The sequence below is a fragment of the Pseudoduganella sp. LjRoot289 genome, from assembly GCF_964252925.1.
GTDB lineage: Bacteria > Pseudomonadota > Gammaproteobacteria > Burkholderiales > Burkholderiaceae_D > Rugamonas.
In genome coordinates, this window is the sequence record NZ_CAXUPN020000001.1 from 5222371 (window position 1) to 5280041 (window position 57671).

At 65.0% G+C, this 57671-nt stretch carries 46 protein-coding genes, 2 tRNA genes and 3 rRNA genes (2 of these 51 only partly in view); 14 read left to right on the plus strand and 37 right to left on the minus strand.

Annotated elements, in window-relative coordinates:
- A protein-coding gene (gene astC / locus ACSQ8Y_RS22445; RefSeq protein ID WP_436268639.1) for an acetylornithine/succinylornithine family transaminase crosses the window boundary here: on the minus strand, positions 1-263 show its 5' portion. Its footprint begins 973 nt before the window's first position; only the first 263 of its 1236 coding nucleotides appear in the window; it begins with the start codon at positions 261-263; its stop codon lies off the left edge, out of view.
- 246 nt (positions 264-509) lie between these two features.
- Between astC and ACSQ8Y_RS22450 the strand changes: the two genes are divergently transcribed.
- Positions 510-2405: an ATP-binding protein gene (locus ACSQ8Y_RS22450; RefSeq protein WP_436268640.1), complete on the plus strand. Its 1896-nt coding sequence runs from the start codon at positions 510-512 to the stop codon at positions 2403-2405.
- An 18-nt stretch (positions 2406-2423) separates the two neighbouring features.
- On the opposite strand, the gene ACSQ8Y_RS22455 is transcribed toward ACSQ8Y_RS22450, so the two are convergent.
- Both ACSQ8Y_RS22455 and ACSQ8Y_RS22460 read right to left on the minus strand, forming a co-directional pair.
- On the minus strand, positions 2424-3362 hold the full coding sequence (locus ACSQ8Y_RS22455) for a GlxA family transcriptional regulator (protein ID WP_436268641.1): 939 nt from the start codon (positions 3360-3362) through the stop codon (positions 2424-2426).
- Positions 3363-3398: 36 nt separating this feature from the next.
- Positions 3399-4313, minus strand: a complete 915-nt coding sequence (locus ACSQ8Y_RS22460) for a DMT family transporter (RefSeq protein WP_436268642.1) — start codon at positions 4311-4313, stop codon at positions 3399-3401.
- 118 nt (positions 4314-4431) lie between these two features.
- Here ACSQ8Y_RS22460 and ACSQ8Y_RS22465 point away from each other — a divergent pair, with 118 nt between their 5' ends.
- From ACSQ8Y_RS22465 to ACSQ8Y_RS22480, 4 genes are all read left to right on the plus strand, one after another.
- Complete coding sequence (locus tag ACSQ8Y_RS22465; protein WP_436268643.1) at positions 4432-4872, plus strand: MarR family winged helix-turn-helix transcriptional regulator; 441 nt, start codon at positions 4432-4434, stop codon at positions 4870-4872.
- Between the two features lie 50 nt (positions 4873-4922).
- The gene (locus tag ACSQ8Y_RS22470; protein WP_436268644.1) at positions 4923-5207 is read left to right on the plus strand and encodes a hypothetical protein; all 285 of its coding nucleotides are present in this window, start codon (positions 4923-4925) and stop codon (positions 5205-5207) included.
- A 102-nt stretch (positions 5208-5309) separates the two neighbouring features.
- On the plus strand, positions 5310-6146 hold the full coding sequence (locus ACSQ8Y_RS22475) for an HDOD domain-containing protein (RefSeq protein ID WP_436268645.1): 837 nt from the start codon (positions 5310-5312) through the stop codon (positions 6144-6146).
- 81 nt (positions 6147-6227) lie between these two features.
- Positions 6228-7418, plus strand: a complete 1191-nt coding sequence (locus ACSQ8Y_RS22480; RefSeq protein ID WP_436268646.1) for a pyridoxal-phosphate-dependent aminotransferase family protein — start codon at positions 6228-6230, stop codon at positions 7416-7418.
- 19 nt (positions 7419-7437) lie between these two features.
- On the opposite strand, the gene ACSQ8Y_RS22485 is transcribed toward ACSQ8Y_RS22480, so the two are convergent.
- The 14 genes from ACSQ8Y_RS22485 to queA form a co-directional block, all read right to left on the minus strand.
- Positions 7438-8697, minus strand: a complete 1260-nt coding sequence (locus tag ACSQ8Y_RS22485) for a hypothetical protein (protein WP_436268647.1) — start codon at positions 8695-8697, stop codon at positions 7438-7440.
- A gap of 4 nt (positions 8698-8701) precedes the next feature.
- The gene (locus tag ACSQ8Y_RS22490) at positions 8702-9055 is read right to left on the minus strand and encodes a DUF6384 family protein (protein WP_436268648.1); all 354 of its coding nucleotides are present in this window, start codon (positions 9053-9055) and stop codon (positions 8702-8704) included.
- Positions 9056-9070: 15 nt separating this feature from the next.
- Positions 9071-10468: a hypothetical protein gene (locus ACSQ8Y_RS22495; protein WP_436268649.1), complete on the minus strand. Its 1398-nt coding sequence runs from the start codon at positions 10466-10468 to the stop codon at positions 9071-9073.
- The gene (locus tag ACSQ8Y_RS22500) at positions 10468-11895 is read right to left on the minus strand and encodes a DUF6384 family protein (protein WP_436268650.1); all 1428 of its coding nucleotides are present in this window, start codon (positions 11893-11895) and stop codon (positions 10468-10470) included. The genes ACSQ8Y_RS22495 and ACSQ8Y_RS22500 overlap by 1 nt, the downstream gene beginning before the upstream one ends.
- Positions 11896-13032: a merozoite surface protein 3b gene (locus tag ACSQ8Y_RS22505; protein WP_436268651.1), complete on the minus strand. Its 1137-nt coding sequence runs from the start codon at positions 13030-13032 to the stop codon at positions 11896-11898.
- An 83-nt stretch (positions 13033-13115) separates the two neighbouring features.
- Positions 13116-13283: a hypothetical protein gene (locus tag ACSQ8Y_RS22510; RefSeq protein WP_436268652.1), complete on the minus strand. Its 168-nt coding sequence runs from the start codon at positions 13281-13283 to the stop codon at positions 13116-13118.
- A gap of 4 nt (positions 13284-13287) precedes the next feature.
- A complete protein-coding gene (locus tag ACSQ8Y_RS22515) occupies positions 13288-13947 on the minus strand; it encodes a glutathione S-transferase family protein (protein ID WP_436268653.1) in 660 nt (219 codons plus the stop codon).
- A 64-nt stretch (positions 13948-14011) separates the two neighbouring features.
- Positions 14012-16120 carry a TonB-dependent siderophore receptor gene (locus ACSQ8Y_RS22520; RefSeq protein WP_436268654.1) on the minus strand — a complete coding sequence of 703 codons (2109 nt, stop codon included), beginning with the start codon at positions 16118-16120 and terminating at the stop codon, positions 14012-14014.
- Between the two features lie 247 nt (positions 16121-16367).
- A complete protein-coding gene (locus tag ACSQ8Y_RS22525; protein WP_436268655.1) occupies positions 16368-17063 on the minus strand; it encodes a helix-turn-helix transcriptional regulator in 696 nt (231 codons plus the stop codon).
- 63 nt (positions 17064-17126) lie between these two features.
- Positions 17127-18158 (minus strand): protein translocase subunit SecF, encoded by a 1032-nt coding sequence (secF, locus tag ACSQ8Y_RS22530; RefSeq protein ID WP_436268656.1) that lies wholly within the window; start codon positions 18156-18158, stop codon positions 17127-17129.
- 15 nt (positions 18159-18173) lie between these two features.
- The gene (gene secD, locus ACSQ8Y_RS22535) at positions 18174-20045 is read right to left on the minus strand and encodes a protein translocase subunit SecD (RefSeq protein WP_436268657.1); all 1872 of its coding nucleotides are present in this window, start codon (positions 20043-20045) and stop codon (positions 18174-18176) included.
- Positions 20046-20112: 67 nt separating this feature from the next.
- A complete protein-coding gene (gene yajC / locus ACSQ8Y_RS22540; protein WP_436268658.1) occupies positions 20113-20442 on the minus strand; it encodes a preprotein translocase subunit YajC in 330 nt (109 codons plus the stop codon).
- A gap of 119 nt (positions 20443-20561) precedes the next feature.
- Entirely contained in the window at positions 20562-21701 is a 1140-nt protein-coding gene (gene tgt / locus ACSQ8Y_RS22545) for a tRNA guanosine(34) transglycosylase Tgt (RefSeq protein WP_436268659.1), read from the minus strand.
- An 8-nt stretch (positions 21702-21709) separates the two neighbouring features.
- A complete protein-coding gene (queA, locus tag ACSQ8Y_RS22550) occupies positions 21710-22741 on the minus strand; it encodes a tRNA preQ1(34) S-adenosylmethionine ribosyltransferase-isomerase QueA (RefSeq protein WP_436268660.1) in 1032 nt (343 codons plus the stop codon).
- A gap of 76 nt (positions 22742-22817) precedes the next feature.
- On the opposite strand from queA, the gene recG reads away from it, so the two are divergent.
- Entirely contained in the window at positions 22818-24905 is a 2088-nt protein-coding gene (gene recG, locus ACSQ8Y_RS22555) for an ATP-dependent DNA helicase RecG (RefSeq protein ID WP_436268661.1), read from the plus strand.
- A gap of 557 nt (positions 24906-25462) precedes the next feature.
- Entirely contained in the window at positions 25463-25999 is a 537-nt protein-coding gene (locus tag ACSQ8Y_RS22560; protein ID WP_436268662.1) for a M23 family metallopeptidase, read from the plus strand.
- A gap of 65 nt (positions 26000-26064) precedes the next feature.
- Here the strand turns inward: ACSQ8Y_RS22560 and ACSQ8Y_RS22565 are convergent, their stop codons facing one another.
- The 8 genes from ACSQ8Y_RS22565 to ACSQ8Y_RS22600 form a co-directional block, all read right to left on the minus strand.
- Positions 26065-27282, minus strand: coding sequence for an MFS transporter (locus ACSQ8Y_RS22565; protein WP_436268663.1), 1218 nt, complete (start codon positions 27280-27282; stop codon positions 26065-26067).
- Between the two features lie 10 nt (positions 27283-27292).
- The gene (locus ACSQ8Y_RS22570) at positions 27293-28285 is read right to left on the minus strand and encodes a Gfo/Idh/MocA family protein (protein WP_436268664.1); all 993 of its coding nucleotides are present in this window, start codon (positions 28283-28285) and stop codon (positions 27293-27295) included.
- 66 nt (positions 28286-28351) lie between these two features.
- A complete protein-coding gene (locus tag ACSQ8Y_RS22575; protein ID WP_436268665.1) occupies positions 28352-29167 on the minus strand; it encodes a DUF3025 domain-containing protein in 816 nt (271 codons plus the stop codon).
- Positions 29168-29189: 22 nt separating this feature from the next.
- Positions 29190-30239, minus strand: coding sequence for a dihydroorotase (pyrC, locus tag ACSQ8Y_RS22580; RefSeq protein ID WP_436268666.1), 1050 nt, complete (start codon positions 30237-30239; stop codon positions 29190-29192).
- A gap of 176 nt (positions 30240-30415) precedes the next feature.
- Positions 30416-31120 (minus strand): amino acid ABC transporter permease, encoded by a 705-nt coding sequence (locus tag ACSQ8Y_RS22585; RefSeq protein ID WP_436268667.1) that lies wholly within the window; start codon positions 31118-31120, stop codon positions 30416-30418.
- Positions 31120-31869: an amino acid ABC transporter permease gene (locus ACSQ8Y_RS22590; protein ID WP_436268668.1), complete on the minus strand. Its 750-nt coding sequence runs from the start codon at positions 31867-31869 to the stop codon at positions 31120-31122. Before ACSQ8Y_RS22590 ends, ACSQ8Y_RS22585 begins: the two co-directional genes overlap by 1 nt.
- Before the next feature lie 9 nt (positions 31870-31878).
- Positions 31879-32817, minus strand: a complete 939-nt coding sequence (locus tag ACSQ8Y_RS22595; RefSeq protein WP_436269891.1) for an amino acid ABC transporter substrate-binding protein — start codon at positions 32815-32817, stop codon at positions 31879-31881.
- Positions 32818-32971: 154 nt separating this feature from the next.
- On the minus strand, positions 32972-33697 hold the full coding sequence (locus ACSQ8Y_RS22600) for an amino acid ABC transporter ATP-binding protein (RefSeq protein WP_436268669.1): 726 nt from the start codon (positions 33695-33697) through the stop codon (positions 32972-32974).
- Positions 33698-33889: 192 nt separating this feature from the next.
- Between ACSQ8Y_RS22600 and ACSQ8Y_RS22605 the strand changes: the two genes are divergently transcribed.
- The 3 genes from ACSQ8Y_RS22605 (at position 33890) to ACSQ8Y_RS22615 (ending at position 37633) form a co-directional block, all read left to right on the plus strand.
- Positions 33890-35149, plus strand: coding sequence for a dicarboxylate/amino acid:cation symporter (locus ACSQ8Y_RS22605; RefSeq protein WP_436268670.1), 1260 nt, complete (start codon positions 33890-33892; stop codon positions 35147-35149).
- Between the two features lie 205 nt (positions 35150-35354).
- Entirely contained in the window at positions 35355-36452 is a 1098-nt protein-coding gene (locus ACSQ8Y_RS22610) for an ice-binding family protein (protein ID WP_436268671.1), read from the plus strand.
- Positions 36453-36484: 32 nt separating this feature from the next.
- Positions 36485-37633 carry an OmpA family protein gene (locus ACSQ8Y_RS22615; RefSeq protein WP_436268672.1) on the plus strand — a complete coding sequence of 383 codons (1149 nt, stop codon included), beginning with the start codon at positions 36485-36487 and terminating at the stop codon, positions 37631-37633.
- Between the two features lie 44 nt (positions 37634-37677).
- Here ACSQ8Y_RS22615 and ACSQ8Y_RS22620 read toward each other — a convergent pair whose 3' ends face one another.
- On the minus strand, positions 37678-39540 hold the full coding sequence (locus tag ACSQ8Y_RS22620; RefSeq protein ID WP_436268673.1) for an ABCB family ABC transporter ATP-binding protein/permease: 1863 nt from the start codon (positions 39538-39540) through the stop codon (positions 37678-37680).
- Positions 39541-39630: 90 nt separating this feature from the next.
- On the opposite strand from ACSQ8Y_RS22620, the gene ACSQ8Y_RS22625 reads away from it, so the two are divergent.
- Positions 39631-40065, plus strand: a complete 435-nt coding sequence (locus ACSQ8Y_RS22625) for an acyl-CoA thioesterase (RefSeq protein ID WP_436268674.1) — start codon at positions 39631-39633, stop codon at positions 40063-40065.
- A 16-nt stretch (positions 40066-40081) separates the two neighbouring features.
- Positions 40082-41677, plus strand: a complete 1596-nt coding sequence (locus ACSQ8Y_RS22630) for an alkaline phosphatase D family protein (RefSeq protein ID WP_436268675.1) — start codon at positions 40082-40084, stop codon at positions 41675-41677.
- Between the two features lie 82 nt (positions 41678-41759).
- Here the strand turns inward: ACSQ8Y_RS22630 and ACSQ8Y_RS22635 are convergent, their stop codons facing one another.
- The 4 genes from ACSQ8Y_RS22635 to ACSQ8Y_RS22650 form a co-directional block, all read right to left on the minus strand.
- Positions 41760-43430 (minus strand): long-chain-fatty-acid--CoA ligase, encoded by a 1671-nt coding sequence (locus tag ACSQ8Y_RS22635; RefSeq protein ID WP_436268676.1) that lies wholly within the window; start codon positions 43428-43430, stop codon positions 41760-41762.
- 79 nt (positions 43431-43509) lie between these two features.
- Positions 43510-45207 (minus strand): long-chain fatty acid--CoA ligase, encoded by a 1698-nt coding sequence (locus ACSQ8Y_RS22640; protein ID WP_436268677.1) that lies wholly within the window; start codon positions 45205-45207, stop codon positions 43510-43512.
- 169 nt (positions 45208-45376) lie between these two features.
- Positions 45377-46504 carry an aminopeptidase gene (locus tag ACSQ8Y_RS22645; protein WP_436268678.1) on the minus strand — a complete coding sequence of 376 codons (1128 nt, stop codon included), beginning with the start codon at positions 46502-46504 and terminating at the stop codon, positions 45377-45379.
- Between the two features lie 9 nt (positions 46505-46513).
- On the minus strand, positions 46514-48610 hold the full coding sequence (locus ACSQ8Y_RS22650) for a molybdopterin-containing oxidoreductase family protein (RefSeq protein WP_436268679.1): 2097 nt from the start codon (positions 48608-48610) through the stop codon (positions 46514-46516).
- 157 nt (positions 48611-48767) lie between these two features.
- Here ACSQ8Y_RS22650 and ACSQ8Y_RS22655 point away from each other — a divergent pair, with 157 nt between their 5' ends.
- The gene (locus ACSQ8Y_RS22655; protein WP_436268680.1) at positions 48768-49976 is read left to right on the plus strand and encodes a M20 aminoacylase family protein; all 1209 of its coding nucleotides are present in this window, start codon (positions 48768-48770) and stop codon (positions 49974-49976) included.
- Positions 49977-50125: 149 nt separating this feature from the next.
- Here ACSQ8Y_RS22655 and ACSQ8Y_RS22660 read toward each other — a convergent pair whose 3' ends face one another.
- Positions 50126-51031, minus strand: coding sequence for an NAD(P)-dependent oxidoreductase (locus ACSQ8Y_RS22660; protein WP_436268681.1), 906 nt, complete (start codon positions 51029-51031; stop codon positions 50126-50128).
- A 124-nt stretch (positions 51032-51155) separates the two neighbouring features.
- Between ACSQ8Y_RS22660 and ACSQ8Y_RS22665 the strand changes: the two genes are divergently transcribed.
- Positions 51156-51701, plus strand: coding sequence for an acyloxyacyl hydrolase (locus ACSQ8Y_RS22665; protein WP_436268682.1), 546 nt, complete (start codon positions 51156-51158; stop codon positions 51699-51701).
- 62 nt (positions 51702-51763) lie between these two features.
- On the opposite strand, the gene ACSQ8Y_RS22670 is transcribed toward ACSQ8Y_RS22665, so the two are convergent.
- The 6 genes from ACSQ8Y_RS22670 to ACSQ8Y_RS22695 form a co-directional block, all read right to left on the minus strand.
- On the minus strand, positions 51764-53491 hold the full coding sequence (locus ACSQ8Y_RS22670; protein ID WP_436268683.1) for a M4 family metallopeptidase: 1728 nt from the start codon (positions 53489-53491) through the stop codon (positions 51764-51766).
- Between the two features lie 219 nt (positions 53492-53710).
- Positions 53711-53823 (minus strand): 5S ribosomal RNA (gene rrf / locus ACSQ8Y_RS22675).
- Between the two features lie 208 nt (positions 53824-54031).
- Positions 54032-56906 (minus strand): 23S ribosomal RNA (locus ACSQ8Y_RS22680).
- Positions 56907-57107: 201 nt separating this feature from the next.
- Positions 57108-57183 (minus strand) — tRNA-Ala (locus tag ACSQ8Y_RS22685).
- Between the two features lie 19 nt (positions 57184-57202).
- Positions 57203-57279, minus strand: a tRNA-Ile gene (locus ACSQ8Y_RS22690).
- Positions 57280-57343: 64 nt separating this feature from the next.
- Positions 57344-57671: ribosomal RNA gene (locus ACSQ8Y_RS22695) — 16S ribosomal RNA — on the minus strand (it continues 1203 nt past the right edge of the window).
- The 16S, 23S and 5S rRNA genes sit together here with 2 tRNA genes alongside, the layout of an rRNA operon.

Below are 57671 nucleotides of genomic sequence, written 5' to 3' on the forward strand. Positions count from 1 at the left end.
GTGTAGCCGTTACCCAGGTGCCACACGGTGTTGGCCTGTCTGGTCAGGGCCTCGACCACCACCGGGTTGCAATGGCCCAGCGCCGTCACGGCGATGCCGGAGGTGAAGTCCAGGTAGTGCTTGCCGTTCTGGTCCCACAGGTCCAGGCCCGATGCGCGCACGGGCACCATCGCGGCCGGCGCGTAGGTTGGCACCAGTACTTCGTCAAAAGTCTGCCGGGTGACAGGGCGGGTGGTAACAGTCGAATCAAGCTTTGCGTTCATGGCATTCCCTATCAATGTATAGAGGTACGGCCGCAACCAGGCGGCCACGGGTGGTACGACATTATAAAAAGCGGGATGCTAAAACTCTTTTGCGGATGCGACAAGGATTTTCATTTTTCAGAACTATGCGGCCAAGCCGCTTGCGCGCCCCCGCATTGTGCACTCTCCGCTAGAATCTGCGAAGAAACTCTCTCCAGGCGAAATACTCGGCTATCCTGTTCCGTACGGTCTTGCCCAAGGTTTGACATGCAAAAAGCGAGAATACTGCTGGCAGGCTGGCTGGCCGCCATCTGGCTGCTGGCGGGCGCCGCCCAGGTCCCCGCCAGCGCGCCCGCCGGCGGCGTTCCGGCAGCGGCGGCGCCGCCGCGCGCCCTGTCCCTGACGCCAGCCCAGCGCGCCTGGCTGGCGGCGCACCCGGTGCTGCGCGTGGCGATGGACGCCGGCCGGGCGCCCGTCGAATGGCGCGGCGAAGACGGCGTGCAGCGCGGCATCTCGGTCGATTTCCTGCAACGGATGGAGGCCATGCTGGGCGTGCGCTTCGAGATCGTGCCCAGCAAGAGCGTGGCCGACCAGCTGGCCAGGGTGCAGCGCAGGGAGGTCGACATCGTGTCCGCCATCACCCAGTCGCCCGAGCGCAGCATCTACATGAGCGTGACCGGCTCCATGATGAGCACGCCCATCGTCATTTTCAACCGGGTCGGCTCGCCGCCGCCCGGCGGGCTGGGCGGCCTGGTGGGCAAGCGGGTCGGCGTGTCGGCGCGCACCCGGGTGGCGGAGCTGCTCAAAATCCATTGGCCGGCCATCGTCACAGTGCCCACCGATAACTTCTCGCAGGCAACACAGCTGCTGCGCAGCGGCCAGATCGACGCCTTCGTCGGCCCGCTGCTGACCGGCACCCACCAGCTGGTGGAGCAAGGCGCGACCGATATCCGCGTCGCCGGCGAAACGGATTTCCGCTACGACATCGGCTACGGCGTGCGCAAGGACTGGCCCGAACTGCTGTCCATCCTCGACCTGGCGCTGAGCGCCATCCCGGGCACCGAACGCGACGCCATCCGCCAGAAATGGTCCACCGTGCAGTTCACGCACGAAACGGACTACCGGCCGCTGGGCGCGCTGCTGGCGGCGGTGCTGGTGGCGGTGGTGTTCATCGTGCAGCTGCGGGTGATGGTCAAGCGCCGCACCGCCGAGCTGCAGCGGGAAGTGTCGATGCGGCGCGCGCGCGAGGACGAGATCCAGCTGCTGAACGCGGCGCTGGAACTGCGCGTGGAACAGCGCACCGAGCAACTGAGCCTGGCCAACGAGGAACTGCGCCTGGCCGCCGACCAGTTGCTGCAGACCGAAAAAGTGGCCTCGCTGGGCCGGCTGGTGGCCGGCATCGCGCACGAGCTGAACACGCCGCTGGGCAGCACGTTGACGGCCGCCACTTCGCTGCGCGACCTGGTGCGCGACTTCGGCCAGGCGCTCGCCAGCGGCGGGCTGCGCCGCTCGCAGGCCGACGCCTTCGTCCAGCAGTGCGCGCAGGCCTGCGGCATCATCGAGCGCAACGCCTACCGCGCCTCCGCGCTGATCGACAATTTCAAGGAGATCGCGGTGGACCAGGCCAGCGTGCGGCGGCGCCGCTTCGGCCTGGCGCACATCGCGCGCGAAGTGATCGCCACCCACCACAATGCATGGAAGAACACGCAGCACCGGGTGGAACTCGACATCGCCGAGGACATCGAGCTCGACAGCTTCCCCGGCCCGCTGGCGCAAGTGCTGTCCAACCTGCTGGAAAACACCCTGCTGCACGGCTTCGCCGGCCATCCGGGCGGCGTGGTGCACATCGACGCCACCGTGCAGGGCGAGCGGGTGCTGCTGACCTATGCGGACAACGGCGCCGGCATCCCGGCCGCGTTCCGCAACAAGGTGTACGACCCCTTTTTCACCACCCGCATGGGCCAGGGCGGCTCCGGCCTGGGGCTGTACATCGTGCAGAACCTGGTGACGGGCTTGCTGGGCGGCGGCATCGCGCTGCACAGCGAGGAGGGCCAGGGCACGCGCTTCGACCTGAGCCTGCCGCTGGTGGCGCCGGTGCCCACCGACCGCACCGCCAGCGCCGCGCACGGCATCGTGGCGCTGCCGGCCGAGACGCGGGGATAGTGCGCCGGCAGCACGTCACTAGCCGTTGAGCTTGCGCTGCCTTTCCTCGCGCGGCGTGTTGCCGAACAGGGTGCCGAAGGCGGTCGAGAAATGCGAACCGGACGAGAAGCCGCACATCAGGCCCACCTGCACGATGGAGGAATTGGTTTCCAGCAGCAGCTGGCGCGCGCGCTGCAGGCGCAGCTCCAGGTAGTAGCGCGACGGCAGGCTGCCCAGGTATTGCTTGAACAGGCGCTCCAGCTGGCGCCGCGACAGCCCCACCAGGTTGGCGATGTCGTCGGTCGACAGCGGCTCCTCGATATTGGTCTCCATCAAGGTGACCGCCTCCGACAGCTTGGGCTGCAGGGCGCCGAAGCGCGCCTGCAGCGCCACCCGCTGGCGCTCCTCGTGCCCGCGCACGCGGTCGATGCACAGCGCCTCCTTGACCTCGGCCTGCACATTGGCGCCGTACAGCGCCTCCACCAAGGTCAGCGCGAAGTCGGCGCTGGCGGCGCCGCCGCAGCAGCTCAGGTGGACGCCGTCGATCTCGAACAGGTGCGGGGTCAGGATGGCGCGCTCGGTGACGCTCTCGGTGTCGGCGTACAGCGCCCACGGCAGGGCGATGCGCACGCCGCCCATCAGCCCCGCCTCGGCCAGCCACAGCACGCCCGCGCCCACCCCGCCCCAGAAGGACGCGGCGCGCAGGCGCTCGATGACGGCGCGGCACAGCACGGGCGGCAAGGCTTGCTGGCTTTCGTCGGCCACCAGCAGCGCCAGGTGCCAGCCGCCGGCGCCGCCGTCCGCCAGCTGCTGCGGGCTGCGGACGTCGAGCTGGAAGCGGGGGCCCACGCTGCGCGCGGCAAGGCGCAGCGGCTGGACCAGGCCGGCCCAGGTGAGACAGTCCGCTTCGCCCGCGTTGACCAGCAGCACGCGCAGCGGCTGCTCCTGGGACAGGCGGGACAAATTGGCAAACGGCATCGGCGGATCTAAGCTAGGCGGTTCGGTGGATCAGGTTTATTCGGGCGCGAGCGCGGTGGGAGGCCGCGCCACGTTCCATTGGCTCACTATCATACCGGAGATCAACAATACCGCGCCGAGCAGCCCGCTCCAGGCCAGGGTTTCGCCCAGCCAGAAATAGCCGAAAATGGCCGCGCAGCCCGGCTCGAAGGCGTAGATGACGGCCGCCTCGTTGGCCGAACTGTGGCTCTGGCCCCAGGTCTGCAGCGAAATGATGAGGGCGGTGGCCACCACGCCCAGGTAGAGCAGGTTCCAGCGGTACAGTTTGAGGCCCTGCCAGATGTATTCCCAGTAATCGCCCATGTCCTGCGGCGCCGCCACCGGGCCGCGCGGCACTTCGCGCAGCGCGATCCACAGCGCGGCGCACACGGCCACCGTGCAGATCTGCGCCGCCGTCAGCGACATCAGGCGCTCGGCCTTGCGGGTGTAGACCTCCATCAGCTTGATGTAGCAGCCGAAGGTCAGCGCCGCCAGCAGGGCCAGCGTGTCGCCCCGGCCCCAGGTGAAGGCGCCGTCCCAGCACAGCGCGAACAGGCCGGCCAGCGCCAGCGCCAGGGCGGCCACGATGCGGCGCTCGGGCATCTTGCCCAGGAACACGCCCAGCAGCGGCGGCACCAGCACGTTCAGGCCGCAGACGAAGGCGTTGCGGTTGGAGCTGGTCAGCGCCAGGCCCTCCACCTGGAACAGGTAGCAGAAGAACAGCAGCACCCCGCTGAAGAAGCCGTAGCGGGCGTCGGCCCACGAGGCGCGCAGCAGGAAGGGCGACAGGATCACGCTGGCCAGCGCGAAGCGCGATACCACGATCCAGTTGGTGGACAGGTAGTTGGTCATGTCCTTCATGGCCGGGAAGGTGGTGCCCCAGACCAGGGTGACAAGCAGCAGGGCGGCGATGCCGCGGGCGTGGTTAGGCATGGGAGGCTATCTGTTTTTAATATTATTAAATCAACCGGCCGTCGTAGTGTACCGCGATTGCCCGCGCGCAGCAGGCCCGGGCGGGACATTCGCGGCGCGGGCGCTATAATCATGGTCTATGGGTGATCGATATTTGAAAAGTATCCGGCTGCTGGCCGAATGCATGCAGGGCTTTGAGCGCCTGTCGGGCGAGCACGTCCGGCAGTGCGGGCTGACCCATGCGCAATTCGACATCATCGCCACGCTGGGCAACACCGAAGGCATGTCCTACAAGGAACTCGGCGACAAGACCCTGATCACCAAAGGCACGCTGACGGGCGTGATCGAGCGCCTGGAGCAGAAAGGGCTGGTCGCACGCGAACGCAGCCTGGACGACAAGCGCTCGTGGTTCATCCGTCTCAGCCCGCAAGGCGAGCAAGTGTTCCGCGACGTATTCCCCAAAGTCGTCGCGCGCGGCGGCAAGGTGTTCGCCCGCTACAGCGACGACGACTTCGCCGCCCTTGAAAAAACCCTGTCCGGCCTCAAAGAAGTGATATCGGCAGGCGGCGTCCGGGATTGAGCGCAAGCGGGCCCCGGCGCCCTCCCCCTCTACAACACGAAGGAACGACATTGAAAACCTCCCTGCTCGAAGGCAAAAAGCCTGCGAAATTCGACAAGCACATCATCGGCAACCTGCTGCTCAACGTCGCCACCCCGGACGAAGTGCGCCAGGAAAAGCTGCTGATCGGTGTGCGCAATGAAGAAGGCGAAATCTACCGCCTGATCGGCGCGACCAAGCACAACAGCTTCATGAACGCGATCGAAGAACTGTTCGACCTCGGCCTGGTGGACGAACTGCAAGACAGCGAAGGCACCAGCGAAGGCTGCGACGCCATCTTCAGCGAAGCAGACTAAAGGATTTGTCGGGCGTCCCGGTCTGGCGCATAATTTGCGGGAATGTTAAGCAATGTGACATAATTAAATTCCACACGGCAATATTCTGGGTATAATTTCCCAATGGACAGACTGGACGCCTTCAAGCATATCGCTGCTCAAGCGAGCCGGGGGGAACTTGCGTTTCCCACCAATGTGAACGCGTCGATCCGCCTGCAGGAGGCGCTGGCCGACCCCGACTGCCACGTCGAGGCGGCCGCCAAGCTGATCCAGGCCGACCCGCTGCTGGCCGCGCGCACCGTGGCCATCGCCAACTCGGTGGCCTACAACCGTTCCGGCACTGAAATTTCCAGTGTGCGCTCGGCCGTCCAGCGGCTCGGCGTGCGCACCCTGCAATCGCTGGTGGCCGCCCTGATCGTGCGCCAGCTCGGCAGCAAAATCACCGATCCCGCCCTGAAAGCCATGGCCAGCCAGCTGTGGCAGCACACCGCCCACGTGGCGGCGCTGGCGCAGGTGATCGCGCGCCGCGTCACCAATGTCGATCCCGACACCGCGCTGTTCACCGGCATCATCCATGAAGTCGGCGGTTTCTACCTGTTGTCGCAGGCCGAGGCCTACCCCGGCATCATGGAGGGCGAGCCGGAGGACTGGGTCGAGCATGGCGAAGTGGAGATCGGGCGCGGCGTGCTGCGCAAGCTGATCGTGCCGGAAGCGGTGATGCAGTCGGTGGAGGCGATGTGGAACGGCCTGCGCGCGCTGCCGCCGGAAAACCTGGGCGACACCCTGCTGCTGGCCAACGACCTGGCGCCGGTCCCCTCCCCGCTGCACCAGCGCCCCGGCGCCACCACCCCGGCGTCCGCCCGCACCATCGACTTCGCCGTGGGCGAAGGCACGCTGGACACCATCTTGCGCGAATCGGCCAACGAAGTGCAGTCCCTGTTCGCGGTGCTGATGCTCTGAGGCGCACCGAGGGCCGCCTCCAGCGCCGCCCGGCTGGCAATGCTATAGTTGTTGCAACATCAACTCCAGCTTAAAGCCGCCATGTTCTCCCCACCGACCGTAGACAGTATCAACTCCCTGCTCCCTTCCGAACCGCTGCTGATGATGGGCGCCGGCCCGGTGCCGATACCGCACAGCGTGGCGCAGGCCAATTCCATCGTCATCAACCACCTCGGCGGCACGATGGCGAAGATCATCCACCAGATGAAGGAAATGGCGCGCTATGTGTTCCAGACCGAATCGCGCTGGATACTGGGCGTGGCGGGGCCGGGTTCGGCGGCGATGGAAATGAGCGTGGCCAACCTGGTGTTCCCCGGCACCCGCGTGCTCAGCGTCTGCAACGGCTACTTCGGCCGCCGCTTCGCCGAGATGGCGAACCGCGTCGGCGCCCAGGTGGAATGCCTGGACGTGCCGGACGGCGAGGCGGCCCAGGTGGCGGCCGTGCGCGCCCACCTGGAGCGCTTCCGCCCCGACGTGCTGACCATCGCGCAGGGCGAAACCTCGTCCACCGTGTTCAACATCCACCTGCCGCAGATCACCCAGCTGGCGCGCGACTACGGCTGCTACGTGATCGTGGACGCGGTCTGCACGCTGAGCACCATGCCCTGCGAAATGGACAACTGGAAAATCGACGCGGTGGTGACGGGCGGCCAGAAGGGCTTGTCCTCCATCCCCGGCGTGTCGCTGATCGCGTTTTCCGAGCGCGCCTGGGAGCGCATCAACGCCCGCCCGGCGGCGCCGCCGCACTGGTGCCTGGACGCCAAACTGGCGGAGCAGTTCTGGCACAACGCGTCCTACCACTACACGGCGCCGGTGTCGGGCATCCTGGCGCTGCACGAGGCGCTGCACCTGATCTGCCAGGAGACGCTGGAGCAGCGCTTCGCGCGCCACCTGCGCTGCTCGCTGGGCCTGCAGCGCGGCGTGGAGGCGATGGGGCTGACGCTGTACGGCGCGCCGGAGTCGCGCCTGAATTCGGTGGTCGGCATCGTGGTGCCGGAAGGGATCAACCGGGCCGAGATCTGCGAGCAGATTTCGCTCAAGTACCGGGTCGAGATTTCCGGTTCGTTCGGCTTGAACATCGTGCGCATCGGCCAGATGGGCGAACAGTGCCGCGCGCACCACCTGTTCCGCACCCTGCACGCGCTGGGTTCGACCATGAAGGACCTGGGCGCGGACGTGGACGTGGCAGCCGGCGTGGCGGCGCTGGAACGGCAGCTGCAAGGCGCGCTGTAGTCGTCCCCAAACGCGGCCGCTAGCGGGGGCCCGCGCCCCAATCCGTCTCGCCGTAGCGGAACTTCGGCCGCAGTTCGCGCGCGTACTGCTGCAGTTCGCGCGTGACGGCGCCGGCGGACAGTTCGCCGTTCATGTAGCGGGCGATCAGCTGCGGCAAATCCAGCCCGTCGCGGTAATCCAGTTCCCTGGTGCCGATGAAGCCGCCGCGCCGCAGGTCGTCCTCCAGCGCCTCGGCACGCTGCGCATCCGCCTCGGCGTGCGCGCGCGCGGCCAGCGCACGCTCGTAGTCGCGCCGGCTGGCCGCCAGCTTGTCCTGCAGGTTGACGATCTCCAGCACCAACCTGTCGTCCTCCGGGCTCGGCGTGGCGCGCGCCTGCGCGATCAGGTCCGTGACCGGCATCGCCTTCAGCCCCGCCGCCTGCAGCTCCTGCGCCCGCAGATAGCGCGCGTCGCGCCGCGCGGCGTAGTCGGCCAAGCTGGCGCGCACGCGTCGCACACGCTCGTCGGCCTGCCCGACAGCCGCCTCCAGCGGCGCCACGGCTTGCGCGATGCGCTCGGCGATGGTGGGCGGGGGCGGCGCGAACGACAGCCGGTCGAGCGCATCGCGCGCCTCCGCCAGCGCCTGGGCGCCGCGTTCGGCGCGCACCGGCAAGGCTTGCCGCATCGCCAGCAGGATGTGCTCGTTGCGGCGGTTGGCGTCGAAATTGCACAGGCCCGCCATCCACGCATCCTTGGCCGCCTCGTCGCCGTCGCGGCGGTAGGCGGCGGTGCCATAACCGGCCTCGCGCAGGAAGACGTACAGCTCGTCGCTGTCGTAGCGCGCCAGCTTGGCGCCGATCTCGGCCTCCAGTTCGGCGTTCATCGCCAGCAGCGCCTCGTGCGCCTGCTCGGCACGCTGGTAAGCCTCGCGGGCGGCCTGCAGCGCCTGGGCCATGTCCAGATGGGCGCCGGGCCGCAGCGCCGCCTCCCTGATCTCCGCGCCGCGCTGGCGGATGGCCGCGACGTGGTTGGCGATCTCGCTGTTGACGGCCTGCAGCTCGGCGCGCAGGGCCTGCTCCTCGTCGGCGCGGAAAGCCAGCTCGCGCTCCACTTCGGCGGCGACGCCGTCGTTCTGGTCCAGCTGCAGCGCGGCGACCTGCCGCAGCAGGCCGGAAATTTTTTGTTCCAGCGCGAGTTCGTCGCTGCTCGCCTCGGCGGCGCGCGCGTCGCAGCTTTCCAGCTTGCCCTGGTAGAGGCGCGTGTTTTCCGCGATGGCGGCGGTGAAGTCGGCGGCGAGCATGGGCTTATTTGACAAGGCGCGACAGCCACCGCATCCAGCCCGGCGCACGGCCCTGGCCGGCGCGCTGTTGGGCGCGCTGCAGGCTGATGTATTGCAACGCCTTGTCGCGCTCGGCGTCCTCGCCCGGACCGGGTTCGAACTCCAGGCGCTGGGCGAAATAGGCGCGCACGCCTTCGGCGATCAGCTCGTCGTCCACGACCAGGCGGCTGGCCGCGTAATACTCGCGGATGCGCTGCGCCACTTCGGCGCGCCGCTTGGGCAGATCGAGATGTTCGTCGACCACCATCTGCTTGTGGCGCAACGCGTCAACGATGGCCATCGCTCCCAGCTGCTCGCTCAGGCTTCCCTTTGCCGCCATTTCTGTGCTTCCTTCTTAAAAATTGTCGCTGCTGCTGTAGCCGCCGCCACCGCTGCTGTCGGACGAGGAAAAGCTGTCGGCCCCTGAGGTGGGACTGGACGACGCGTCTCCCGGCTGCTCCGCCCAGGCGCCGCTGCCGGCTCCGCTGACGATACCGATGCCAGCGCCGGTGCCGCTGCCCGAAGTATAGCTCCCCATGAAACGCACTTTGCGGTGGCGTTCCACCAGCACGTGCGCCGCGTCCGCGGAGAGCGCGCCGGACGCGTGATCGGCCATCAGCGCCTGCAAGTCCAGCTTGCGGCCGAAACTGTGCTCGACCACGCTGTGGCGGCCCGGCAGCGTGCGGCGCAGGCCGTCCGACAGCTCGTCCGCGCGCGCCAGCGCCAGCTTGGCCTGCAGGTAACGGCCGGACGCTTCCTCGTACTCCGCCCGCACCGCCGCGCGCTGCCGCGCCAGTTCGCCGATTTCCCCGGCCAGCGCCTCGTCCGCGCCCTGCGTTTTCTTCGTCTGCGCCACCAGCTGTTCTATGCTCTGCGCCTTCAGATAGTCCACCACCATGGCCTGCGCCGAGCGGTAGCGGGCATCGGTCTTGCTGGCGTAGGCGTCCAGCGTGTCCTGCACGCGTGCCGCGTCCGCGCGCAAGCGCCTGGCGGCCTCCTTGCGCGCATCCAGCCGCGCGTCGACCGAAGGCAGCCCCGCTTTTTCCGCCGCGGCGTCGGCCAGCATCTGCGCGTCGCGTTCGCAGCGCGCCACGGCAACGCCCAGGCTGGCGGCGCGGCGCGCCAGCTCGGCCTGCATGGACAGCAAAGTCTGTTCGGTCCGGTGGTTGACATCGAAGTGGCACAGGCGCGCGATCCAGCCGTCCAGGGCGCGGGCCAGGGCCGGCGCCGCGTAGCTGCCGCCGCCGTAGCCGCGCCGGCGCAGATAGTCGTACAGGCGGCCGGTCTGGAAAGCGGCCAGCTTGCCGCTGCACTCGCCGCTCAATTCTTCCAGGTCCGGCTTGAACGCGGCCTGCGCCGCCAGAGCCTGCTCGCAAGCCAGCGAGCGCCGCGCGAATTCGGGGTCGGCGCGCAACAGCGCGTCCGCCTGCGCACGCACGGCGTTGAATTCCTGGCGCACCAGTTCCTGGCTGGACAGCTCGGCGTCCAGGCCGGCGTTGATCTCGAGCAGACGGCCGCGCTCGCGCTGCTCGTCCGCTGCGCGCGCCGCCAGCTCCGCCCGGACCCGGTCGTCGAAATCCACCTGCAAGTCCAGCTGCAGCGCGGCCACGCGCGCCAGCCGCTCGGCCATGCGGCCGTCGCATTGCGCCTGGCGGGCGGCGATGCCGGCGCAGCGGCTTTCCAGCTCAGCCGCCGCGGCAGCCCGCGCCTTGCAAAAGTCCTTCAGTTCACTGGCAAAACGGTGCTGGTCCATCACCACTCCGTGATCATGTCGGGTTCGGGTTTGAGCGTGCGCGCGTAGTGCACCGTCAGCGTGTTGGCGGCTTTGCCGCCCATGTCCAGGCTGTCGACATGGCCGCTGGACTGCTTCTCGGCCTTCACCTTCAGGTACTCCTCGCGGCTGACGCGCACGCCCCATAGCTTGGCCCAGCCGCTGGCGCCGCGCTCCACGCTGCGCACCGGGGCCGGCACCGCGCGCCCGTCGGCATCGAGTGCTTCGACGATCAGATACCAGGACTTGCCGCCGGATGCGTTGTAGTTGCGCTCCACACCGGACCGTACGCCCTGGCGGTCAGCCACGCGTATCGTCAGCGGCAGGCGGGCGAACTCCAGCAGCGACCGGGCTTCGGCGGCCAGCGCCGTGACCTGCGCCGCGTCGAGGCGGGCGGCCGCGGCGGCGGCGGCCTGCCGCAGCGCCGCCACGCGCGCGCGGTCTTCCGCCGGCAGGCCCATCTTGTCAAACCGTGCGGAGGAGGCTTGCAAATCGCGCATATCGCCGGCGATGGTGCCGGCATCGGCCAGCTGGCGGCCCAGCACCAGCAGGCCGTCCATGGCGGCGGTGGCGCCAGCCCCGCCCGGCTGTTCCAGGTCGCGCTGAACGGCGCGCACCTGCCGCCGGATCGGCGGCGCCTCCCACTGGGCCGCTTCGCTGTACTGGCGCTGCAATTGCGTGAGACCGGAGCGCGCGGCCAGCAGCTGCTCCAGGCGCTGCAAGCGCCCCTGCCCCCGCTCCAGCAAGGCTTGCGCCGCCGCGACCTCGGCCCGGCGCCGGTCCACCTGCGCCAGGAAGGCGCCGCCGTTGCCGCGGCGGATGGCGTCGGGGTCGGGCAAGGCGCCCTGCAGCACCGGGGCGGCCTGGCTCAGGTCAAGCTGCGCCTGCGCCAGCAAGGGCGCGGCGGCGGCCAAGGGCGGCTGCGCGGCGGCGACCCGGCTGCCAAGTTGCCGCGCCAGCGCCCCGGCCTGCTTCTGGCGCTCGCGCGCCGCGTCCAGCGCGCCGGACAGCAGCACCACGCGCTCGCGGCCCGCCCGGTGCAGCCGGCTATCGTCGACATACACGGCACCAGCCCAGACGGCGGCGCCGGCCAGGCAGGCGCCCAGCGCGTAGCGCATGGCGCGTGCCTGCTCGCCGCGCCGCACATAGGCGCGCGCCAGCAGGCCGGCCAGCATGCCCGGCGTGGCCGGGACGAACCGCAGCCGGCCATCGAAGTAGGCGCGCACGCCCTGGCCGATCAACTCCTCGTCGACGGCGATGTTTTGCGCGGCGTAATAGTCGCGGATGCGCTGCCCCACCTCGGCGCGGCGGCGCGGCAGGTCGAGCTGCTCCGACACCACCATTTGCCGGTGGCGCAGTTCATCGATGAGCGCCATCGCCCCCAACTGCTCGGACAGCGCGCCGGCCATTTACACGCCCTTGTTCAGCAGTGCGATGAAGCGCTGCTTGCTGTCCTCGGTGGCGGCTTCGATCTCTTTCGACGTGCGCGTGGATTCTTCGCGCAGCTCCTCGATCAGCTTCAGGCTGCTGCCCTGGAACTCGACGATGGCGCTGGCCAGCGCGCTCACCGAACTCGCTTTCAGCGTCGAGCCGTAGCCGGCGCGCAGCCCCGCTTCGAGCTGCTGGCCGCCGGACTTGGCCAGCGTTTCCAGGCCCTTGTTGATGCCGTCGGTCATGGCGTCCATGGCGCTGGTGGTTTCCGCCAGGCCGGCCATCGAGGTAAACGACGCGGCCAGGCCGGTGAACACCACTTCATTGGTGGCGAAGAAGGTCACGGCGCGCTGGTAGATGCGCTCCTTGATGGTGTGGGTCTGCTGCAGGCGGGCGAACACCAGCTCGGCGGTGTTGTAGGAGGTCTTCAGGTCGTCGGCGATGTCCTTGACGATCTGGTAGGACTTGTCCTCGTCCTGCACCGCGCGCAGCGCCTCGTCACGCACCAGTTCCAGGCGCGCGCGCTCGACGGCGTCGGCCACATTCCCGGTGGCCTGGTTGGCCGCGTCCAGCGCCGCCTTGCGCTGCTCCAGCATGGTGGTGGCCACCTCCAGCACCTGCTGCGCGTCCACCTCGGACGACTTCAGCGCCATGCGGAAATCGCGGTAGGCTTCCAGGATGGCGTTCTCGCGCTGGATCTGTTCGTTGGCGGCCTTGGCCACGTCCAGGTAGGTGGCGCGGATGTCGTTGAAACGGTCCGGGATGGAGCCGCGCCGCATCTTCATCCAGCCCATCTGGATGCGCTTCTGGAAGTCCAGGCGGCCGTCCTCCATCCAGACGCTCATCTTTTCCGCGTCCTCGCGGATGGAGTTGAAGCCGGTGGTGATCTCGGCGTAGCGGGTCGAGATGTCCATGCCCTGGATCTGCTCGCGCACGGCGGCATTGAAGGTGGACGAGTACTGCAGCGTGGTGGCGATGGCCGTGATTTTCACGGCGTCATATTTCGACACCTTTTCCAGCAGGGGAATGACCGGCGCCGCCTCGCGATTGCCGAGGTTGACGCCGATGGTGCGCAGCGCATTGACTGCGCGGTCGAGGTAGCTGATGTTGTTCAATTCGGTTCTCGCAAGTGATGGATTTGCCAATCGGAAATTAGCGCTCCAAGACATCTTATAACAAAACCATCGTTGCGAAAATATCAGCCGGCACTGATGAGCTTGAGCACCGGTCTGGCCGCCGGCTGGGCGCCGGCGGGGAGGCTGGAGAGCAGCGGGGCGGAAGCGGGCCGGACCGCCCGGACCGCCTCGACGGGAGCGCCGGCCAGGCGCTGGCGCGACTTGCGCGCCGTGTCGCAAAGCAGGCACATGGCGTCAGGCCTGCCAGGCTTGCTGCTCGGTCTGCTGCCAGGCCGGCAACTGCTGCACCCGGCCGTACCAGGCCATCAGGTTCGGATAGCCGGCCAGCGGCAGCGTCGCCTTGTCGATGTACATGACCGGCGCGGCCAAGGCCAGGTCGGCCAGGGTCAGGCTGTCGCCCACCACCCACTGGCGGCCGGCCAGATGCTTGTCGAGCACGGTGGCGTAGTCGGCCAGCTCGCTCTCGCCGCGCTCCTCCTCCCTGGCGTCCGGACCCTGGCCGGTGACGATGCCTTTCCATACCCGCTCCCAGGTCAGCACGCCGATGGCGGGGGCGAAGTGCTGGCAGGCCCAGAACATCCAGCGGTTGATGTCGGCACGCACTTGCACGCCTGCCGGGTAGACCGTCTGGCCCGGCGTCTTCTCGGCCAGGTATTGCATGATGGCGCACGATTCCCACAGCAGGAAACCGTCGTCCTCCAGCACCGGAATCTTGCAGTTGGGATTGAGTTCGCCGAGGCGGCGGCGGTCGTCCTGGCTCATCAGGTTGATTTCGACGAATTCGACGTCGGCCTTCAGGTGGGCGGCCACCATGGCGACGCGGCGAGCGTTGGAGGAAATCACGTTGTGGTAGATGCGCATGTTGCTGTCTCCGTCGTTGGTTAATGCATCCATGATAAGACGCCGCTGCGACAGTTTCTGTCAGTAGCCTTTGGCAAGTATCGCGCAGCCGCCCTCCCTACAAATCAAGCTTCACGCCCAGTTTCACGGTGCGCGGCAAGCCCGCCGACAGGCGCGTGCCGCCCGCCGCCCAGTACTGCTTGCCGCCGGCGTTTTCCACGTTGATCTGCCAGGTGGCGCGCTTGCCCCAAACCGGCGCCGCGTAACGCGCGCCGGCGGCGAACAGCGTGGTGCCGCCCAGCCACGCCTGGTCCAGATCGTTCACCGGACGCTTGCCAGTGAAATAGGCGCCGCCGTTGAGCGACAGGCCGGGCACGGCGTCCAGCGTGTAGGACAGGAAGGCGCTGCCGGTCTGGCGTGCGGCGTTCTCGGGCAGCTTGCCGTCGTAGGCCGCGCCGATGCCGCGGAAGCGCGGGTCCAGCCACTGGGCCGAAGTCTGCCAGGCCAGCCGGCGCGTCAGTTGGCCCTGGGTCGACAGCTCCAGGCCGCGGTAACGCTGCCATCCGTCCGCCACAAAGCGGTTGGCGGCATTGGTGTAGTAGCCGGGACGCGCGATGTCGAACAGCGCGGCCGACAGCAGCGTGCCGCCGGGCGCGCGCCAGCGCCCGCCCAGCTCGCGCTGCCTGCTGACGCCCGGCGCCAGCCGCTCGCCCTGGTTGACGGTGCCGGCCGGCCCGGCCTCGCCCTCCTCCAGTCCCTGCGCGGCCGAGGCGTAGAAGGACAGCTGCGGCGCGGCCTTGTAGACCAGTGCCGCCATCGGCGCGGTCTTGGCGGCGTCGTAGCGCGCCGTGCCTTGCTCGCTGCGGTAGCCGGCGCGGCGCAGGCCGGCGACCAGCTGCCATTGCGCGCCCAGCGCCATACGGTCCAGCGCGTACAGCCCCGCGTCGCGCGAGGCCAGCGCGGCGCTGGTGGGTGCGGCCGGCGCCGCGCCCGGGACGATGGCGCCGGCCGGGCGGGGCTGGTACAGGTTCTGCGCCGCGATGAGGTAGCTGCGCTGGTAGATCGGGTCCTGGGTCTTGACGGTGCGGGTCGCGCCCAGCGTCAGTTCGTGCCGGATGGCGCCGGTGGCGAAGCTGCCGGCCAGCTCGGCGCGCAGCAGTTCGGACGCCACAATCGAAGTCTGCAGGTTGCCGTTGATGCGGCCCGCGCCGGTGGCCACGGCGGCGTTGCTATTGAAGCGGAAGATAGGCAGGCTGCGGTCGCGCTCGGTCTGCGAACGCCCGGCCTCCACGGTGAGCGCCCAGGCGTCGCCGAGCGCGTAGTCGGCGCGCAGCTGCGCGTTGAGCACGCGGGCGTCGAACACGGCGCCGGCCGGGCCCACCAGGCGGCGCGGATCGACCGCGCGCGGCAGCGGGATCGCGCCGTTGGCCGCGGCCGGCAGCGCAACGCCGGCCTGCTCCGTCACCCGGCGGCGGTCGTATTCCAGGTCCGCCTTCAGCAGCAGGCGCGGTGTCGCGCGCCAGTCGAACGCGGCCGAGGCAAAGCGCCGGCGGCCGTCGTCCACGCCATCGAGGTGGCTGCCCAGCGCGCCGCCCGCAACGTTCACGCGCAGGCCGAATTCGTTCGCGGCGCCGAAGCGGCGCGCCAGGTCGGCATGCACCACGGCGCTGCCGTTGTCGTCCAGCTGGAAGGCGATGCTGCTGACCGGCGCCGCGCCGGCGCGCCGGGTCACGAAATTGACCACCCCGGCCGGCGTGGTGAAGCCGTAGTACAAGGCCGACGCGCCCTTGAGCACCTCCACCCTTTCCTTGTTCTCCATCGCTACCTGGGAGAAGTTCATGATGGGCAGGGAACCGTTCAGGCGGTAGTTGGTGCGGTTCTCGACCGCGATGCCGCGTATGACCAGCTGGTCCCAGGTGTCGCCCGCGTTCTGCTGGCGCGTCACGCCGGCGGTGTTGCGCAGCGCGTCGTACAGGCCGCCCGCCGCCTGCAACTCGAGCACCTCGCGCGTGACGACGTTGACCGTCGACGGCGCGTCCATGATGCTGCCGCCCCGGAAGCTGCCCGCTTCCACTGTGTTCGGCACGAAACCCTGCGCGCGCGCGGCGGTGATGCGCACGGCTTCGAGCACAGGGTCCTCCTGGCACAGGGCGGCCCCGGACAGGGGCGCGGCGACCAGCAGGAAACTCAGGTGGATATAGCGGGGGCGGCGGACTGCATCAGGCATGGCGGAACTTTCAACGCGACAGTGACAGCCCCGCATAATAACGCAAACCAATACAAATGAGAATCATTCTCATGGCATATGCTTGCCTATGCCATTGAAACTCGGGCAAAAAAAACCCGCCGGGGAGCGGCGGGCGAAGTCCAAAACTAGGGATGTCCTGAAAGAGACGGTTCCACTATAAGGCCGCGCGGTTGCGCGCTCTGTGCGCCGCCTCACATAAAGCCAACACTGCGCGCTGACACATCGCTCACACTTCGTCGCCTATGCCGTTTTCGGCGCGCCAGGTCTTGAGCAGGGCGTGACGCGGGGTGGGATAACGCTCGGCAATCGTGTCGGCCGACTTGATGCGGTCCATGCGGAAATGCCGCAGCGCGCCGCGCATTTCGCAGAACGCGGCCAGCAGCCGCCGGCCTTCGAAATAGGCCAGCGCGAACGGCCACACCACGCGCTCGGAACCCCTGCCCCGCTCGTCGCTGTAGCAGATGCGCAGCTTGTGCTGGCGCCGGATCGCCTCGCGCGCGGGACGGATGTGCGGGTCGTCGGCCGGCTCGGCGTTCAGGCCGATCGGCACCCACAAACTGGTCTCGGCCATGTCGTCGCGCAAGTCCTTGGGCGTCGCGGTGGCGATCTTGGCCAGCGCGCTGCTGGCCGCCCTGGACAGGTCGGCATCGCCCTGGCGCTTGACCCAGCGCGCGCCCAGCACCAGGGCCTCGAGCTCCTCGGCGCCGAACATCAGCGGCGGCAGGAAGAAGCCGGCCCGCAGCAAATAGCCGACCCCGGCCTCGCCCTGCAGCGGCGCGCCCAGCTCGGCCAGGGTTTGCATGTCGCGGTAGATGGTGCGTTCGGACACGCCCAGCTGCTCGGCCAGCGCGGCCGCCGTGACGGGGCGGCGGCTGCCGCGCATGGCGTCCATCAGCTGGAATAGTCGTCCGGTTCGGCTCATCTCGCATCCTTATGAAAAATGCCGCCAGGCTTGCGCGTGGCGGCATCGTCGGGGGCTATGGATTTACACCACGGCGCCGTCGGTTTCGTCCTTCTCTTTGACCGGCTTGATCAGGTCTTCGCGCTTGACGCCCAGCCACATGGCCACGGCCGCTGCCACGAACACCGACGAGTAAATGCCGAAACAGATGCCGATGGTCAGCGCGACGGCGAAGTAGTGCAGCGTCGGGCCGCCGAACAGCAGCATCGACAGCACCATCATCTGGGTGCAGCCGTGGGTGATGATGGTGCGCGAGATGGTGGAGGTGATCGCGTTGTCGATCACCTCATGCACCGAGGCCTTGCGCTGCTTGCGGAAGTTTTCGCGGATACGGTCGAAGATCACCACCGACTCGTTGACCGAGTAGCCCAGCACCGCCAGCACCGCCGCCAGCACCGTCAGCGAGAATTCCCACTGGAAGAAGGCGAAGAAGCCGAGGATGATGACCACGTCGTGCAGGTTGGCGATGATGGCGGCGACCGCGTACTTCCACTCGAAGCGCACGGCCAGGTAGATCATCACGCCGATGACCACCATCACCAGCGCGTTCAGGCCGTCCTGGGCCAGCTCGTCGCCGACCTGCGGGCCGACGAATTCGACCTTGTTCAGTTGCACCGTCTCGGCGCCGGCCGCGTCCACGCAAGCGCTCTTGGCGATCTGCTCGCCCTTGGCGGAGACCGACTCGACCCGCTTGACCGACCCCTGGTCGGCCTTGCACAGCGCCTCGAACACCTTTTGCGAGGCGTTGGCGGCGTCCTTGCCCTGCGCGCCCTGCACGATGGGCAGGCGCAGCATGACGTCGCGCGCGGTGCCGAAGCTGGTCACTTCGGGCTGGTCGTAGCCCAGGCCTTCCACCGTGTGGCGGATGGCCTCGAGGTTGGCCGCGTGCGGGTATTTCACCTCCATCACGGTGCCGCCCTTGAACTCGATCGACAGGTGCAGGCCGTTGTGGAACAGGAAGAACACCGCCGCCACGAAGGTCAGCGCCGACACCACGTTGAAGACCAACGCGTGGCGCATGAAGGGGATGTCTTTTCTAATGCGGAAAAATTCCATGAGTATCTACCTTCTTTATTTCGACGACTGGCCGGGAACCCAGACCGTGCCGATGGCGACGGACTGGAGCTTCTTCTTGCGGCCGTACCAGAGGTTGACCACGCCGCGCGACACGAAGACGGCGGAGAACATCGACGTCAGGATGCCCAGGCAGTGCACCACGGCGAAACCGCGCACGGCGCCCGAACCGAACACCAGCAGCGCCAGGCCGACGATCAGCGTGGTGACGTTGGAGTCGAGGATGGTGGCGAAGGCGCGGTCGAAACCGGCCGCGATGGCAGCCTGCGGCGACGCGCCGCCGCGCAGCTCTTCGCGGATACGCTCGTTGATCAGCACGTTGGCGTCGATCGCCATGCCCAGCGCCAGCGCGATAGCGGCAATGCCGGGCAGGGTCAGCGTGGCTTGCATCTTCGACAGCAGCGCGATCAGCAGCAGCAGGTTGACGCCCAGCGCCAGCACGCTGAAGAAACCGAACATCATGTAGTAGGCGATCATGAACACGGCGATGGCGGCGAAGCCGTATACCATGGACAGCTCGCCCTTCTTGATGTTCTCGGCGCCCAGCGCGGGGCCGATGGTGCGTTCCTCGATCACGGTCATCGGCGCGTACAGCGCGCCCGAGCGCAGCAGCAGCGCCAGTTCGGCCGAGTTCTCGGCGTTGCCCATGCCGGTGATGTTGAAGCGGCTGCCCAGCTCATCCTGGATGGTGGCCACGGACAGCACTTCCGGCTTGCCCTTCTGCTCGTACAGCACGATGGCCATGCGCTTGCCGATGCGGTCGCGGGTCGCTTCGCGCATCTTGCGGCCGCCGTCGCCGTTCAGGTCGATCGACACGGCCGGCTGGTGGTTCTGGTCGAAGCTGGCGGTGGCGCTGGAGATGTATTCGCCGGTCAGCGTGATGTCCTTGCTCAGGATCACGGGCACGCCCTTGCCGACGGTAAACAGCTCTGAGTTGAACGGCACGGCGCTTTGCAGCTCGGTGCCGGGGGTGATGCTGTCGTCGACCATGCGCACTTCCAGCGTGGCGGTGCGGCCGATGATGGCCTTGGCGCGCGCCACGTCCTGCACGCCGGGCAGCTGGACCACGATGCGGTCCGGGCCCTGCTGCTGGATCAACGGTTCGGCCACGTTCAGTTCATTGACACGCTTGGACAGCGTGGCGATGTTCTGGCGCACGCCGTTGGCCATGGCTTCCTTCAGCGCGGCCGGCTTCAGGCTCAGCGTGAGCAGCAGGTCGCTGCCGTCGGCGCCGTCGACCAGGTCCAGGTCCGGCATCTGCTCGGAGATCAGGGCCTTGGCGGCGCTGCGGGTTTCGGCGTCGCGGAATTTCACCTCCACGGTGTTGCCCTTGCGCTCGATGCCGGCGTGGCGGATGCTCTTGTCGCGCAGCGCGCCGCGCACGGCGGTCTGCACGCCCAGTACTTTTTTCTCCAGCGCCGCCTGCACGTCCACCTGCATCAGGAAGTGCACGCCGCCGCGCAAGTCCAGGCCCAGGTACATCGGCAGCGCGCCGATGCTTTGCATCCAGCGCGGCGTATTGGGCGTCAGGTTGTTGGTGACGATGTAGGCCGGGTCGGACGGGTCCGGGTTCAGCGCACGCTCCAGGGCCAGCTTGGCCTTGAACTGGGTGTCGGTGTCGCTGAAGCGGACGCGCACGGAAGTGCGGCTGCCGGTGCCGTCCAGGCTCACGCCCTCATGCGCCAGCTTTTCCTGATTGAGCACCGCGTCGACGCGCGACGTCAGTTCGCCGCCGACCTTGACCGTGGCCTTGCCACTGGTGACCTGCAGCGCCGGCGATTCGCCGAAATAATTCGGAGCCGTATACAGTGCGCCCAACAGCACGGTAATGGCGATGATGATGTACTTCCAGACAGGATAGCGGTTCATATTATTCTGCGTTCCAGGAGAGACTCAAACGGGCCGCGCTATGCGACATAGGGCGGCCCGTGGTGTATTACAGCGCTTTCAGCGTGCCCTTGGGCAGCAGCGTGGTGATCGATGGCTTTTGCACCACGATTTCGGTTCCGGCGGCCACTTCCACGGTCACATAGGTGTCGGTCACCTTGGAGACCTTGCCCAGGATGCCGCCCGCGGTGACGACTTCGTCGCCCTTGGCCAGCGCGTCCATCATGGCTTTCTGTTCCTTGGCGCGTTTTTGCTGAGGACGGATCATCAGGAAATACATCACCACAAACATCAGTACCAGCGGCAGGAAGCTGGTCAGATTACCGCCCAGGCCGAGTGCGTCGGTCGGGCTTTGGGCGTAGGCATTGGAAATGAACACAGGGAACTCCAGTTGATTAGTTTGAAAAAATAGCGCTGTATTCTAGCACTGGCCGGGACGCGCCAGACGTCCGGGCTAAGTGGGGGCAATAAATGTATTTGCAAGAATGAACGAATTGCTTAGATGCCGCGCGCGCGGTCGGCGTGGAATTGCGCCACCCAGGCCGGGAAACGGTCCTCGTCGAGCGCCTCGCGCATCTGGCGCATGATGTCGAGGTAGTAGTGCAGGTTGTGGATGGTGTTCAGGCGCGCACCGAGGATCTCCTGCGAGCGGAACAGGTGGTGCAGATAGGCGCGCGAGAAATTGCGGCAGGCGTAGCAGGCGCAGCTCGCGTCCAGCGGTTCCATGTCTTCTTTGTAACGTGCGTTCTTGATCTTGATGTCGCCGTAGCGGGTGAAGATCCAGCCGTTGCGCGCGTTGCGGGTCGGCATCACGCAGTCGAACATGTCGACACCGTTCGACACGCCGGCCACCAGGTCTTCCGGCGTGCCCACGCCCATCAGGTAGTGCGGCTTGTTGGGCGGCAGGCGCGGGCCGACGTGGGCCAGCACGCGCATCATGTCTTCCTTGGGCTCGCCGACCGACAGGCCACCAATGGCCAGGCCCGGGAAGTCGATTTCCTCCAGCTGGGCCAGCGATTCGTCGCGCAGGCTCTCGAACATGCCGCCCTGGACGATGCCGAACAGCGCGTTCGGGTTCTCGCCGCGCTTGAACTCGTCCATCGAGCGCTGGGCCCAGCGCAAGGACATGCGCATGGACTTGGCCGCCTCCTCGACCGTGGCCGGGCGGCCGTCGATCTCGTAGGGCGTGCACTCGTCGAACTGCATCACGATGTCGGAGTTGAGCACGCGCTGGATCTGCATCGAGACCTCGGGCGACAGGAACAGCTTGTCGCCGTTGATGGGCGAATTGAAGTGCACGCCCTCCTCGGTGATCTTGCGCATGTCGCCCAGGGAGAACACCTGGAAGCCGCCCGAATCGGTGAGGATGGGCTTGTCCCAGCCCATGAACTTGTGCAGGCCGCCGAACTTGGCCACCACGTCGTTGCCCGGACGCAGCCACAGGTGGAAGGTGTTGCCGAGGATGATCTGCGCGCCGATTTCCTTCAGCTCCAGCGGCGACATCGCCTTCACCGAGCCGTAGGTGCCGACCGGCATGAAGATCGGCGTCTGCACCTCGCCGTGGTTCAGTTTCACGGTGCCGCGGCGGGCCTTGGTCAAGCCGGTGGTGTCGTTCTTGATGAGTTTAAATTCAAGCATTCTGTATCCTAATTTTTAGCACGGGACTGCGTGGTCAGCAGCATCGCGTCGCCGTAGCTGAAGAAGCGGTATTCGTTGGCGATCGCGTGGGCGTAGGCCTGGCGGATCTCCTCATAGCCCGCGAAGGCCGACACCAGCATCAGCAGGGTCGATTTCGGCAGGTGGAAATTGGTGATCAAGCGGGTCACCGTCTTGAACTGGTAGCCGGGCGTGATGAACAGGGCCGTGTCGGCGCTGCCCGCCTCCAGCGATCCGCTCTGCGAGGCCGATTCCAGCGCGCGCAAGCTGGTCGTGCCCACGGCGACCACGTCGTGGCCGGCGGCGCGGGTGGCGCGCACGGCGTCGACGGTCGCTTGCGGCATGGTGTACCACTCGGTGTGCATCTTGTGCTCGGCCAGGTTCTCGGTGCGCACCGGCTGGAAGGTGCCTGCGCCCACGTGCAGCGTGACGTAGGCGAAATTGACGCCCTTGTCCTTCAATTTCTGCAGCAGCGCCTCGTCGAAGTGCAGGCCGGCCGTGGGCGCGGCGACGGCGCCCGGCACCTTGTTGAACACGGTCTGGTAGCGCGTTTCGTCGAATTCGTCGGCGGTGTGCTCGATATAGGGCGGCAGCGGCAGGCGGCCGTGGGCCTCGATCAGGTCGAACACGTCATCCTCGAAGTGCAGGGTGTAGAACTCGCCGGCGCGCTCGCCGACGGTGACGTCGAAGGCGTCCGCCAGGCGGATCTTCACGCCGGGGCCGGGCGACTTGGAGGCGCGCACCTGGGCCAGCACGGTGCGGGTATCGAGCACGCGCTCGACCAAGGCCTCGACCTTGCCGCCGCTGTCCTTGACGCCGAAGAAACGGGCTTTCAGCACGCGCGTGTCGTTCATCACCAGCAGGTCGCCGGCCTGGAGCTGGTCCAGGATGTCGGTGAACTGGCGGTCGTGCAGTTCAGCACCGTCGACGTGCAGCAGGCGCGAAGCACTGCGGTCCGGCAGCGGAAATTGCGCTATGCGCTCCTGTGGCAAGTTAAAATCGAAATCTGATAAAGAATACATGACGCACTTCTGAAACTGTTGGGCAACCCTCTATTTTACGCTAGTAGAAGGGAAGCACCGCGAATTTGCCTAAGCTATGCCCGAACCGACGCAAAAACCTCCTAAAAAACCCGCAGCCAAGGGCGGAAAAATCACCGCAGCCAACGCCGAAGCCAAGCTCGCCAAACTGGGCCTGCGCACCGATATGGACCTGGTGCTGCACCTGCCGATGCGCTACGAGGATGAAACGCAGGTCTTTGCGATCGCCGACGCCTGCCTGCGCGGCGGCCAGTCGTGGCAGGTGGAAGGCATCGTCACCAAGAATGAAATCACCTTCAAGCCGCGCAAGCAGCTGCTGGTGCACATCGCCGACGAGACGGGCGGCATCCAGCTGCGCTTCATGAACTTCTATGGCAGCCAGGTCAAGCAGCTGGCCGAGGGCACGCGGGTGCGCGCGCGCGGCGAGGTCAAGCACGGCTTCTTCGGCGCGGAAATCGTGCATCCGGTGTACAAGGTGATCAATGAAGGGGCGCCGCTGCCGGCGTCCTTGACCCCGGTGTACCCGTCCGGCGAAGGCCTGCCGCAGTACATCCTGCGGCGCGCCATCACCGACGCCATGCAGCGCGTCGACTGGACCGACACCCTGCCGGCGGAACTGGTGCGGCGCATGCACCTGAGCGATTTCGAGCCCGCCGTGCGGCTCTTGCACTACCCGACGCCGGAAGTGGACGAGCACGCGCTGATGGACCGCTCGCATCCGGCATGGACGCGCGTGAAGTTCGACGAACTGCTGGCGCAGCAGCTGTCGTTGAAGCGCGCGCAGCAGGCGCGGCGCTCCAAGGGCGCCGCCGCGCTGAGGAAAGTCGGCCAGCTGTCGACCGCCTTCCAGGCCGCGCTGCCGTTCAAGCTGACCGGCGCGCAGCAACGCGTGCTCGACGAGATCCGCGCCGACCTGCGCCAGCAGTATCCGATGCAGCGTCTGCTGCAGGGCGACGTCGGCGCCGGCAAGACCGTGGTGGCCGCGCTGGCGGCCGCGCAAGCGATCGACAGCGGCTACCAGGCGGCGCTGATGGCGCCGACCGAGATCCTGGCCGACCAGCACTTCCGCAAGATCGCCGCGTGGATGGAGCCGCTGGGCGTGAAGGTGGTGTGGCTGACGGGCAGCCTGAAGAAAAAGGAAAAGGCGCTGGCCACCGAGCTGGTCGAATCGGGCGAGGCGCGGCTGGTGATCGGCACGCACGCGCTGATCCAGGACAACGTCGCGTTCGAGAACCTGGGCCTGGTGATCGTCGACGAGCAGCACCGTTTCGGCGTGGGACAGCGCCTCACGCTGCGCAACAAGGGCAACGCGGGCGCCATTCCGCACCAGCTGATGATGTCGGCCACGCCCATCCCGCGCACCCTGGCGATGACCTATTACGCCGATCTCGAGGTGTCGGTGATAGACGAGCTGCCGCCGGGCCGCACACCCATCGTCACGCGCGCCATCGACCAGAACCGGCGCGACGAAGTGATCGCCCGCGTGCATGCGGCGGCACTCGAGGGGCGGCAGGTGTACTGGGTCTGCCCGCTGATCGAGGAATCGGAAGCGCTGCAGTTGCAGACCGCGACCGACACGCATGCGCTGCTGGCCGAGGCGCTGCCGGACCTGCGTGTCGGCCTGGTGCACGGCCGCCTCAAGCCCGCCGAAAAGCAAGCCATCATGGACGCCTTCAGCGCCAACGAGATGCAGGTGCTGGTGGCGACCACGGTGATCGAAGTGGGCGTGGACGTGCCGAACGCCTCGCTGATGGTGATCGAGCACGCAGAACGCTTCGGCCTGTCGCAGCTGCACCAGCTGCGCGGGCGCGTGGGCAGGGGGTCGGCGGCCAGCGTCTGCCTGCTGCTTTACCAGAGCCCGCTGGGCCAGGTCGCCAAGCAGCGCCTGATGACGATGCGCGAAACCACCGACGGCTTCGAAATCGCGCGGCGCGACCTGGAGATACGCGGTCCCGGCGAATTCCTCGGTGCGCGGCAAAGCGGCCAGGCCATGCTGCGCTTCGCCGACCTGGAAACCGACGGCTGGCTGGTCGACCAGGCGCGCGACGTCGCCCACGCCCTGCTGCACGACCCCGCCAGCGCCGCCACGGTGGAAACCCACCTCGAGCGCTGGCTCGGCGGCCGCGAGGAATTCCTGAAAGTCTAACCCTGGGAACCCTGGGGTCAGGCCTGCATTCGTGCAATTCCCGGCTGGGGTCAGGCGTGCATGCGTGCATATTTGAGCGGCATCATTCCTGGGTAACCATCGCCATCATGCCCGGGCTAGCGGGCAATTCGCAAAGCGGGCACATGGCAACCTGCGCTGAAGAGCTGGCTGCTGGACTTGCCTTGCACTCAAAACCAACGCTGCAACGCTCACGATGCGGGGCCTCTAATTGCATGATTGCAGGCCCGACCCCAGCCGGGAATTGCACGATTGCAGGCCTGACCCCAGGGTTGTGACCTGACCCCAGGGTTGGGGCGCTGCCAGCAGGAAGTGGAGCGTACTTGCCGGACGGCGCGGCCTGTGCGACACTCGCCGGCCTTATGCGCAAACTTTCCTCTCCCATCCTGCCCTTGGTTCTGACCACAATCTATTTATCGCTGGGTTTGCCGCTGGCACAGCCGGCGTATGCCGAACCAATCGTGGTGCCCCAGAGCACGCCAGTGGCGGCGGAAAAGCCGGCTAAATGGCACTGGCCTCTTGAAGGCGCGACAGCGCGCGTGAGCAGCTTCTTCGGCGCGCTGCGCGGCCGCCGCGCCCACGGCGGCGTCGATTTCTCCACCCCGGTCGGCACGCCCGTCAAGGCCACCGACAGCGGCGTGGTGGTGGCCTCCACCAATCGCTACGAAGGCGACAGGAAGTACGGCGAAGTGGTCGTCATCGAACACATGAACGGTTTCCGCTCGCTGTACGCCCACTTGAACAGCCGCGACGTCAAGGTCGGCGACGAGGTGGCGGCCGGCCAGTCCATCGGCGAGTCCGGCAAGACCGGCCACTCGACCGGCCCGCATCTGCACCTGGAAGCGTTCTACAACGGCGCCCGCACCGATCCGAAGAACCTGCTGGCCGGGCTGGACGAGACCGCGCTGCCTTCGGCGCTGACAGCAAAACAGTACACCTCCGCCGACGGCAGTTTCGTCACCAAAAGCCCTTACACCGCGCGCGTGAAAGCCGGCGGCAAAGCGGCCAGGGACACCGCTCAGAAGCACATCACGAAGCGCCCCGCCAGATCCAGCAAGAAGTCCGGCCGCAAATAGGCCAGGAAGACGAGTGCCAGCGCACCCGCCACCGCCGCCCTGATCAGCCAGGTCTTCATCGCATGCTACGCGGGCTTGAGCGCGCCGCGCGCCACCGGGCGCTCGTCCACCGGCAAATTGGCCAGCCCCGCCATCACGCCCAGCGCAATCGCCAGGCCCCACACGACGTCGTAGTTGCCCTTCAGCGCGAACAGGTAGCCACCCAGCCAGACGCCGAGGAAGCTGCCGATCTGGTGCGACAAGAACACCACGCCTGCCAGCATGGACATGTGCTTGACGCCGAAGATTCCGGCGATGACGCCATTCGTCAGCGGCACCGTGGACAGCCAGATGAAACCCATCGCCGCCGCGAACACATACACGGATACGGCGGACAAGGGCGCCAGCAGGAACAGGCCGATCACCAGCGAGCGGATGAAGTAGATGCCCGACAGCAGGTAGCGCTTGGGCACCATGCCGCCCCACTTGCCGGCAAAGTAGGAACCGAAAATATTGAACAGGCCGATCAGCGCCAGCGCCATCACGGCGATCCTGGGGTCGCCCATGCCTTTGTCCTTCAGGTAGGCGGGCAGATGGACCGCGATGAACACGACCTGGAAGCCGCACACAAAGTAGCCGGCCACCAGGAACAGGAAGGAGCGGTTGCGCAGCGCCTCGCCCAGCGCGTCGCCTATGCTCTGGTGCTGGCCCTCGCCGTGCGATACCGGCGGCTCGCGCAGGAAGAAGGACATCGGCACCATGGCCACCATGATCGCGCCCGCCAGCAGGTAGAAGGCGTTCTCCCAGCCGACCGAGGAGATCATGAACTGCTCCAGCGGCATCATCATGAACTGGCCGAAGGAGCTGGTGGCGCCGGAGATGCCGAAGGCCCAGGAACGCCGTTCCACCGGCGCCACGCGGCCGATGATGCCGCTGACGGCGCCGAAGCCGGTGCACGCCAAGCCCAGGCCGATGAACACGCCCGAGCCGACGATGAACAGCGCGGGCTGCGTCACCACCGCCATCCAGACCAGGCCCGCCGTGTAGCTGAGCGCTCCCGCCAGCACCACGCGCATGGTGCCGAAGCGGTCGGCCGCCATGCCGGCGAAGGGGCCGAACACTCCCCACATCAAATTCTGCAGGGCCAGCGCCAGCGAGAACGTTTCACGGGTCCAGCCGTTCGCTTGCGAGATGGGCTGCATCCAGAAGCCGAAGCCGTGGCGCACACCCAAGGCCAGTATCAGGACGACGCCGCTGGCGAGCAGCACGGTTTTCAGCGACGGCGCGCGGTCGGAGGTGAACATGGGGTATTCCTTACTGCGCGGCGTCGGCGCTGTAACGCACGCCGATCTGCGCGCGCATGGTGTCGAGTATGCCCATCAGGGCGACGCTTTCGTCCAGCGGCATGACGGGGCTTTCGAGCAGGCCGGCGCGCAGGCAGCGTACCACCTCGGCCGCTTCGTGCGGATAGCCGTTGCCGCTGCGCGGAATACGCAGTTCGCGCTTGCCGCCGTCGGCCAGCTCCACGGTCAGCGATTCGGTGTAGTGGAAGCGGGAGTTCAGACGCACAAAACCCTTGTCGCCGGATATGGTCAGTTCGCACGGCGTGCGCGCGCGCAGGCTGCTGGAGCAGGACGCGACGGCGCCGCTCTCATGCTTGAGCGCGAACGATGCCTGTACGTCGACGCCGGTCGCTCCCAGCTCGCCCACGGCGTGCGCCGCCGCGACCGGGCCGAGGAAAAAGGCCGACAGCGACAGCGGGTAGATGCCCAGGTCAAGCAGCGAGCCGCCGCCCAGGGCGGGGTTGAACATGCGGTGCTCCGGCCCCACGTCCGCGGCGAAGCCGAAGTCCGCGCTGACGCTGGCGGGCGTGCCGATTTCTCCGCTGTCGACGATGCGCTTGGCTTCCACGATGGCGGGCATGAAGCGGCTCCACATCGCTTCCATGACGAACAGCTTTTTCGCGCGCGCCAGCGCGACGACTTCCTCGGCTTCGCGGCGGTTCACGGTGAACGATTTTTCCACCAGCAGCGCCTTGCCCGCGTTCAGGCACATGATGGCGTTCTCGTGGTGCATGGGGTGCGGCGTGGCGATGTAGATGACGTCCACTTCGGGATCGTCGGCCAGGGCCTGGTAGCTGGCGTGGCGGCGCGGTACGCCGTAGGCTGCAGCGAAGGATGCGGCGCCGTCCAGCGTACGCGAAGCTACCGCGACCAGTTCCGCGCCGGCGGTGTCGCGCAAGCCTTCTGCCATGGCTTTCGCGATTTTTCCTGTGCCCAGGATGCCCCAGCGGATTACCTTGTCCATCGTCTGCGTCGCTTTCTGCCGCGTCGGCGGCGCTGTGGCGGGTTGCGGCCGTTGGCCTAACCCGCCCTACGTTTGTACAGCGCGGCTCCGCTTGGGGCGGAATACCGCGACGTCGCTATAGAAATCCTCATCCTGCTGCGGCCACCAGCCCGGCACGCCGAGCACCGGCAGCGGCGTGAAGGACGACTTGCCCAGGCCTTCATCGGCCAGCTCCCGCGCCACCTGCGCGTCCAGCCAGGCTTGCCGCGCAGCGTGGCCCAGGGCGAAGAAGCCGTCGCCCGCCATCACGATGCGCGTGTGGGCGGTGATGGCCTTGTACGGCGCCACCAGCTTCTCCATCAGCGCATGGCCGAACAGCCAGACCTGCGCGTCAACACCAAACAGTGCGCGCAGCTCGACGAAGGCGGCGCGCCATTCGTGGCCGCGCAGCGCCTGCGCCAGCGCCCTGCCCCGCTCGGACTCGCGCACCACCAGCAACGCGGCATTCTCGTCGAACAGCGTGGCGGCGTCGCGCGCCGGTCCGCGCGATTTGCCGACGCCGTCCTGCGCAATCTGCGCCGCCTGCAGTGCGTTCAGCTGCCGCTTGATCAGCGGAAAACTGAGCCACACCAGGCCATTGAAAAAGTCGTGCAGATTGTCGCGCGTGGGCACGCCGCCCGTGGCGCCGATGAACTCCTCGTACGCCACGCCTTCGGGCAGCGCGCTTTGCGGCACGAAGGCCAGCGGCAGCCCTTGATGATTACATAATTCGCGCGCGCTTGCTTGCGCATTGAAAAGGGGGATGACGCCGGCCGCGACGGGATCCGCATCGACTCCGGCTGCCGCAGCGGCAGCCTGCACGGACTGATACCAGGGGCGCGACCAGTCGATTGCTTCTAACACGCTAGTTACCGCTTCCAGCCTGTCAGGCCATCTTCCAGTTGATGGTCTCGCCGGCGTTCAGCGGCACCACTTCCAGCTCGGCCAGCGGCAGGGTAGCCGGCAGGGTCCACTGTTCGCGGCGCAGCGTGATGGTGCCGGCGTTCGGTTCCAGGTTGTAGAAGGCCGGGCCGTTCAGGCTGGCGAAGGCTTCCAGCTTGTCCAGCGCACCGGCGCGCTCGAAGGCTTCGGCGTACAGTTCCATCGCGTGCAGCGCGGTGTAGCAGCCGGCGCAGCCGCAGGCGTTCTCCTTGGCGCCCTGCGCGTGCGGCGCGGAGTCGGTACCGAGGAAGAAGCGCTCGTCGCCGCTGGTGGCCGCCGTCATCAGCGCCAGGCGGTGCTCTTCTCGCTTCAGGATGGGCAGGCAATAGTAGTGGGGGCGGATGCCGCCCTTGAAGATCTCGTTGCGGTTGTACAGCAGGTGGTGCGCGGTGATGGTGGCGGCGATCGGGCCTTCGGCTTCGGCCACGTATTCGGCGGCCTGGCGCGTGGTGATGTGCTCGAACACGACTTTCAGCTCGGGGAAGTCCTTGCGCAGCGGACGCATCACGCGTTCGATGAAGACGGCTTCGCGGTCGAACACGTCGACCTCGGGATCGGTCACTTCGCCGTGCACCAGGAAGGGCAGGTCCAGCTCCTGCATCACCTCCAGCGCCTTGTAGCAGTTTTTCAGGTCGGTGACGCCGGCGTCCGAATTGGTGGTGGCGCCTGCCGGGTACAGCTTCACGGCGTGTACGAAACCGCTGTCGGCGGCGCGGCGGATTTCGTCCGGGTCGGTGTTATTGGTCAGGTACAGCGTCATCAGTGGCTCAAAGCTCATGCCGGCCGGCAACGCGGCCAGGATGCGGCCGCGGTAGGCTGCGGCGGCGGCCACGGTAGTGACCGGCGGCTTCAGATTGGGCATGACGATGGCGCGGCCGAACTGGCGCGCGCTGTGCGGCAGCACGCTGGCCATGGTGGCGCCGTCGCGCAGGTGCAAATGCCAGTCGTCTGGGCGGATGATGGTGATGCTGTCGGGGCTTGCAATGTTGGACATGGCGGCTGCTCTCAGTGAGGAATCCCGCCATTTTACCCTTTGCACCCCGCATGACGCATAGGAGATAGCGCATGGATACGATTTCCGCCAGCGAGGCCTGCGCCCGCCTGTCCAGCCTGATTAACGAAACGACAAGCAACCATGCGCCGGTCATTATCACCGGCACAAATGGCAGCCTAGCGCACGATGGCGACCTTGCGCTGCAGCTGGCGCACCAGCCAGGACAGCGCGGCGCACATGACGAAATACACCACCGCCACGAACAGATACATCTCCACCAGCCGCCCGTCGCGCTGGGCCACCTTGCTGGCGGCGCCGACGAAGTCCGGCACCGACAGCACGTACACCAGCGACACATCCTGGAACAGCACGATGGTTTGCGTCAGCAGCACCGGCAGCATGTTGCGGAAGGCTTGCGGCAGGATCACGTGGCCCATCATCTGCCAGTAGCCCATACCCAGCGCCTGCGCCGCCAGCATCTGCCCGCGCGCCACCGACTGTATGCCGCCGCGCATGATCTCGCAGTAGTAGGCGGCCTGGAACAGGATGAAGGTGATCAGCGCGGACCAGAACGCCCCTACCTTGACCGGTTCCGGCGCGCCGATGACCCAGGCGCCGATGTAGGGCACGAGGAAGTAGAACCAGAAGATGACCAGCACCAGCGGCACGGCGCGCATCAGGTTCACGTAGCCGGAGGCCAGCAGCGACAGGGGGCGGCTCGACGACAGGCGCCCCAGCGCCAGCAGCGTGCCGAGCGCGACGCCGCCCAGCATGGCGAACAAGGTCAGCTCCAGCGTGAAGGCCATGCCGACCTGGAACAGGTAGACCCAGGAGCGGGCGATGACGTCGAAATCGAAGCCGCTAAAGAAGCCAGTGAGCATCAGCGCCCTCCGCCGGAATGGCTGCCGGGCAGCGCCAGCTTGCGCTCGAGCAGGTGCATCAGCCCCACCACGATGATGTTGACGGTGACATAGATCAGCGTGGCGGCGGAAAAGGCCTCGAACACCTGGAACGAGAATTCCTGGATGGCGCGCGCGCTGGCGGTCAGCTCGGTCAAGCCTATGGTCAGCGCGATGGAGCTGTTCTTGATGATGTTGAGGAATTCGCTGGTGAGCGGCGGCAGGATGATGCGGAACGCCAGCGGCAGCAGCACGTGGCGGTACATCTGCCAGCGCGACAGGCCCAGCGCCATGGCGGCCAGCTTCTGCCCGCCGGACAGCGCCTCGATGCCGGCCGTGACCTGCACCGCCACCCGCGCCGACGTGTAAAAGCCGAGCGAGATGACGGCCGTGATGAAGGGCGCGTTGGACTGCGCCTTGAGCCAGGCGCCCACGTCCGCCGGCACCAGTTCCGGCATGACGAAGTACCACAGGAACATCTGCACCAGCAGCGGCACGTTGCGGAACAGTTCGATGTAGGCGGTGCACAGGCGGCGCAGCCACGCGCCCATCCAGGAATCGGGCAGGGTGCGCGCGGTGCCGATCAACACGCCCAGCAGCAGGGCCATGATCCAGCCGGACAGCGACGCGGCCAGCGTCCATTGCAGGCCGTCGACCAGCGTCTCCCAGTAGGTGTGCACGCCGTCCGGCGACTCTTCCCAGAAAATGCGCCAGTTCCAGTGGTAATTCATGGCGCCGGCTTACTTGGCCTTTTTCTTGGCGGCAGCCTGCTGCGCGGGCGGCACGGCGGCATAGGCTGCGGGGTCGGGCGAGTCGGTCGGCTTGAGCAGCACGGCCTGCAGCTGCGGCGGCATGGGGAAGTTCAGGTTGATGCCCTTCGGGGGGATGGGGCTCATGAACCACTTGTCGTAGACCTTCTTGTAGTCGTCGCTCTGGTAGAAGCGCGTCAGCGTGGCGTCCACCAGCTGCTTGAAGGCCGGGTCGTCGCGCCGCAGCATGATGCCGTAGGGCTCGACCGACAGCGCCTCCTTGGTGATCTCGTAATCGCCCGGGTTCTTCGAGGCGGCCACCTGGGCCGCCAGCAGGATGTCGTCGTTGGCCTGCGCGGCGGCGCGGCCGGTCTCCAGCATCAGGAACGATTCGGGGTGGTCCTTGCCGACCATGATGTTCATGCCGAGGTTCATCTCGCTGTTCAGGATGGTCATCTGCTTGAGCGTGGTGGTGCCTGCGGTGGCGGCCAGGGTCTTGCCCTTCATGTCTGCCAGGCTGTGGATGCCGGAACTCTTCTTGACCAGCAGCTTGTTGGCCACCACGAACATGGTGGGCGCGAATGCCACCTGCTTCTGGCGCTCGGCATTGTTGGTGGCGGAGCCGCATTCGAGGTCGATGGTGCCGTTGGCCATCAGCGGGATGCGGTTGGCCGATGTGACGGGATTGAACACCACCTTCACCGACGTCAGCCCGAGCTGTTTCTGCGCGGCGGTGACGATTTTCATGCACAGGTCGACCGAGTAGCCGAGGTACTGCTGCTTGTCATCCAGGTAGGAGAAGGGAACGGAGGCGTCGCGCACGCCCAGGGTGATGGTGCCGGTGCGCTTGATCTTGGCCAGCGTGCCGGTGGGTTCCTGGGTCTGGGCCGATACGCCGGCGGGCACGGCCGATGCCGCGGCGGCACACATCAAGATGGTCAACATTCTGTTCAACGCCATGATATCTCCGGTTAGAAATTCAACATGCTGTGGCAGGTTACGCGGGGGCGCGGAGCCTCAGGCTGACCCGCCCTTAGGGAACCCGATCATATTAATGGATAATTAATAGATAATTAATGGATAATTAATGGATGATCCGGGCCAGGAAGTCTTTCGCGCGCTCGGAACGCGGCGCGCCGAAGAATTCGTCCTTGGTGCAATCCTCCAGGATATGCCCCTTGTCCATGAAGACCACCCGGTTGGCCACTTTTTTTGCGAAACCCATCTCGTGCGTGACCACCATCATGGTCATGCCTTCCTGCGCCAGGCCGACCATCACGTCCAGCACTTCGTTGATCATTTCCGGGTCCAGCGCGGACGTCGGCTCGTCGAACAGCATGGCGATCGGGTCCATCGACAACGCGCGGGCGATCGCCACGCGCTGCTGCTGGCCGCCGGACAGCTGGTTGGGGAATTTGTCCTGCTGCGCCAGCAGGCCGACGCGGTCCAGGTACTTCAGGCCGCGCACATTGGCCTCGTCCTGGCTCCGTCCCAGCACCTTGACCTGTCCCAGCGTCAGGTTCTCGCGCACCGACAGGTGCGGGAACAGCTCGAAATTCTGGAACACCATGCCGATGCGCGCCCGCAGCGCGGGCAGATTGGTGCCCTTGGCGCCGACCGAGGTGCCGTCGACGATGATCTCGCCTTCCTGGAAGGGCTCCAGGCCGTTGACGGTCTTGATCAGGGTCGATTTTCCCGAGCCGGACGGGCCGCAAATGACCATCACGTCGCCCTTGGCCACCTGCGTGCTGCAATCGGTGAGCACCTGGAACTGGCCGTACCACTTATTGAGTTTTTTTATGGTTATCATTTTTGCGTTTAGGTTTCGGTGCCGCACAGACTGTATTCCACAGGAGACACGGTTGCTTGACAGGCATCAGGGGCGCAAGGATACTGCGACACTTGCTCAGTTATTCATCACTATTCATCAATTAATATCATTTACCGGCGCTTTATCCAAGCGCCGCGCGGATGAGAGACACTACCACAGGAACCCCAACCTATGAAAACACGCAATAATTTGACAACCTACATCATGGTAAGCCTGGTGCTGGGTATCGTCGTGGGGTATATCGCGAACACCAGCCTGGCAAACCCGGCCGCTTTCGCCGAGTATATGTCATACCTGACAACTATCTTCCTGCGTTTGATCAAGATGATCATCGCGCCGCTGGTATTCGCCACCCTGGTGGTCGGTATCGCGCGCATGGGCGACACCAAGGAAGTGGGCCGCATCGGCCTGAAGACCATGGGCTGGTTCCTGATCGCCTCGGTCATGTCCTTGCTGCTGGGCCTGGTCATGGTCAACCTGTTCCGCCCGGGCGACGCCCTGGTCGGCCACCTGCCCGCCGTGACCGCGCCGTCGGGCATCGCCGCCACCGGCCTGTCGCTGAAAGAGTTCATCACCCACCTGGTGCCGGCCTCCATCATCGACGGCATGGCCAAGAATGAAATCCTGCAGATCGTGATCTTCTCGCTGTTCTTCGGTACCGCAGCCGCCGCGGTGGGCGTCAAGGCCGAGCCGCTGGTGGACGCGGTCGACGGCATCGCCCACATCATGTTGAAGGTGACCGGTTATGTGATGAAGTTCGCGCCGGTGGCCGTGTTCGCCGCAGTGGCGGGCACCATCGCCAAGAGCGGCGTCGGCGTGCTGAGCACCTACGGCGTGTTCATGGCCGAGTTCTACCTGAGCATAGGCGTGCTGTGGTCCCTGCTGATCCTGGCCGGCTTCCTGTTCCTGGGCAAGCGCGTCTTCGCGCTGATGGGCGAAATGAAGGGTCCGGCGCTGCTGGCCTTCTCCACCGCATCGAGCGAAGCGGCCTACCCGAAAACGCTGGAAGGCCTGGAGCGTTTCGGCGTGCGCAACCGCATCGCCTCCTTCGTGCTGCCGATCGGCTATTCCTTCAACCTGGATGGCTCGATGATGTACTGCACCTTCGCCACCGTGTTCATCGCGCAGGCCTATGGCATTGAAATGTCGGTCGGCACGCAGCTGACCATGATGGCCGTGCTGATGCTGACCTCCAAGGGCATCGCCGGCGTGCCGCGCGCGTCGCTGGTGGTGATCGCCGCCACGCTGGGCCAGTTCAACATTCCCGAAGCGGGCCTGCTGCTGCTGCTCGGCATCGACCACTTCCTGGACATGGCGCGCTCAGCCACCAACGTGATCGGCAACAGCATCGCCGCCGCCGTGGTGGCCAAGTGGGAAGGCGAGCTGGTCGCCCCGCTGGAGCAAGAGCTGTCGGATTCGCCGCTGCCGTAAGCGGCAGCGCAAGTTCCAGCGGCAAGCGGCCGCTGCCAGTGGCACAGCAAGGCTTCCTTCGGGAAGCCTTTTTTATGGCTGTTGTAGTTTGGCATTTTATTTTCCATGCGGGCCCTCGTGCGTTCGGTAGCGCACGATGCGAGGGGGCGCGAATTGGGATAGTGGGGGCACTCGGCCGAACTCGGCTGCATCACCAGGAACCCATATGACCACCATACAACGCGCCACCTTCCGCCTGCTTTGCACCGCAGGCCTCGTCGCCACCGCCCTCCTCACCGCCTGCGGCGGCGGCCAGGGCCGCGATCCCATCCTCGGCCTGCCCGCCGCCGCATTGGCCAGCGTATCCGTGACGCCGGCCACGACGGTCCTGACAGTCGGCGCCAAACAGCAGTTGACCGCCACCGCGACCTACGCCGACGGTTCATCGCAGGACGTGACCGCCGCTTCCTCCTGGACCTCGGCCGCGCCGGCCGTGGCCACCGTCAGCGCCACTGGCGGCCTCGCCACGGCCGTGGCGGCCGGCAGCGCCACCGTCACCGCCACCTTCGGCGCCAAAGCCGGCAGCGCCGCGCTGAGCGTGACGGTGCCGCCCGTCGTGCCGCCGGTGGTCGTCCCACCCGTGGTTCCGCCCGTGGTGGTGGTTCCGCCGGTCGTGGCTCCGCCGGTCGTGGTCCCTCCGGTCGCAGTTCCACCCGTGGCGCCAGGGACCAGCGTCAACCTGGGCACGGCGGCCAGCTTCGCCGTCCTGGCGGGCACCTCGATCACCAATAACGCGGGCGGCACCACCGTCGTCACCGGCGACGTCGGTTCGCCGTCGCAGACCACCGATCCGGTGCAGACTGCGGGCTTCCTCAATCTGAAATCGGGCGCCATCCTGACCGGTGCCCTGGCCGACCTGCAAGTGGCAATCGCCGATGCGAACAGCCGCAGCTGCACCGTCAATTCCGCGGCCGGCGTCGACCTCGGCGGCCTGGTGCTCACGCCTGGCGTCTACTGCTATGCCGGTGCGATCAACATCACCGGGACCTTCACCATGAACGGCCCCGGCCTGTACATCTTCCGCACCGCGTCCACGCTGAACACCACCGCCAATTCGGTCGTGGCCCTGACCGGCGGCGCAACGGCGGCCAATGTGAACTGGCTGCCTGTCGGTCCGACCACGCTGGGCGCGAACAGCGTCTTCAAAGGTTCGATCCTGGGACAGGCCGCCGCCATCACGCTGGGCGACAACGCCACGCTGCTGAACGGCCGCGTGCTCACCGCCGCCGCCGTCACGCTGCGCAACAACCAGATCGCCAAGTAATGGCCCGCGTCCACCACATTCGAAAGCACTCCATGAACATAGCAAAATACCTGGCCGCCCTGGGCGCCATCGGCGGCACCCTGTTGATCGGCCAGAGCGCCATGGCGGCGGAGGAACCCTTCGTCAATCCGGACTGGGCCAACCATGCCTGGTACATCGGCGCCGGTGTCGGCCAGTCGCGCGCCACCATCGACAAGGACCGCCTGGTCAACAGCCTGACGGCCAACGGCGCGCAAGTCACCCGCTTCGCCACCGACCAGCGCGACCTGGGCTACAAGCTCACGCTGGGCAAGCAGCTGAACCGCTATGTCGCCATCGAAGGCACGTATTTCGACCTGGGCAAATTCGGCTTCGACGCCACCACCACGGCTAACGGCGTGCTCAATGGCGAAGCGGGCTTCCGCGGCGCCAGCCTGGACCTGGTGGGTCAACTGCCGCTGTCCGAGCGGCTCTCGCTGCTCGGCCGCGCCGGCATGAACTACGCGAAAGCAAGCACCCACTTCAGTGGCAACCGCCTGGCAGCCGCGACCGATCCGAACCCCAGTCAGCGCAAGCTGAACGCCAAGGCGGGCCTGGGCCTGGAATACAAATTCAGCGAAGCGCTGGCCCTGCGCGGCGAAGTGGAACGCTACCGCGTCAACGACGCCGTGGGCAACCGCGGCGACGTGGACCTGTACTCGCTGGGCCTGGTCTACAAACTGGGGCGCCCGGCGACCAAGCCGGTGGTCTACGCGCCGGCGCCGGCTCCCGCGCCCGCGCCGGAGGTGATGGCGCCGCCGCCACCGCCAAGCCCGCCGGCCCCGGCGCCCGTCCCGGTGTCCGAGAAGGTGACGTTCGCAGCCGAGACGCTGTTCGACTTCGACAGCGCGCGCGTGAAACCGGAAGGCATGGCCGCGCTCGACGCGCTGCTGGCCAAGCTGCAGGGGATGAACACGGAAGTGATGATCACGGTCGGCCACGCCGATGCGGTGGGCACGGACGCGTACAACCAGAAGCTGTCGCTGCGCCGCGCCGAGGCGGTGAAGGCTTACATCATGGGCAAGGGCGTGGACGCGGCGCGCATCTACACCGAGGGCAAGGGCGAAGCCCAGCCGGTGGCCGACAACAAGACGGCTGCCGGCCGCGCCAGCAACCGCCGCGTGACGGTCGAAGTGGTGGGCACGCGCACCGCCACCCGCTAAGCGGACCGCGTATAGCCGGCTGCCGGCTGCCGGCTGCCGGCGGCTTAGCCTACCAGCTCCTCGCCGGTCGGCGAAGCCAGCTCCTCCTCCACCTTGGCCTGCTGCCGCTGCCACATCTGGGCGTACAAGCCCTCGGCGGCCAGCAGCGACTGGTGCGTGCCGCGTTCGACGACGCGGCCATGATCGAGCACGATGATCTGCTCGGCGTCGACCACGGTCGACAGGCGGTGCGCGATGACCATGGTGGTGCGGTTTTTGGCAATCTCCTTGAGTTGCGCCTGGATCGCCTGTTCGGCCTTCGAATCGAGCGCCGACGTGGCTTCGTCGAAAATCAGGATGGCGGGATTTTTCAGCAGCGTGCGGGCGATCGCCACACGCTGCTTTTCGCCGCCCGACAGCTTCAGGCCGCGCTCGCCGACCATGGACGCGTAGCCGTCCGGCAGGCTGGCGATGAAGTCATGGATCGATGCCGCTTTCGCGGCCGCCACGATGTCCTCCTTGCTGGAGCCGGGCTTGCCGTAGGCGATGTTGTATTCGATGGTGTCGTTGAACAGCACCGTATCCTGGGGCACGATGCCGATCGCGTGGCGCAGCGAGTCCTGTGTCACCGCGCGCAGATCCTGGCCGTCGATGGTGATGCTTCCCCCGTTCGGGCCCTGGTTCACTTCATAAAAACGGTACAGCAGGCGCGACAGGGTGGACTTGCCCGAACCGCTGTGGCCCACCACCGCCGTGGTGGTGCCGGCGGCGATGGTGAAATCGACGTCGAACAGGATCTGCCGCTTGGCCTCGTAGCTGAAGTCCACGTGCGAGAAGCGCACCTGCGCGCCCTGCGTGCGCAAGGGCTTGGCGTCCGGCGCGTCGGCCACTTCGCGGTTCTGGTCCAGCAGCGAGAACAAGCGCTCCATGTCGGCCAGGCTTTGCTTGATTTCACGGTAGATCACGCCCAGGAAGTTCAGCGGAATGTAGAGCTGGATCATGAAGGCGTTCACCAGCACCAGGTCGCCCAGGGTCATCTTGCCGTCGATGACGCCCTGCGTGGCGCGCCACAGGATCAGCGTGACGGCGGTGGCGATGATGAGCGACTGGCCGGTGTTGAGCAGCGACAGCGAGGTCTGCGATTTCACGGCCGCCGATTCGAAACGCTGCAGGCCTTCGTCGTAGCGCCTGGCCTCGTAGTCCTCGTTGCCGAAGTATTTGACGGTTTCATAATTGATCAGCGAGTCGATGGCCTTGGTGTTGGCCTTGGAATCGAGATCGTTCATGGTGCGGCGGAAGTGCGTACGCCAGTCGGTCACCGTGATGGTGAAGATGATGTAGGACACCAGCGCGACAAAGGTGATGGCGCTGAACCAGATGTCATAGTGCGTGACGAGATAGCCCAGCACCAGCGAGATCTCCACCAGCGTGGGCAGGATGTTGAACAGCGTGTAGGAGATCAGCGAGCCGACGCCGCGCGTGCCGCGCTCGATGTCGCGCGTCATGCCGCCGGTCTGGCGGTTCAGGTGGAAGCGCAGCGACAGCGAATGCAGATGGCGGAACACCTTGAGCGCGATGGTGCGCACGGCGCGCTGGGTGACGCGGGCGAACAGGAACTCGCGCAGCTCGGTGAACACGGTGGTCGACAGGCGCAGCAGGCCGTAGGCCACCAGCGCGCCCAGCGGCAGCACCAGCAGGGCGTGCGGATGGGACGGCGAGATGGTCATCTCGTCGACCAGCTTTTTCAGCACGACCGGCACGCCGACGTTGGCCAGCTTGGCGCCGATCAAGCACATCAGTGCGGCGAGCACGCGCCATTTGTAGACCCACAGGTAGGGGATCAGGGTTTTCAGGGTGGCCATGTCGCTGCGCGGCGGCTGGCCGGCGGCGTCAGGTGGCGGTGGGAGGGATGTGGCTGAGCGGCGCATGGGCGGGCAAGTCTTCCGTGGTGCGGTGGATCTGTGGTTACAATGAGAATGCGAACTGAATCCAATTGTAGCCCTTAGCGAGACTTCACGATGACCACGCCAGAAAATCCCCCACTGTCCCCGGAACGCCGCGGCCTGCCAGCAGGAAAAATGCCCGAGCTGCGCATGATGCCGGCGCCGTCCGACGCCAACGTCTATGGCGACGTGTTCGGCGGCTGGATCATGTCGCAAGTCGACATCGCCGGCTCCCTGCCCGCCACCCGGCGCGCCAACGGCCGCGTCGCCACCGTGGCGGTGAACTCCTTCATTTTCAAAAATCCCGTCTTCGTCGGCGATCTCCTTTCCTTCTACGTCGATATCGTCAAGGTCGGCACCACCTCGATCACCGTCAACGTGGAAGTGTACGCCGAGCGCAACCGGCTGCAAGCGTGCACGGTGAAGGTGACGGAAGCCACGCTGACCTACGTCGCGACCGGCCCGGACCGCAAGCCGCGCCCGGTGCCGCCGCTGGAATCGCTGCTGTAACCGGACCTTAGCCGGCATGGACGACGGGCGCCGCGTTCTTCTGCTGAGCTGCGCGCGCCTGTCCGCGCTGGCCGCCATGGCCGCTGCGGGCGTCAGCCGCGCCACGCCCGCACCCGGCACGTCCGCAGGCGACGGCGGCGCCGGCGACCGTGCTTACCCGTTCTCCCTCGGCGTCGCCTCGGGCTCGCCGCTGCCTCACGCCGTCGTACTGTGGACCCGCATCCTGTACGACCCGTTCAATGCCGCCGCGATGCCGCAGCTGGCCATGCCGGTGCGCTGGGAAATGGCGTACGACGAAGCGTTCCGCAGCATCGCCGCCAAGGGCACGGCCATGGCTCCGCCCGAGCTGGCGCACAGCGTCCACGTGGACGTCGGCGGCCTGGCGCCGGACCGCTGGTACTGGTACCGCTTCATGCTGGGCGACGCCGTCAGCCCGGTGGGCCGCACCCGCACCGCGCCCGCGCCGGATGCGATGCCGTCCGCGCTCAAGCTGGCCGTGGCCTCATGCCAGCACTGGGAATTCGGCAGCTACGCCGCGCACCGCCACATCGCCGCCGCCGCGCCCGATCTGGTGGCCTTCCTCGGCGACTACATCTACGAATGGGGCGCCTACCATCGCCAGCATCCGCGTGCGTCGCAGCGGATGGATGAGAGCTTCACGCTGGCGCAATACCGCGCCCGCTACGCCCAGTACAAGAGCGACCCGGACCTGCAAGCGGCGCACCTGGCCGCGCCATGGATACTGACCTGGGACGACCACGAGGTGGCGAACGACTACGCCGGCGACCGCGACGAGCGCCTGTCGCCAAGCTTCGCAGCGCGCCGCGCGGCCGCCTACCAGGCCTACTACGAGCACCAGCCGATCCGCCTGGACGCGCCGGACGGCTACGGCAGCATGCGCATGCACCAGCGCTACGACTGGGGCCGGCTGGCGCGCTTCCACGTGCTGGACAACCGCCAGCACCGCGCGCCGCAGGCGTGCACGGTGGGACGCGGCGGCTCCAGTTCGGTCTACTGGCGCGACTGCGCCGCGCTGCGCGATCCCGCCCGCGAAATGCTGGGTGCAGCGCAGCAGCGCTGGCTGGAGCTAGGCTTGAAAGAATCGACAGCGCGCTGGAACATCCTGGCGCAGCAGACACTGATGGCGGGCGGCAGCCAGGTGCCGTTGCAGAAGGAAGACGACGGCCGCTACTGGACCGACGGCTGGGACGGCTATCCGGCGGCGCGCCAGCGGGTGTACGACGCGCTGCAAGCGAGCCGGGCGGCCAACCCGCTGGTACTGTCCGGCGACGTGCACACCTTTTACGCGGCCGAGCTGACGCGCGACGGCCGCCGTCCGGCGGGCAAAGGCAACCCGGTGCTGGCGACCGAGTTCTGCGGCACCTCCGTCACGTCCAGTTCGCGTCCACAAGCGCGCACGCAGCAATACGTGGACATGAATCCGCAGCTCAAATACGGCCGCAGCGACAAGCGCGGCTTCATGCTGTTCGACATCACGCCCGAACGCAGCACCGTGCTATTCCAGGGCCTGGACGACGTGCGCGCCCCCGCCACCGCCCTTGCCACCCTCACCAGCTTCACCGTGGCGAATTCGAAAACCGGCCTGGCCTAGAAACGGAGTAGAAAAGGGGCCAGGGTTATTAAAAAACGGTGTTTTTTAATAACCCTGGCCCCTTTTTCCAAGCGGGTACGGCTCAGGCGGCTTGCTTTTCGTCGCGCAGCTGGCGGCGCAGGATCTTGCCCACGTTGGTCTTCGGCAGCTCGTCGCGGAACTCGATGTATTTCGGCTTCTTGTAGGCGGTCAGCTCGGCTTTACAGAATTCCTGGATGTCTTCGGCGGTCAGGTTCGGGTCCTTGCGCACGACGAACAGCTTGACCGCTTCGCCGGAATTTTTGTCCGGCACGCCGATGCACGCCACTTCCAGCACGCCGGGGTGCGCCGCAACCACGCCTTCCACCTCGTTCGGATAGACGTTGAAGCCGGACACCAGGATCATGTCTTTCTTGCGGTCGACGATGCGGGTGTAGCCGCGCTCGTCCATGATGCCGACGTCGCCGGTCTTGAAGAAGCCGTCGGCGGTCATGGTCTTGGCCGTCTCGTCGGCGCGCTGCCAGTAGCCTGCCATCACCTGCGGGCCACGGATGGCAATTTCGCCCGGCAGGCCCAGCGCCACTTCGACGCCGTCGTCGTCCAGGATCTTGATTTCGGTCGACGGGATAGGCAGGCCGATGGTGCCGGTGAATTCCTTGATGTCGGGACGGTTGGCGGTGGCCACCGGCGACGTTTCGGACAGGCCGTAGCCTTCGATGATGGGCGTGCCGGTCAGCTTCAGCCAGCGGTCGGCCACGGCCTGCTGCACCGCCATGCCGCCGCCGTTGCAGACCTTGTAGGTCGAGAAGTCCAGCTTGGCGAATTCGGGATTGTTCAGCAGCGCGTTGTACAGCGTGTTCACGGCCGGGAACACCACCACCGGATACTTGGCCAGCTCCTTGACGAAGCCGGGAATGTCGCGCGGGTTGGGCACCAGGATGTTCATGCCGCCGAAACGCATGCCCATGAAGGCGCTGATGGTCAGCGAGTAGATGTGGTACAGCGGCAGCGCGCAGACGAACACCACCGGATTGCCGCTGGTGTCGAGCTGCAGCCAGGCTTCGTTCTGCAGCACGTTGGAGATGACGTTGCGGTTCAGCAGCACGGCCCCCTTGGACACGCCCGTGGTGCCGCCGGTGTACTGCAGGAAGGCGATGTCGTCGTGGGTTTGCGGCACGGCCTTGAGCTTCAGGCGGGCGCCTTCGGCCAGCACTTTCTTGAAGCTGACGGCGGACGGCAGCGCATAGGCCGGCACCATCTTTTTCACGTTGCGCACCACGAAGTTGACAATGGTCCCTTTCAGGCCGCCCAGCAGGTCGCCCATGCTGCCAACGATGACGTGCTTGACCTTGGTGGCCGACAGCACCTGCTGCACCGTGGTGGCGAAGTTCTCCAGCACGATGATGGCTTCGGCGCCGGAGTCGTTCAGCTGGTGCTGCAGTTCGCGCGGCGTGTACAGCGGATTGACGTTGACCACGGTGTAGCCGGCGCGCAGGATGCCGGCCATCGCCACCGGGTATTGCAGCACGTTGGGCAGCATGATGGCCACGCGCGCGCCTTTGGCCAGGCCCTTGCTTTGCAGCCAGGCGCCCAGCTGCTGCGACATCTGGTCCACTTCGCGGTAGGTCAGGAACTTGTCCATGCACACATAGGCGTTGCGGTCGGCGTACTTCCGGAAAGACTCCTCCAGCAAATGCGTCACCGAACTGTATTGCGTGTTGTCGATTTCCGCAGGTACGCCTTCGGGGTAGGATTTCAACCAAATCTTGTCCATCAGTAGCCTCACTCTCAATCATTGTCGATAAAAAAAACCGCCCGGCCTGCAGGCGGTTCTGCCTGTGGGCCGGCGCAGTCTATGCCGCTTTCTTTTTCTCTCCGACCGCTTCGTCGCGCAGCACGCGGCGCAGGATCTTGCCGACGTTGGTCTTCGGCAGCTCGTCGCGGAACTCGATGTATTTCGGTTTCTTGTAGCCGGTCAGGTTTTCCTTGCAGTAGGCCATCAAGGTCTCGACGCTCAAGTTAGGATCCTTGCGCACCACGAACACCTTGACCGCTTCGCCCGAGTGGTCGTCCGGCACGCCGATGCAGGCGCATTCGAGCACGCCCGGATGCGAGGCGATCACGCCCTCCACCTCGTTCGGGTAGACGTTGAAGCCGGACACCAGCACCATGTCCTTCTTGCGGTCGACGATCTTGACGTAGCCGCGCGCGTCCATGACGCCGACGTCGCCGGACTTGAAGTAGCCGTCCGGCGTCATGACCTTGGCGGTTTCCTCGGGACGGTTCCAGTAGCCCACCATCACTTGCGGGCCGCGTATCGCGATTTCGCCGGGCTGGCCGAGCGCGACAGGATTGCCGTCGTCGTCCAGGATGGCGATGTCGGTCGACGGCACCGGCAGGCCGATGGTGGCGGTGAACTCGGTGCCGTCGGCGCGGTTGCAGGTGGCTGTCGGCGAGGTCTCGGACAGGCCGTAGCCTTCGATGATGGGCACGCCGGTCGCCTTCAGCCACTTGTCGTTGACGGCCTGCTGTACCGCCATGCCGCCGCCGTTGCACAGCTTCAGGCCGGAGAAGTCCAGGCTGCCGAAGGCCGGATGGTTCAGCATTGCGTTGTATAGCGTGTTGACCGCCGGCAGCATACTGAACTTGTATTTGCCGATTTCCTTGATGAAGCCGCCGATGTCGCGCGGGTTGGGGATCAGGATGTTCAGCGCGCCCATGCGCATGCCCCACATGGCGCAGGCCGTCAACGCGAAGATGTGGTACAGCGGCAGGGCGCAGACGATGGTCAGCGGATTGATGACGGGCGGCTTGTCCAGGCCGGGCTTGGCCCAGGCTTCGTTCTGCAGCAGGTTGGCGACGATGTTGCGGTGGGTCAAGGTGGCGCCTTTGGAGACGCCCGTGGTGCCGCCGGTGTATTGCAGGAAGGCGATGTCGGACGCGTGCAGCTCGACCGGGGTCAGCTTCATCCGGGCGCCCTGCGACAACGCGTCCTTGAAGCGCACCGCGTTCGGCAGCGAGAACGCCGGCACCATTTTCTTGACGTTGCGCACCACGAAGTTGACGATGACGCCCTTCATGCCGCCCAGCATCTCGCCCATGCTGGCGACGATGATGTGCTTGACCTTGGTGCGCGGCAGCACCTGCTCCAGGGTGATGGCGAAGTTTTCCAGGATGATGATGGCTTCGGCGCCGGAGTCGTTCAGCTGGTGCTCCAGCTCGCGCGGCGTGTACAGCGGATTGACGTTGACCACGGTGTAGCCGGCGCGCAGCACGGCCGCGATGGCGATCGGGTATTGCAGCACATTGGGCATCATCAGCGCCACGCGCGCGCCCTTCTTCAGGCCGCGGCTTTGCAGCCAGCCGCCCAGGCGCTTCGACATGGCGTCGAGCTCGGCATAGGTGATGAATTTGTCCATGCAGACGTAAGCGTTGCGATCCGCATACTTTTGGAACGACTCTTCCAGTAAGTGCACCAGCGATCGGTACTGATTAGGATCGATTTCCGCTGGAACGCCGGGGGGATACGACTGCAGCCAAATTTTCTCCATCCTGTGCCTCGTCTCTTAAATATATTTTTATGGGCTCGAAAATCAAAAATAGTACGCTCGTACACAAACTAGCTTAGATGCTATCGGGCGCAACGCCAGTATGCAAGCGCTTTTGCAGTTTTTGAACCCCTCCTCTACCGATACAATTTATGCTGCAATGCAGCATGTTTCAACGTTGCGGCGAAACTATCGATTGCGTAGCGACGGCATCAGGCGGTGGCGAGGGCGGCTGCCCAAGCTGGAGCAGGCGGGCCTGGCGCTCCGCCAAGCTCAGATTGGACATCCCTTGCACTGCAGCATAAAAGCGCGGGAAGGTCTTTTCGCGTGCCAGCATGGCGCGAAAACCAGGGAGGAAATCGTTATAAGTTGCAACAGATGCAAGGTGGGCGTTGTTCAGCGGTTCGGCGAAGAAGCGGTCGTAGCCGGCGTAGCCGCCCCAGCGCTCGGTCTTCATGGCCTGGTATTCGGCCTTCAGTGCGGCGAAGATGCGCAGCTTTTCCTCGCGTTTTTTCTTGTCGCTGGCCTGGCGCGCGTAGTTGGCGGCCAGCAGCGCACGGTGCCGCACCAGCAGGTCGAGGAAGTCGTGCCGGCGGGCGCTGTAGCGCTCGTAGGCTTCGCGCATGGCGTCGTTGCCGTAGATGTCCAGCCAGCGCTGCACGCCGGCCTCCTCGACGGCGGTGGCGAAGGCTTCGTTGAAGCGCGAATCGCCCTGCACGTAGACTACCTGGTGGGCCAGCTCGTGGAACACCATGCGCGCCAGTTCGGCGTCGGAATAGTTGATGAAGGAGGACAGCAGCGGATCGCTGAACCAGCCCAAGGTGGAATAGGCGGGCACGCCGCCCAGTTGCACGTCGTTGCCTTCCTTGCGCAGTTCGTCGGCGTAGGCCTCGGCGTCTTCCTTGCTGTAGTAGCCCCGGTAGCTGACGCAGCCGGCGATCGGGAAGCACCACTGGATGGGCCGCAGCGACAGCGAAGGCGTGGCCACCACGTTCCACAGCACGTAGGGGCGGTTCAGGGCGGCGTAGTTGCGGTAGCTGGCGTTGTCCGGCAGGCCGAGTTCCTTGACGGCGAAGCGGCGTATCAGCAGCGCCTTTTCCAGGCGCGCCTTGAGCTTGGGATCGGTGGCGGGATCGCCCAGCCAGTCTTCAATCGGGCGCGCCTCGGACCACAGCGCGTACTGGCCCTGGGCGGCCTGGAAGTAATACTTGAATTGTGCACAACCGGCCAGCATCAGTGCACAAGCGCCCGCCGCCAGCCAGTATCTGGCGCGCATTAGCTGACGGACAAATTTGCGCATTTTTCACTCTCAGGCGGCTTTCTCTACCTGGACCAGTGTATCGTAAAAAGTCGGCGCGCGGCCCATATCGGTGAGCTGCTGGCTGGTCACTTCGTTGGCGTTCTTGCCGTCTCCCGCGAGCTTTTTCCACCATACGGAGAGGCCCACGACAAGGCCCGCGCGGGCCTTGTCGGTGACCCGCGCTTTACATTCAAACGAGCCACGATCGTTGTATATGCGCACCATATCGCCGTGCGCCACGCCGCGCTGCGCGGCGTCGTCCGGGTGGATGTCGAGGTGCGGCTCGCCCTCGGTGGCGCGCAAGCTGGTCACATTGACAAAGGTCGAGTTCAGGAAGTTGCGGGCGGGCGGGGATATCATCGCCAGCGGGTACTTCGCGGCCAGCTCCGGATTGCTGGCGCGCGACTCGTAAGGGGCGATATAGGCCGGCAGCGGATCGAGGCCGTCGGCCAGCATCTGCGCCGAATAGAACTCGCATTTGCCGGACGGCGTGGGGAAGCCGCCCTGCGCGAAAGGCGCGTCCGGCATGTTCAGGCGTTGCCAGCCCTTGCGCTTCAAGGACTCCCAGTCGAAGTGGATGGCGCGCACGTGCGTCGTATCGAAAGCGCCGGCCGCCATCTGGTCGTCGCTCTCGCTGAAGCAGGGATCGTCCAGGCCCATGCGCGCGGCCAGCAGGCGGAAGATCTCCGTGTTCGGCTTGGCTTCGCCCATGGGCGCGATGGCGGCGTTGTTGGCCATCATGTAGAGGTGGCCGTAGGAAGTGTGCACGTCCACATGCTCCAGCTGGGTGGTGGCGGGCAGCACGATGTCGGCGTAGTCCACAGTGTCGGTTTGGAAATGCTCCAGTACCACGGTGAACAAATCGTCGCGCGCGAAGCCGGCCATCACTTTCGACGAATCCGGCGCGACGGCCAGCGGGTTGGCGTTGTAGACGATTACCGCTTCCACCTGCGGGCCGAACGCCTCCGACGCGGGGCGCAGCAGGTCGTCGCCGATGGTGCTCATGTTGATGGTGCGCGGCAGCCGGGCATGCTGCTGCAGGAAGTCGGTCCGCTGCAGCGCGGCCTTGTTGGCCGGGAAGGAGCCGGACGCGGACAGCTGCATGCCGCCGGCCGCGTGGCGCCAGGCGCCCACCAGCGCGGGCAGGCAGGCGATACTGCGTACCGCCATGCCGCCGCCGCGCACGCGCTGCACGCCGTAATTGGCGCGGATGGCGACCGGCTCGCCGTTCTTCGCCGTGCCGCCGTACAGGCGCGCCAGCTCCACCACCTCGTCCACGCTGATGCCGCAGGTGTCGGCAGTTCGCTGCGGCGTCCATTCGGCGGCGCGTTGCTTCAGCTGTTCAAAGCCCAGCGTGTAGTCGGCGATGTAGCCGTGGTCGAGCAGGTCTTCGGCGATCAGCACGTGCATCAGGCCCAGGGCCAGCGCGGCGTCCGTGCCCGGCAGCAGGGCGATGTGCTGATGGCATTTCTCGGCCGTCAGTGAGCGGTAGGGATCGATGGCGATCAGCTTGGCGCCGTTGCGCTTGGCCGCTTGCGCGCGGGTCCAGAAGTGCAGGTTGGAGGCGATAGGATTGCCGCCCCAGATGATGATCAGCTTGGCGTCCTGGAACTGCTCCATGTCGGTGCCGATGGAGCCGCCCACCGTGTATTTGTAGCCGGTGGCGCCGGCCATGGCGCAGATGGTGCGGTCCAGCTGGGAGGCGCCCAGCTTGTGGAAGAAGCGGCCTGCCATGGCCTCGCCCTGCAGCAGGCCCATGGTGCCGGCGTAGCTGTACGGCAGGATGGCTTCCGGCGCGCGCGCGGCGATCGGCTTGAGTTTCGCGGCGATGGCGTCCAGCGCCTCGTCCCAGCTGATGCGCTCGAACTTGCCCTCGCCTTTTTTACCGACGCGGCGCAGCGGATGCAGCAGGCGGTCCGGATGGTAGGTACGCTCGGCGTAGCGGGCCACCTTGGTGCACAGCACGCCGGCCGTGGTCGGATGGTCGGGATCGCCCTTCACTTCGGTGGCAACGCCGTCTTCGACGGTGACGATGATGGCGCAGGTGTCGGGGCAGTCGTGCGGGCAGGCGGCGCGGACGTGGGTGGTGATGGCGGCGGTGGTCATGGCGTGGGCTGGGCTGGTCCGAAGACATATCATCGAAAGCGTTATCGTAAACGATTCTGCGCTTCCCCATGCGGCGGTGGCTAAGGCTACAATGACAATATCGCCATGGCGTAGCGCCTTACCCAGGCGCACAAGAACAGAGTACTGGAGAGCCCAGATGCAACTTGTAGAACCGATTATCGCGTTTCAATCCGAACTGCAGCAGATCCGCCGCGATCTGCATGCACATCCGGAACTTTGCTACGAGGAAGAACGCACTTCCGACGTGGTGGCCGCCAAGCTGAGCGAATGGGGTATCCCCGTGGTGCGCGGCCTGGGGCTGACCGGCGTGGTCGGCATCATCAAGAACGGCACGTCCGCACGCGCCATTGGCCTGCGCGCCGACATGGACGCGCTGCCCATGCAGGAGATCAACACCTTCGCCCACGCGTCGCGTCATCCGGGCAAGATGCACGCCTGCGGCCACGACGGCCACACCGCCATGCTGCTGGGCGCGGCCCACCATCTGGCGCAGCAGCGCGACTTCGACGGCACCGTCTACCTGATCTTCCAGCCGGCCGAGGAAGGCGGGGCCGGCGCGCGCCGCATGATAGAGGACGGCCTGTTCGAGCGCTTCCCCATGGACGCCGTGTACGGCATGCACAACTGGCCCGGCATGGCGGCCGGGACCTTTGGCGTGTGCGAGGGTCCGATGATGGCGTCGAGCAATGAATTCCACGTCACCGTGCGCGGCAAGGGCGCCCACGCCGCCCAGCCGCACAAGGGCATCGATCCCATCATGGTGGCGATCCACATCGCGCAGGCCTGGCAGACCGTCATCACGCGCAACAAGAGCCCGCTCGACACGGCGGTGCTGTCGATCACGCAGATCCACGCGGGCAGCGCCACCAATGTGATCCCGGACGACGCCAAGCTGGTCGGCACCGTGCGCACGTTCACCACCGAGGTGCTGGACCTGGTGGAAGAGCGCATGCGCATGCTGGCCGAGCATATCGCGGCCGGTTTCGACGCCGAGGTCGAGTTCACCTTCAAGCGCAACTATCCGCCGCTGGTGAACCATGCGCAGGAAACGCGGTTCGCGGTGGAAGTGATGAAGGCGGTGGCCGGTGACGGCATGGTGGACGACAAGATCGAGCCGACCATGGGCGCGGAAGACTTCGCGTTCTTCCTGCAGGAAAAGCCGGGCTGCTACATCTTCCTCGGCAACGGCGAGGGCGACCACCGTGACGGTGGCCACGGCCTCGGCCCGTGCGTGCTGCACAACGCCAGCTACGACTTCAACGACAATCTGCTGCCGATAGGCGCCAGCTTCTGGGTGCGCCTGGCGGAGACCGCGCTGCCGCGCCAAGGTGTCATTCCCGCATAGGGTGTAGCAGGGAATTCGTGGGGCATGCCCCACGCCTGCGGAACGACTTGCGGCAGCAAGGGGAATCCATGCTAGGCAACAAAAACACGCGGCCTATGGAGGGAATTCATGCGGGCCATGGATTCCCGCCTGCGCGGGAATGACAAAATCTACGGCAGCAGATCCGGCCCCTTCCCCACGCGGTGGCCGGTATTGAGCTGCTCCAGGCCCAGCAGCGCGGCCGAGTGGTCGGCCAGCGGGAACATCTCCACCAGCGACTCGTAGCGCTGCGTCACCAGGTCCGTCACCGGTAATTCCACGCCCGCCGCCGCTGCGGCGGCGAGGATGTTGTGCTGGTCTTTCAACTGCGTCCTGACCTGCCCGCCCGGCATGAAATTGCGCTCCAGCATGCGCTGGCCATGCACATCCAAAATCTTGCTCTCGGCGAAACCGCCGCGTATCGCCGCGCGCACGGCCGCCGGATCCGCCCCGGCCGCCTGCGCCAGCAACAGCGCCTCGGCAATGATGCTGATCGTGCCGCCGACGATCAGCTGGTTGCACAGTTTGGATACTTGCCCGCTGCCGGCCGGCCCCACCAAGGTGGCGCGTCCCATGGCCGCGAGCACGGGCTCGGCGCGTACGTAGTCGCCGGCGCTGCCGCCCGCCATGATGGCCAAGGTACCCGCCTGCGCGCCTCCCACGCCGCCCGACACCGGCGCGTCGATGAAGCGGCAGCCGCCCGCCGCCAGCCGCGCGTGGAAGGCCTGCGCCTCGGACTGGCGTGTCGAGCTCATGTCTATCCACAGCGCTCCCTGGCGCAGCGCAGGCAGCGCCGCGTCGATCACCAGGCCAACCACGGGGCCCGCCTCCAGCATGGAAACGACAACGTCGGCCGAGCCGACCGCGTCCGCCAGGTCAGCCACCGGCAGCGCACCGTACTCGGCCAGGGGCTCAGCCTTGCTGGCCGTGCGGTTCCATACCGTGACGGAATAACCGGCTTGAAGCAGGCGCCGCACCATCGGCTCTCCCATCAAGCCGATACCAAGAAATGAAATTTGCGTTGACAATGGGACCACTCCTGAGTGAACAATGTTGAGAATGCCTTACCCATATTAGCGCCTCCTGAACGATTTTGTGAATCTCGGTAGAATGAAGTACGGCTATATAACTCGACATATAGCACTGACTCTGAAAGTAGCCATGCACACTAAAAAAATCTTCGCGGCGGCTGCCGCTCTCCTTGCAATGCAGGCAGCCGTGGCCGCCGATAAACTGATTGATACCGTCTACGGCGAATACGCCAGCGCCTCCAAAGTTCAGATGGCCCGCATCGGCGTCACCGCCGACTGGAACAAGCAATGGTTCCAGTCCAACGGCAGCAGCCTGAGCGGCTACTGGGACGCCAGCTTCGGCGCCTGGCGCGGCAAGATGGCGCACAACATCCCCGGCGCGCACCAGGACCTGGTCGACGTCGGTTTTACGCCGGTGCTGCGTTACGGCGCGGACAACAAGCGGGGGTTTTACGTTGAAGGCGGCCTAGGCATGCACGTGCTGTCCAAGCTGTACGACAACAACGACGACAAGCTGGCGACCGCTTTCCAGTTCGGCGACCATATCGGCGTCGGCTATGTGTTCAACAACAACTGGGAAGTCGCCGCCAAGATCCAGCATTTCTCCAATGGCGGCATCAAGAAGCCGAACAGCGGCGTGGACTACGCGGTGGTGAAGCTGGCTTATCGCTTCTAAGCTGTAAAACGACAAAAACCTCCGCGCCGGCAAGGCTGCGGAGGTTTTTTTGGCCTGAAGATTTATTCGGCGATGTCCAGACCGACGTTGATGGCCGCGTAGGCGCGCTGCACCGCCTTCGCTTCAACGCTGTTGACGCCATACAGTTCCTGCGCTGAAGCCAACACCTTCAGGCGCGCGTCCGCGTAGTTGGTCGAGGACGTGAACTTGGTGCTCAGCGCCTTGAACCAGATGCGGTAAGCCTTGTCCAGGCCGATGCCGGTCATCGCCAGCGGCGCCTTGGTCAGGTATTTGCTGTAATAGTCGCTGGTGCTGCTCGAATTCGACCCCTTGGCCAGGAAGTAGAACATGCGGTTGTTCGGGCCGCTGCTGTAGTGCACGTCCAGGCGCTTGATCGAAGTGCTCCACGCGTCCGGGCTGCTGCCGTCCTTGCTCGGCTTGTACAGCCAGCGCAGCGGCTGGCCATCCTTGGCGATTTCCTTGCCCATCACCCAGTCGTTGCTGCCTGGCGACGGCAGTGCCGCACCGGCGCCCCCGGCGCGGGCGTAGGCTTCCACCGCCTCGCCCGTGATGTCGGAGCTGGACTCGTTCAGGCCGCCGGACTCGCCGCGGTAAGCCAGGTTGGACGTGGCGGCGGTGACGCCGTGGCCCATTTCATGGCCGATCACGTCGATCGAACCGAGGTTGTTGAAGTAACTGCCACCGTCGCCGATGTACATGCATTTGCATGTGTCGGAGTAGTAGGCGTTGTCGTAAGCGGTGTTGACGTGCGCGGCGATGTAGGTCGACGTGTTGTTGCCATCCAGCGACTGCCAGCCGAGCACGTTCTTCAGCATGTCGTAGGTGTTCATCAAGCCCCACAGCGCGTTGACGGCGGCGGTCTGGCCGTTGGCGTCGGTAGTGCTGCCGCCGGCGATGTACTGCTTGCCGTCGCCCCAGGTGTTGCTGGCGTTGGTGTACACGGTGCCGGCGCTGGTGGTGTGGTTGGCGTTGGTGATAGCCATGGCGCCGAAGGTGCCGCCGACGCCGCGCGTGCCGTCGACCATCTTATAGCTGGTGCCGCTCAGCGTGGTGTTGATCGGCACTGCACCGTTGTACTGGCTGTTGCCGGTGCCGACCACGGTCTGCAGCATATTCCACTGCTCGATCACGCTGCCGTCCTGGGCATTGACGACGGTATTGTGGAACACAGGCTTGTTGCCGTTGGCCATGCGGGTCTGCACCAGGTAGGCCAGCTTGTAGCCGTCCACCACCTCGCTCACATCCGTCGCGTTCAGTTCGCTTTCCTGCTTGTTTTCGGCGCCGGCCGCGCGCACCGTCTTCATGACGGGATAGATGATCAGTTCGGCCTTCGGCGGATCGATGGCCACGCCATAAGGGCCGACGGCGCGCAGCGCAGCCTTGACGGCGTCCTGCTCTTGCAGCTGCGGCTTCACATTCATCCGCTTGGCGCTCAGCTGCGCGCGGCGGTCGGCGATTGATTCGCTGACGATGTTGCCGCCCGCGTCGGACACGACGACAGACTCGGACTCGAAGATGCGCACGCCCTTGTAGGTGTGGTTCAGGCGGCTGATCGCCTTGCCGCGCTCACCAGGATGCTGGCCGGCGAGGGCGAAGCCATGGTCGGTATCCAGGCCGTGCTTGCCGCGCTCGCCGTTCAGCGTGCTGATCAGGCGGGCTTTTTCTTGGGGGGAAAAGGAAGTCGGCTCGCCCATCGTTGGGGCGGCTTGGGCGGCGGATACCAGCGACGCTGCAATGGCGGCTGCTATCAGGGTCTTGCGGATTGCCATGGTGATCTCCGTAGTCTAGTCGGACGGCTGAACGCCATCTCGTGCCGCGACAGTAGCCGGTCTGTCCATTGTGTGTCAAAAAAGATAGGAAATGGGACTCGTAGGAGAAAAATGTCTAAAATGAGACATCCTGCGGGCGCGCAAAACGCAAAAAACCCCGTTAGCCTCACAGCGACATCATGGCGCTGTGGGGACTAACGGGGTTTTTCTATATAACTAGCTTGACGATAACCTACTTTCACACTGGTTGCAGCACTATCATCGGCGCAAAATCGTTTCACGGTCCTGTTCGGGATGGGAAGGGGTGGGACCGATTTGCTATGGTCATCAAGCTTTGACTTGTACAAGCAACAGTTCCCGGTTGGGCAACTGCGCTTTAAAATTCGGAAGAAGTCCCCTGTCATTCCCGCGGATGCGGGAATCCATACTCAGCATGGGTTCCCGTTTGCACGGGAACGACAAGGCAGATTTATTATTGTAGCGATTGCGTATCAACTACGCACAACATGCGCACTTCTCGCCTACAACCATCAATGTTATAGGGACAAGCCTTACGGGCAATTAGTACTGGTTAGCTTAATGCATTACTGCACTTCCACACCCAGCCTATCAACGTCCTGGTCTCGAACGACCCTTCAAGGAGCTTAAAGCTCCGGGAAATCTCATCTCAAGGCAAGTTTCCCGCTTAGATGCTTTCAGCGGTTATCTCTTCCGAACTTAGCTACCCGGCAATGCCACTGGCGTGACAACCGGTACACCAGAGGTTCGTCCACTCCGGTCCTCTCGTACTAGGAGCAGCCCCCTTCAAATTTCCAACGCCCACGGCAGATAGGGACCAAACTGTCTCACGACGTTTTAAACCCAGCTCACGTACCACTTTAAATGGCGAACAGCCATACCCTTGGGACCGGCTACAGCCCCAGGATGTGATGAGCCGACATCGAGGTGCCAAACTCCCCCGTCGATATGAACTCTTGGGAGGAATCAGCCTGTTATCCCCAGAGTACCTTTTATCCGTTGAGCGATGGCCCTTCCATACAGAACCACCGGATCACTATGTCCTACTTTCGTACCTGCTCGACTTGTCGGTCTCGCAGTTAAGCACGCTTATGCCATTGCACTATCATCACGATGTCCGACCGTAATTAGCGTACCTTCGAACTCCTCCGTTACACTTTAGGAGGAGACCGCCCCAGTCAAACTGCCTACCATGCACTGTCCCCGATCCGGATTACGGACCAAGGTTAGAACCTCAAACAAACCAGGGTGGTATTTCAAGGTTGGCTCCACGATGACTGGCGTCACCGCTTCAAAGCCTCCCACCTATCCTACACAGATTGGTTCAAAGTCCAATGCAAAGCTACAGTAAAGGTTCATGGGGTCTTTCCGTCTAGCCGCGGGTAGATTGCATCATCACAAACACTTCAACTTCGCTGAGTCTCGGGAGGAGACAGTGTGGCCATCGTTACGCCATTCGTGCAGGTCGGAACTTACCCGACAAGGAATTTCGCTACCTTAGGACCGTTATAGTTACGGCCGCCGTTTACTGGGACTTCAATCAAGAGCTTGCACCCCATCATTTAATCTTCCAGCACCGGGCAGGCGTCACACCCTATACGTCCACTTTCGTGTTTGCAGAGTGCTGTGTTTTTATTAAACAGTCGCAGCCACCAGTTTATTGCAACCCTTTCGCCCTATCACAGTAAAGTGACCAAGCTACCGGGGCGTACCTTTTCCCGAAGTTACGGTACCAATTTGCCGAGTTCCTTCTCCCGAGTTCTCTCAAGCGCCTTAGAATACTCATCTCGCCCACCTGTGTCGGTTTGCGGTACGGTCTCGTATGACTGAAGCTTAGAGGCTTTTCTTGGAACCACTTCCGATTGCTTCACGCACTAGTGCGCTCGTCCCGCTCCCTTGAATTACGCACCCGGATTTGCCTAAGTGCCTTCTATGAAGCAGAAACTGACTATTCCAACAGTCAGACAACCTTCCGCGATCCGTCCCCCCATCGCATCATACGACGGTGCAGGAATATTAACCTGCTTCCCATCAGCTACGCATCTCTGCCTCGCCTTAGGGGCCGACTCACCCTGCTCCGATGAACGTTGAACAGGAAACCTTGGGCTTACGGCGTGGGGGCTTTTCACCCCCATTATCGCTACTCATGTCAGCATTCGCACTTCTGATACCTCCAGCATCCTTTACAAGACACCTTCGCAGGCTTACAGAACGCTCTCCTACCATATGTACAAGTACATATCCGCAGCTTCGGTGACTGGCTTAGCCCCGTTACATCTTCCGCGCAGGACGACTCGATCAGTGAGCTATTACGCTTTCTTTAAATGATGGCTGCTTCTAAGCCAACATCCTGACTGTTTTAGCCTTCCCACTTCGTTTTCCACTTAGCCAATCTTTGGGACCTTAGCTGGCGGTCTGGGTTGTTTCCCTCTTGACGCCGGACGTTAGCACCCGACGTCTGTCTCCCAAGCTCGCACTCATCGGTATTCGGAGTTTGCAATGGTTTGGTAAGTCGCGATGACCCCCTAGCCATAACAGTGCTCTACCCCCGATGGTGATACTTGAGGCACTACCTAAATAGTTTTCGGAGAGAACCAGCTATTTCCAAGTTTGTTTAGCCTTTCACCCCTACCCACAGCTCATCCCCTAATTTTTCAACATTAGTGGGTTCGGTCCTCCAGTGCGTGTTACCGCACCTTCAACCTGGCCATGGGTAGATCACTTGGTTTCGGGTCTACACCCAGCGACTAGCGCCCTGTTCGGACTCGATTTCTCTACGGCTCCCCAATCTGGTTAACCTTGCCACTGAATGTAAGTCGCTGACCCATTATACAAAAGGTACGCAGTCACGGAACAAGTCCGCTCCTACTGTTTGTATGCACACGGTTTCAGGATCTATTTCACTCCCCTCCCGGGGTTCTTTTCGCCTTTCCCTCACGGTACTGGTTCACTATCGGTCGATTACGAGTATTTAGCCTTGGAGGATGGTCCCCCCATATTCAGACAGGATTTCTCGTGTCCCGCCCTACTTGTCGCACGCCTAGTTCCACACATCGCATTTCGTGTAAGGGGCTATCACCCTCTATGGCCGCCATTTCCAGGGCGTTCCACTATGCGTCATGCTAAAACGTGCAGGCTCTTCCCATTTCGCTCGCCACTACTTTGGGAATCTCGGTTGATTTATTTTCCTGCAGCTACTTAGATGTTTCAGTTCGCCGCGTTCGCTTTGCATGCCTATGTATTCAGCATGCAATGACCTAAAAGGCCGGGTTTCCCCATTCGGAAATTCTCGGATCAAAGCTTGATTGTCAGCTCCCCGAGACTTATCGCAGACTTCTACGTCCTTCATCGCCTGTAATCGCCAAGGCATCCACCATGTGCACTTATTCACTTGTCCCTATAACATTGATCCCTTGCGACTAACAAAGAACCGTCATAAAGCAAGAAGTACTACGTTGTTGCGTTTGTTGATATTGCAATCACTACCCAACGTCCGATCTTGCGATCGAACGAAAAATAATAAATCTTTACTTCTTCCAAATTTTTAAAGAACGGTACTACTCAAACCTAAATGTCTACATTTACGTTTGAACAGTAATGGTGGAGGATGACGGGATCGAACCGACGACCCCCTGCTTGCAAAGCAGGTGCTCTCCCAGCTGAGCTAATCCCCCATGGTGTGACCAATGAGACTGGTAGGGCTGGTTGGACTCGAACCAACGACCCCCGCGTTATCAACACGGTGCTCTAACCAGCTGAGCTACAGCCCCAATGCTGTTCTTTAATCTTCAACAGTTGATAAGTGTGAGCGCTTGGCGTGTTGCCATACTCTAGAAAGGAGGTGATCCAGCCGCACCTTCCGATACGGCTACCTTGTTACGACTTCACCCCAGTCACGAATCCTACCGTGGTAAGCGCCCTCCTTACGGTTAAGCTACCTACTTCTGGTAAAACCCGCTCCCATGGTGTGACGGGCGGTGTGTACAAGACCCGGGAACGTATTCACCGCGACATGCTGATCCGCGATTACTAGCGATTCCAACTTCATGCAGTCGAGTTGCAGACTACAATCCGGACTACGATACACTTTCTGCGATTAGCTCCCCCTCGCGGGTTGGCGGCGCTCTGTATGTACCATTGTATGACGTGTGAAGCCCTACCC

What these genes read in the sequence shown, in the direction of transcription:
- ACSQ8Y_RS22450 (WP_436268640.1), top strand. Translation starts at nt 510, where the DNA reads ATGCAAAAAGCGAGAATACTGCTGGCAGGCTGGCTGGCCGCCATCTGG.
- ACSQ8Y_RS22455 (WP_436268641.1), bottom strand. Translation starts at nt 3,362, where the DNA reads ATGCCGTTTGCCAATTTGTCCCGCCTGTCCCAGGAGCAGCCGCTGCGC.
- ACSQ8Y_RS22460 (WP_436268642.1), bottom strand. Translation starts at nt 4,313, where the DNA reads ATGCCTAACCACGCCCGCGGCATCGCCGCCCTGCTGCTTGTCACCCTG.
- ACSQ8Y_RS22465 (WP_436268643.1), top strand. Translation starts at nt 4,432, where the DNA reads ATGGGTGATCGATATTTGAAAAGTATCCGGCTGCTGGCCGAATGCATG.
- ACSQ8Y_RS22475 (WP_436268645.1), top strand. Translation starts at nt 5,310, where the DNA reads ATGGACAGACTGGACGCCTTCAAGCATATCGCTGCTCAAGCGAGCCGG.
- ACSQ8Y_RS22480 (WP_436268646.1), top strand. Translation starts at nt 6,228, where the DNA reads ATGTTCTCCCCACCGACCGTAGACAGTATCAACTCCCTGCTCCCTTCC.
- ACSQ8Y_RS22485 (WP_436268647.1), bottom strand. Translation starts at nt 8,697, where the DNA reads ATGCTCGCCGCCGACTTCACCGCCGCCATCGCGGAAAACACGCGCCTC.
- ACSQ8Y_RS22490 (WP_436268648.1), bottom strand. Translation starts at nt 9,055, where the DNA reads ATGGCGGCAAAGGGAAGCCTGAGCGAGCAGCTGGGAGCGATGGCCATC.
- ACSQ8Y_RS22495 (WP_436268649.1), bottom strand. Translation starts at nt 10,468, where the DNA reads ATGGACCAGCACCGTTTTGCCAGTGAACTGAAGGACTTTTGCAAGGCG.
- ACSQ8Y_RS22500 (WP_436268650.1), bottom strand. Translation starts at nt 11,895, where the DNA reads ATGGCCGGCGCGCTGTCCGAGCAGTTGGGGGCGATGGCGCTCATCGAT.
- ACSQ8Y_RS22510 (WP_436268652.1), bottom strand. Translation starts at nt 13,283, where the DNA reads ATGTGCCTGCTTTGCGACACGGCGCGCAAGTCGCGCCAGCGCCTGGCC.
- ACSQ8Y_RS22515 (WP_436268653.1), bottom strand. Translation starts at nt 13,947, where the DNA reads ATGGATGCATTAACCAACGACGGAGACAGCAACATGCGCATCTACCAC.
- ACSQ8Y_RS22520 (WP_436268654.1), bottom strand. Translation starts at nt 16,120, where the DNA reads ATGCCTGATGCAGTCCGCCGCCCCCGCTATATCCACCTGAGTTTCCTG.
- ACSQ8Y_RS22525 (WP_436268655.1), bottom strand. Translation starts at nt 17,063, where the DNA reads ATGAGCCGAACCGGACGACTATTCCAGCTGATGGACGCCATGCGCGGC.
- secF (WP_436268656.1), bottom strand. Translation starts at nt 18,158, where the DNA reads ATGGAATTTTTCCGCATTAGAAAAGACATCCCCTTCATGCGCCACGCG.
- secD (WP_436268657.1), bottom strand. Translation starts at nt 20,045, where the DNA reads ATGAACCGCTATCCTGTCTGGAAGTACATCATCATCGCCATTACCGTG.
- tgt (WP_436268659.1), bottom strand. Translation starts at nt 21,701, where the DNA reads ATGCTTGAATTTAAACTCATCAAGAACGACACCACCGGCTTGACCAAG.
- queA (WP_436268660.1), bottom strand. Translation starts at nt 22,741, where the DNA reads ATGTATTCTTTATCAGATTTCGATTTTAACTTGCCACAGGAGCGCATA.
- recG (WP_436268661.1), top strand. Translation starts at nt 22,818, where the DNA reads ATGCCCGAACCGACGCAAAAACCTCCTAAAAAACCCGCAGCCAAGGGC.
- ACSQ8Y_RS22565 (WP_436268663.1), bottom strand. Translation starts at nt 27,282, where the DNA reads ATGTTCACCTCCGACCGCGCGCCGTCGCTGAAAACCGTGCTGCTCGCC.
- ACSQ8Y_RS22570 (WP_436268664.1), bottom strand. Translation starts at nt 28,285, where the DNA reads ATGGACAAGGTAATCCGCTGGGGCATCCTGGGCACAGGAAAAATCGCG.
- pyrC (WP_436268666.1), bottom strand. Translation starts at nt 30,239, where the DNA reads ATGTCCAACATTGCAAGCCCCGACAGCATCACCATCATCCGCCCAGAC.
- ACSQ8Y_RS22585 (WP_436268667.1), bottom strand. Translation starts at nt 31,120, where the DNA reads ATGCTCACTGGCTTCTTTAGCGGCTTCGATTTCGACGTCATCGCCCGC.
- ACSQ8Y_RS22590 (WP_436268668.1), bottom strand. Translation starts at nt 31,869, where the DNA reads ATGAATTACCACTGGAACTGGCGCATTTTCTGGGAAGAGTCGCCGGAC.
- ACSQ8Y_RS22595 (WP_436269891.1), bottom strand. Translation starts at nt 32,817, where the DNA reads ATGTGTGCCGCCGCGGCATCGGCCGTGCCCGCCGGCGTATCGGCCCAG.
- ACSQ8Y_RS22600 (WP_436268669.1), bottom strand. Translation starts at nt 33,697, where the DNA reads ATGATAACCATAAAAAAACTCAATAAGTGGTACGGCCAGTTCCAGGTG.
- ACSQ8Y_RS22605 (WP_436268670.1), top strand. Translation starts at nt 33,890, where the DNA reads ATGAAAACACGCAATAATTTGACAACCTACATCATGGTAAGCCTGGTG.
- ACSQ8Y_RS22610 (WP_436268671.1), top strand. Translation starts at nt 35,355, where the DNA reads ATGACCACCATACAACGCGCCACCTTCCGCCTGCTTTGCACCGCAGGC.
- ACSQ8Y_RS22615 (WP_436268672.1), top strand. Translation starts at nt 36,485, where the DNA reads ATGAACATAGCAAAATACCTGGCCGCCCTGGGCGCCATCGGCGGCACC.
- ACSQ8Y_RS22620 (WP_436268673.1), bottom strand. Translation starts at nt 39,540, where the DNA reads ATGCGCCGCTCAGCCACATCCCTCCCACCGCCACCTGACGCCGCCGGC.
- ACSQ8Y_RS22625 (WP_436268674.1), top strand. Translation starts at nt 39,631, where the DNA reads ATGACCACGCCAGAAAATCCCCCACTGTCCCCGGAACGCCGCGGCCTG.
- ACSQ8Y_RS22630 (WP_436268675.1), top strand. Translation starts at nt 40,082, where the DNA reads ATGGACGACGGGCGCCGCGTTCTTCTGCTGAGCTGCGCGCGCCTGTCC.
- ACSQ8Y_RS22635 (WP_436268676.1), bottom strand. Translation starts at nt 43,430, where the DNA reads ATGGACAAGATTTGGTTGAAATCCTACCCCGAAGGCGTACCTGCGGAA.
- ACSQ8Y_RS22640 (WP_436268677.1), bottom strand. Translation starts at nt 45,207, where the DNA reads ATGGAGAAAATTTGGCTGCAGTCGTATCCCCCCGGCGTTCCAGCGGAA.
- ACSQ8Y_RS22645 (WP_436268678.1), bottom strand. Translation starts at nt 46,504, where the DNA reads ATGCGCAAATTTGTCCGTCAGCTAATGCGCGCCAGATACTGGCTGGCG.
- ACSQ8Y_RS22650 (WP_436268679.1), bottom strand. Translation starts at nt 48,610, where the DNA reads ATGACCACCGCCGCCATCACCACCCACGTCCGCGCCGCCTGCCCGCAC.
- ACSQ8Y_RS22655 (WP_436268680.1), top strand. Translation starts at nt 48,768, where the DNA reads ATGCAACTTGTAGAACCGATTATCGCGTTTCAATCCGAACTGCAGCAG.
- ACSQ8Y_RS22665 (WP_436268682.1), top strand. Translation starts at nt 51,156, where the DNA reads ATGCACACTAAAAAAATCTTCGCGGCGGCTGCCGCTCTCCTTGCAATG.
- ACSQ8Y_RS22670 (WP_436268683.1), bottom strand. Translation starts at nt 53,491, where the DNA reads ATGGCAATCCGCAAGACCCTGATAGCAGCCGCCATTGCAGCGTCGCTG.